Source organism: Belliella baltica DSM 15883 (genome assembly GCF_000265405.1).
Classification (GTDB): Bacteria; Bacteroidota; Bacteroidia; order Cytophagales; family Cyclobacteriaceae; genus Belliella; species Belliella baltica.
This window is the reverse complement of record NC_018010.1, coordinates 3,278,440-3,336,110: the sequence shown is the minus strand read 5'-3', so window position 1 is coordinate 3,336,110 and position 57,671 is coordinate 3,278,440. Positions and strand designations below refer to the sequence as shown.

Annotated in this window: 57 protein-coding genes and 2 pseudogenes (1 of these 59 running past the window's edge); 29 read left to right on the top strand and 30 right to left on the bottom strand. The window is 36.0% G+C overall.

Annotation, left to right across the window (positions count from 1 at the left end; all coding sequences use genetic code 11):
• Positions 1 to 649, bottom strand: partial view of an IS66 family transposase gene (tnpC, locus tag BELBA_RS15205; RefSeq protein WP_245531063.1) — the 5' portion only. 794 nt of this gene lie to the left of the window's left edge; 649 of the gene's 1,443 nt are visible here — the first part of the coding sequence; it begins with the start codon at positions 647 to 649; the stop codon falls past the left edge of the window.
• 268 nt (positions 650 to 917) lie between these two features.
• Between tnpC and BELBA_RS15200 the strand changes: the two genes are divergently transcribed.
• Positions 918 to 1,190, top strand: coding sequence for a LytR/AlgR family response regulator transcription factor (locus BELBA_RS15200; RefSeq protein ID WP_342626376.1), 273 nt, complete (start codon positions 918 to 920; stop codon positions 1,188 to 1,190).
• Positions 1,191 to 1,337: 147 nt separating this feature from the next.
• Here the strand turns inward: BELBA_RS15200 and BELBA_RS15195 are convergent, their stop codons facing one another.
• Positions 1,338 to 2,564, bottom strand: a complete 1,227-nt coding sequence (locus tag BELBA_RS15195) for an S-adenosylmethionine:tRNA ribosyltransferase-isomerase (RefSeq protein WP_014773569.1) — start codon at positions 2,562 to 2,564, stop codon at positions 1,338 to 1,340.
• Positions 2,565 to 2,673: 109 nt separating this feature from the next.
• On the opposite strand from BELBA_RS15195, the gene BELBA_RS15190 reads away from it, so the two are divergent.
• A complete protein-coding gene (locus BELBA_RS15190) occupies positions 2,674 to 3,759 on the top strand; it encodes an o-succinylbenzoate synthase (protein ID WP_041779709.1) in 1,086 nt (361 codons plus the stop codon).
• A gap of 56 nt (positions 3,760 to 3,815) precedes the next feature.
• On the opposite strand, the gene BELBA_RS15185 is transcribed toward BELBA_RS15190, so the two are convergent.
• The 9 genes from BELBA_RS15185 to BELBA_RS15145 all read right to left on the bottom strand — a co-directional run bounded on the left by BELBA_RS15185 (position 3,816) and on the right by BELBA_RS15145 (position 11,063).
• Positions 3,816 to 4,007: a cold-shock protein gene (locus BELBA_RS15185; RefSeq protein ID WP_014773567.1), complete on the bottom strand. Its 192-nt coding sequence runs from the start codon at positions 4,005 to 4,007 to the stop codon at positions 3,816 to 3,818.
• Positions 4,008 to 4,182: 175 nt separating this feature from the next.
• Positions 4,183 to 5,328 carry a lactonase family protein gene (locus BELBA_RS15180; protein ID WP_014773566.1) on the bottom strand — a complete coding sequence of 382 codons (1,146 nt, stop codon included), beginning with the start codon at positions 5,326 to 5,328 and terminating at the stop codon, positions 4,183 to 4,185.
• A 3-nt stretch (positions 5,329 to 5,331) separates the two neighbouring features.
• Positions 5,332 to 5,730: a monovalent cation/H(+) antiporter subunit G gene (mnhG, locus tag BELBA_RS15175; protein ID WP_014773565.1), complete on the bottom strand. Its 399-nt coding sequence runs from the start codon at positions 5,728 to 5,730 to the stop codon at positions 5,332 to 5,334.
• Positions 5,723 to 5,998: a cation:proton antiporter gene (locus BELBA_RS15170; protein ID WP_014773564.1), complete on the bottom strand. Its 276-nt coding sequence runs from the start codon at positions 5,996 to 5,998 to the stop codon at positions 5,723 to 5,725. Before BELBA_RS15170 ends, mnhG begins: the two co-directional genes overlap by 8 nt.
• Complete coding sequence (locus BELBA_RS15165; RefSeq protein ID WP_014773563.1) at positions 5,995 to 6,474, bottom strand: Na+/H+ antiporter subunit E; 480 nt, start codon at positions 6,472 to 6,474, stop codon at positions 5,995 to 5,997. Before BELBA_RS15165 ends, BELBA_RS15170 begins: the two co-directional genes overlap by 4 nt.
• The gene (locus BELBA_RS15160) at positions 6,471 to 7,994 is read right to left on the bottom strand and encodes a proton-conducting transporter transmembrane domain-containing protein (protein WP_014773562.1); all 1,524 of its coding nucleotides are present in this window, start codon (positions 7,992 to 7,994) and stop codon (positions 6,471 to 6,473) included. The genes BELBA_RS15165 and BELBA_RS15160 overlap by 4 nt, the downstream gene beginning before the upstream one ends.
• A complete protein-coding gene (locus BELBA_RS15155) occupies positions 7,987 to 8,343 on the bottom strand; it encodes a Na+/H+ antiporter subunit C (RefSeq protein WP_014773561.1) in 357 nt (118 codons plus the stop codon). The genes BELBA_RS15160 and BELBA_RS15155 overlap by 8 nt, the downstream gene beginning before the upstream one ends.
• Before the next feature lies 1 nt (position 8,344).
• Positions 8,345 to 8,755, bottom strand: coding sequence for a Na+/H+ antiporter subunit B (locus BELBA_RS15150; protein WP_014773560.1), 411 nt, complete (start codon positions 8,753 to 8,755; stop codon positions 8,345 to 8,347).
• Position 8,756: 1 nt separating this feature from the next.
• Entirely contained in the window at positions 8,757 to 11,063 is a 2,307-nt protein-coding gene (locus BELBA_RS15145; RefSeq protein ID WP_014773559.1) for a putative monovalent cation/H+ antiporter subunit A, read from the bottom strand.
• 246 nt (positions 11,064 to 11,309) lie between these two features.
• Between BELBA_RS15145 and BELBA_RS15140 the strand changes: the two genes are divergently transcribed.
• Positions 11,310 to 13,865 (top strand): phosphoenolpyruvate carboxylase, encoded by a 2,556-nt coding sequence (locus BELBA_RS15140; protein ID WP_014773558.1) that lies wholly within the window; start codon positions 11,310 to 11,312, stop codon positions 13,863 to 13,865.
• Positions 13,866 to 13,898: 33 nt separating this feature from the next.
• Here the strand turns inward: BELBA_RS15140 and BELBA_RS15135 are convergent, their stop codons facing one another.
• A complete protein-coding gene (locus BELBA_RS15135) occupies positions 13,899 to 15,386 on the bottom strand; it encodes a potassium/proton antiporter (RefSeq protein WP_014773557.1) in 1,488 nt (495 codons plus the stop codon).
• A gap of 506 nt (positions 15,387 to 15,892) precedes the next feature.
• Here BELBA_RS15135 and BELBA_RS20245 point away from each other — a divergent pair.
• From BELBA_RS20245 to BELBA_RS15110, 4 genes and pseudogenes are all read left to right on the top strand, one after another.
• A complete protein-coding gene (locus BELBA_RS20245; RefSeq protein WP_052307644.1) occupies positions 15,893 to 16,129 on the top strand; it encodes a potassium channel family protein in 237 nt (78 codons plus the stop codon).
• A gap of 211 nt (positions 16,130 to 16,340) precedes the next feature.
• Positions 16,341 to 17,123 carry a DUF6444 domain-containing protein gene (locus BELBA_RS20375; RefSeq protein WP_041779407.1) on the top strand — a complete coding sequence of 261 codons (783 nt, stop codon included), beginning with the start codon at positions 16,341 to 16,343 and terminating at the stop codon, positions 17,121 to 17,123.
• Between the two features lie 89 nt (positions 17,124 to 17,212).
• A pseudogene (locus BELBA_RS20370) lies at positions 17,213 to 17,785 on the top strand (IS66 family transposase).
• Positions 17,786 to 17,821: 36 nt separating this feature from the next.
• Positions 17,822 to 19,306: a S10 family peptidase gene (locus BELBA_RS15110; protein WP_014773555.1), complete on the top strand. Its 1,485-nt coding sequence runs from the start codon at positions 17,822 to 17,824 to the stop codon at positions 19,304 to 19,306.
• A gap of 38 nt (positions 19,307 to 19,344) precedes the next feature.
• On the opposite strand, the gene BELBA_RS15105 is transcribed toward BELBA_RS15110, so the two are convergent.
• Entirely contained in the window at positions 19,345 to 20,247 is a 903-nt protein-coding gene (locus BELBA_RS15105) for a tRNA glutamyl-Q synthetase (protein ID WP_014773554.1), read from the bottom strand.
• A 156-nt stretch (positions 20,248 to 20,403) separates the two neighbouring features.
• Between BELBA_RS15105 and BELBA_RS15100 the strand changes: the two genes are divergently transcribed.
• Positions 20,404 to 21,117: a hypothetical protein gene (locus BELBA_RS15100; protein WP_211208392.1), complete on the top strand. Its 714-nt coding sequence runs from the start codon at positions 20,404 to 20,406 to the stop codon at positions 21,115 to 21,117.
• 34 nt (positions 21,118 to 21,151) lie between these two features.
• On the opposite strand, the gene BELBA_RS15095 is transcribed toward BELBA_RS15100, so the two are convergent.
• On the bottom strand, positions 21,152 to 21,628 hold the full coding sequence (locus BELBA_RS15095) for a DUF4442 domain-containing protein (RefSeq protein ID WP_014773552.1): 477 nt from the start codon (positions 21,626 to 21,628) through the stop codon (positions 21,152 to 21,154).
• A gap of 105 nt (positions 21,629 to 21,733) precedes the next feature.
• Here BELBA_RS15095 and BELBA_RS15090 point away from each other — a divergent pair, with 105 nt between their 5' ends.
• Positions 21,734 to 22,540 (top strand): M48 family metallopeptidase, encoded by an 807-nt coding sequence (locus tag BELBA_RS15090; protein WP_041779405.1) that lies wholly within the window; start codon positions 21,734 to 21,736, stop codon positions 22,538 to 22,540.
• Positions 22,541 to 22,661: 121 nt separating this feature from the next.
• Positions 22,662 to 22,949, top strand: a complete 288-nt coding sequence (locus BELBA_RS15085) for a DUF1330 domain-containing protein (RefSeq protein WP_014773550.1) — start codon at positions 22,662 to 22,664, stop codon at positions 22,947 to 22,949.
• 23 nt (positions 22,950 to 22,972) lie between these two features.
• On the opposite strand, the gene BELBA_RS20520 is transcribed toward BELBA_RS15085, so the two are convergent.
• The 3 genes from BELBA_RS20520 to BELBA_RS15070 form a co-directional block, all read right to left on the bottom strand.
• Positions 22,973 to 23,257: a type II toxin-antitoxin system RelE/ParE family toxin gene (locus BELBA_RS20520; protein ID WP_014773549.1), complete on the bottom strand. Its 285-nt coding sequence runs from the start codon at positions 23,255 to 23,257 to the stop codon at positions 22,973 to 22,975.
• Positions 23,257 to 23,487, bottom strand: a complete 231-nt coding sequence (locus tag BELBA_RS15075) for a hypothetical protein (RefSeq protein ID WP_014773548.1) — start codon at positions 23,485 to 23,487, stop codon at positions 23,257 to 23,259. The genes BELBA_RS20520 and BELBA_RS15075 overlap by 1 nt, the downstream gene beginning before the upstream one ends.
• A 190-nt stretch (positions 23,488 to 23,677) precedes the next feature.
• Positions 23,678 to 25,324, bottom strand: a complete 1,647-nt coding sequence (locus tag BELBA_RS15070) for a UxaA family hydrolase (protein WP_014773547.1) — start codon at positions 25,322 to 25,324, stop codon at positions 23,678 to 23,680.
• Between the two features lie 106 nt (positions 25,325 to 25,430).
• On the opposite strand from BELBA_RS15070, the gene BELBA_RS15065 reads away from it, so the two are divergent.
• The 9 genes from BELBA_RS15065 (at position 25,431) to BELBA_RS15025 (ending at position 33,704) form a co-directional block, all read left to right on the top strand.
• Positions 25,431 to 26,426 carry a sugar kinase gene (locus BELBA_RS15065; RefSeq protein ID WP_014773546.1) on the top strand — a complete coding sequence of 332 codons (996 nt, stop codon included), beginning with the start codon at positions 25,431 to 25,433 and terminating at the stop codon, positions 26,424 to 26,426.
• A 247-nt stretch (positions 26,427 to 26,673) separates the two neighbouring features.
• Complete coding sequence (locus BELBA_RS15060; RefSeq protein WP_014773545.1) at positions 26,674 to 27,333, top strand: beta/alpha barrel domain-containing protein; 660 nt, start codon at positions 26,674 to 26,676, stop codon at positions 27,331 to 27,333.
• A 27-nt stretch (positions 27,334 to 27,360) separates the two neighbouring features.
• The gene (locus tag BELBA_RS15055) at positions 27,361 to 28,341 is read left to right on the top strand and encodes a TRAP transporter substrate-binding protein (protein ID WP_014773544.1); all 981 of its coding nucleotides are present in this window, start codon (positions 27,361 to 27,363) and stop codon (positions 28,339 to 28,341) included.
• A gap of 32 nt (positions 28,342 to 28,373) precedes the next feature.
• Positions 28,374 to 28,862, top strand: coding sequence for a TRAP transporter small permease (locus BELBA_RS15050; protein WP_014773543.1), 489 nt, complete (start codon positions 28,374 to 28,376; stop codon positions 28,860 to 28,862).
• A gap of 1 nt (position 28,863) precedes the next feature.
• Complete coding sequence (locus tag BELBA_RS15045) at positions 28,864 to 30,159, top strand: TRAP transporter large permease (RefSeq protein ID WP_014773542.1); 1,296 nt, start codon at positions 28,864 to 28,866, stop codon at positions 30,157 to 30,159.
• 232 nt (positions 30,160 to 30,391) lie between these two features.
• A complete protein-coding gene (locus BELBA_RS15040) occupies positions 30,392 to 30,775 on the top strand; it encodes a hypothetical protein (protein ID WP_014773541.1) in 384 nt (127 codons plus the stop codon).
• Positions 30,776 to 30,920: 145 nt separating this feature from the next.
• Positions 30,921 to 31,826, top strand: a complete 906-nt coding sequence (locus BELBA_RS15035; RefSeq protein WP_041779403.1) for a DUF1684 domain-containing protein — start codon at positions 30,921 to 30,923, stop codon at positions 31,824 to 31,826.
• Between the two features lie 455 nt (positions 31,827 to 32,281).
• Positions 32,282 to 33,022, top strand: coding sequence for a hypothetical protein (locus BELBA_RS15030; RefSeq protein WP_169315109.1), 741 nt, complete (start codon positions 32,282 to 32,284; stop codon positions 33,020 to 33,022).
• The gene (locus BELBA_RS15025; RefSeq protein WP_014773538.1) at positions 33,009 to 33,704 is read left to right on the top strand and encodes an ATP-binding cassette domain-containing protein; all 696 of its coding nucleotides are present in this window, start codon (positions 33,009 to 33,011) and stop codon (positions 33,702 to 33,704) included. The genes BELBA_RS15030 and BELBA_RS15025 overlap by 14 nt, the downstream gene beginning before the upstream one ends.
• A gap of 90 nt (positions 33,705 to 33,794) precedes the next feature.
• On the opposite strand, the gene BELBA_RS15020 is transcribed toward BELBA_RS15025, so the two are convergent.
• From BELBA_RS15020 to BELBA_RS14965, 12 genes and pseudogenes are all read right to left on the bottom strand, one after another.
• Positions 33,795 to 34,019: a hypothetical protein gene (locus BELBA_RS15020; RefSeq protein WP_014773537.1), complete on the bottom strand. Its 225-nt coding sequence runs from the start codon at positions 34,017 to 34,019 to the stop codon at positions 33,795 to 33,797.
• A gap of 124 nt (positions 34,020 to 34,143) precedes the next feature.
• Positions 34,144 to 34,578 carry a hypothetical protein gene (locus BELBA_RS15015; RefSeq protein WP_014773536.1) on the bottom strand — a complete coding sequence of 145 codons (435 nt, stop codon included), beginning with the start codon at positions 34,576 to 34,578 and terminating at the stop codon, positions 34,144 to 34,146.
• 215 nt (positions 34,579 to 34,793) lie between these two features.
• Positions 34,794 to 35,981, bottom strand: coding sequence for a class I SAM-dependent rRNA methyltransferase (locus BELBA_RS15010; RefSeq protein ID WP_014773535.1), 1,188 nt, complete (start codon positions 35,979 to 35,981; stop codon positions 34,794 to 34,796).
• Positions 35,974 to 37,362, bottom strand: a complete 1,389-nt coding sequence (locus BELBA_RS15005) for a high affinity choline transporter 1 (RefSeq protein WP_014773534.1) — start codon at positions 37,360 to 37,362, stop codon at positions 35,974 to 35,976. The genes BELBA_RS15010 and BELBA_RS15005 overlap by 8 nt, the downstream gene beginning before the upstream one ends.
• 134 nt (positions 37,363 to 37,496) lie before the next feature.
• Positions 37,497 to 39,110: an ABC-F family ATP-binding cassette domain-containing protein gene (locus tag BELBA_RS15000; protein ID WP_014773533.1), complete on the bottom strand. Its 1,614-nt coding sequence runs from the start codon at positions 39,108 to 39,110 to the stop codon at positions 37,497 to 37,499.
• 223 nt (positions 39,111 to 39,333) lie between these two features.
• The gene (locus tag BELBA_RS14995) at positions 39,334 to 39,915 is read right to left on the bottom strand and encodes a hypothetical protein (RefSeq protein ID WP_014773532.1); all 582 of its coding nucleotides are present in this window, start codon (positions 39,913 to 39,915) and stop codon (positions 39,334 to 39,336) included.
• 561 nt (positions 39,916 to 40,476) lie between these two features.
• Positions 40,477 to 41,220 (bottom strand): IS21-like element helper ATPase IstB, encoded by a 744-nt coding sequence (istB, locus tag BELBA_RS14990; protein ID WP_014770947.1) that lies wholly within the window; start codon positions 41,218 to 41,220, stop codon positions 40,477 to 40,479.
• A gap of 15 nt (positions 41,221 to 41,235) precedes the next feature.
• Entirely contained in the window at positions 41,236 to 42,792 is a 1,557-nt protein-coding gene (gene istA, locus BELBA_RS14985) for an IS21 family transposase (RefSeq protein ID WP_014773531.1), read from the bottom strand.
• Positions 42,793 to 42,961: 169 nt separating this feature from the next.
• Positions 42,962 to 43,513, bottom strand: a pseudogene (locus tag BELBA_RS14980) (IS256 family transposase); the annotation flags it as partial.
• Positions 43,514 to 43,855: 342 nt separating this feature from the next.
• Positions 43,856 to 46,630, bottom strand: coding sequence for a M56 family metallopeptidase (locus tag BELBA_RS14975; RefSeq protein ID WP_014773529.1), 2,775 nt, complete (start codon positions 46,628 to 46,630; stop codon positions 43,856 to 43,858).
• Between the two features lie 7 nt (positions 46,631 to 46,637).
• A complete protein-coding gene (locus BELBA_RS14970) occupies positions 46,638 to 47,000 on the bottom strand; it encodes a BlaI/MecI/CopY family transcriptional regulator (protein ID WP_014773528.1) in 363 nt (120 codons plus the stop codon).
• 210 nt (positions 47,001 to 47,210) lie between these two features.
• A complete protein-coding gene (locus BELBA_RS14965) occupies positions 47,211 to 47,960 on the bottom strand; it encodes an acyl-CoA desaturase (protein WP_014773527.1) in 750 nt (249 codons plus the stop codon).
• Positions 47,961 to 48,118: 158 nt separating this feature from the next.
• Here BELBA_RS14965 and BELBA_RS14960 point away from each other — a divergent pair, with 158 nt between their 5' ends.
• Positions 48,119 to 48,490 (top strand): phage holin family protein, encoded by a 372-nt coding sequence (locus BELBA_RS14960; RefSeq protein WP_014773526.1) that lies wholly within the window; start codon positions 48,119 to 48,121, stop codon positions 48,488 to 48,490.
• Here BELBA_RS14960 and BELBA_RS14955 read toward each other — a convergent pair.
• Positions 48,477 to 48,929 carry an AlbA family DNA-binding domain-containing protein gene (locus tag BELBA_RS14955; RefSeq protein ID WP_014773525.1) on the bottom strand — a complete coding sequence of 151 codons (453 nt, stop codon included), beginning with the start codon at positions 48,927 to 48,929 and terminating at the stop codon, positions 48,477 to 48,479. The two genes, BELBA_RS14960 and BELBA_RS14955, sit on opposite strands and share 14 nt — an antisense overlap.
• Positions 48,930 to 49,058: 129 nt before the next feature.
• Here BELBA_RS14955 and BELBA_RS14950 point away from each other — a divergent pair, with 129 nt between their 5' ends.
• The 9 genes from BELBA_RS14950 to BELBA_RS14910 all read left to right on the top strand — a co-directional run bounded on the left by BELBA_RS14950 (position 49,059) and on the right by BELBA_RS14910 (position 57,586).
• Complete coding sequence (locus BELBA_RS14950) at positions 49,059 to 49,631, top strand: hypothetical protein (RefSeq protein WP_014773524.1); 573 nt, start codon at positions 49,059 to 49,061, stop codon at positions 49,629 to 49,631.
• 60 nt (positions 49,632 to 49,691) lie between these two features.
• The gene (locus BELBA_RS14945; protein WP_041779402.1) at positions 49,692 to 50,594 is read left to right on the top strand and encodes a histone deacetylase family protein; all 903 of its coding nucleotides are present in this window, start codon (positions 49,692 to 49,694) and stop codon (positions 50,592 to 50,594) included.
• A gap of 2 nt (positions 50,595 to 50,596) precedes the next feature.
• Positions 50,597 to 50,863: a hypothetical protein gene (locus BELBA_RS14940; RefSeq protein ID WP_014773522.1), complete on the top strand. Its 267-nt coding sequence runs from the start codon at positions 50,597 to 50,599 to the stop codon at positions 50,861 to 50,863.
• Between the two features lie 146 nt (positions 50,864 to 51,009).
• Positions 51,010 to 51,615 carry an OmpH/Skp family outer membrane protein gene (locus BELBA_RS14935; protein WP_014773521.1) on the top strand — a complete coding sequence of 202 codons (606 nt, stop codon included), beginning with the start codon at positions 51,010 to 51,012 and terminating at the stop codon, positions 51,613 to 51,615.
• 98 nt (positions 51,616 to 51,713) lie between these two features.
• The gene (locus BELBA_RS14930) at positions 51,714 to 52,685 is read left to right on the top strand and encodes a deoxyhypusine synthase family protein (RefSeq protein ID WP_014773520.1); all 972 of its coding nucleotides are present in this window, start codon (positions 51,714 to 51,716) and stop codon (positions 52,683 to 52,685) included.
• A gap of 16 nt (positions 52,686 to 52,701) precedes the next feature.
• A complete protein-coding gene (locus tag BELBA_RS14925) occupies positions 52,702 to 54,393 on the top strand; it encodes an OmpA family protein (protein WP_014773519.1) in 1,692 nt (563 codons plus the stop codon).
• 10 nt (positions 54,394 to 54,403) lie between these two features.
• A complete protein-coding gene (locus tag BELBA_RS14920; protein ID WP_014773518.1) occupies positions 54,404 to 54,919 on the top strand; it encodes an acyl-CoA thioesterase in 516 nt (171 codons plus the stop codon).
• A 368-nt stretch (positions 54,920 to 55,287) separates the two neighbouring features.
• Complete coding sequence (locus BELBA_RS14915) at positions 55,288 to 55,881, top strand: DUF3244 domain-containing protein (protein WP_014773517.1); 594 nt, start codon at positions 55,288 to 55,290, stop codon at positions 55,879 to 55,881.
• 163 nt (positions 55,882 to 56,044) lie between these two features.
• Positions 56,045 to 57,586, top strand: coding sequence for a M20/M25/M40 family metallo-hydrolase (locus BELBA_RS14910; protein WP_014773516.1), 1,542 nt, complete (start codon positions 56,045 to 56,047; stop codon positions 57,584 to 57,586).
• The last annotated feature ends 85 nt before the right edge of the window (positions 57,587 to 57,671 follow it).

Below are 57,671 nucleotides of genomic sequence, written 5' to 3'. Positions count from 1 at the left end.
CGAAGCAGTCCCTGAGAAGTTCTTTCATCCTTCTATAGGGAACATACTGTCTGGCATGCAGATAACCGACAATGGTTTCAACACCGCTCCCGTACTGTATGGGGGCATTGATATTGTCAGGGAATGACCCACTGATCTTTTCTCCACAGGAACAGTTTTTGGAAAAGATTCTATGCTCGGTACATACCACTTTAATCACAGGAAGATCCAGGACCTGTCTTTTGGAGGACAGTTCTGCTGGAACCGCCGACAGATCACCACCACAGCAGGTACAGAATAAAGGGATGTGGTTTTCTATTATGTCCGGGGAGGATGTCATTTCAAGGGTATGGCCTTTGTGTCCAGGCTGACCGCCGGTTTTGCGCCCTGTATCCTGACGGAGACTCTGATTTTTTTTGGGGCGGTTCTCGTCTTTTGAAGGGGGAACCGAGCTGTTGCGGCTGTTTTTGGGATTACGGTAACGGGCAAGCTCATTTTCCAAATCGGATACCCTAGATTTTAAAGACTTGACCTGCTCCATAAGCTGGAGGTTCATCTTGATCAGTTCCTGAATAAGCGTATCCCTGTGGTCCAATATACTATAGAAATGTTTCCTGAATATCAGCACATAATCCCATGAATACCAATAATCCACGCTGTTTTTCCCCACAAAAAAATGTGGATAAACCAACTTTAAAGCTGATTTTCGTACATTCACATACAAATACGCATCAATACACCACAGAGGGCAACAAGACTCCAAATACTTGAATATCGGTCAGTAAATAATGTACCTGAGTAGTTACCTAATTTCAATTCAGACAGGCTTTCTTAAACTTTTTCAAAACTTATTATCAAACAGAATGTTAAAAGGACACTAGTGAAATATCCTGTTCAGTTTCTGTTTGCTAGTCATTTATCATTAATCAATTGGTCAAATGAAAGAATTACTAAAAAGTTATAATTCCAACGGAAATGGTCACACTTCTGAAATGGAAGATGAATTAGAAAGTGAATTGTTAATTAAAGATGCCATTTTTGTTCGTAGTAAGGGAAGTCTAGTGAAGGTAAAGTTCGAAGATATTCTTTGGATGAAAGGTGATGGCAACTATACTACTTTGGTAACTCGCACAAGCGTTTATTCTTTGAGGAATATTCTGAAAGATTTTGAATCAGTTCTTCCTCTAAATGATTTTATGCGGATTCATTAAAGTTACATTGTAAGATTAGAAGAAATCATATCAATCAATCCAAGAGAATTGACAGTTGGAAAGGACGTGGTTCCAGTAGGAAGGACGTATTATCAAAATCTTACAAGAGGTATTATTAAGTTAGGTGCTGGAAGTGCTGATTATTAATCAGCCTTTCTCACACCACAGTAAGCTGCTGTCTCCATAGCTTAGAAATCGATAGTCATTTTCAAGTGCCTCTTTGTAGATCTGCTTCCAATATTTTTTAGTAAAAGCTGCTATTAGCAAAATTAGCGTTGATCCAGGTTGATGGAAATTAGTTACTAGTCCGTCACAAACTTTGAAATTATAGCCTGGCATGATGAATATTTCAGTACTTCCTGTGATTTCACTTAGATTATTTTTTTTCATGAAAGTCAGGATTGTCTCAAAGCTTTCTTTCCTTGTAGGAAGTTGATCGAAATCTTGGTAGGGGTAGAGTTTAGGAATTAGAAATTCATGACCTTCTTCTCTAAGTAGTTTTACTCCAAACCAATATAAACTTTCTAGGGATCGCATTGAAGTAGTGCCTACTGCGATTAATTGCTGCGTATGCTCGGTAATATTTTGGATTGTAGAGATGCTTACAACAACTTGTTCGCTATGCATGTTATGTGCTGTTATAGTTTCAGTTTTTATAGGCTGAAAAGTTCCTGCACCTACATGGAGAGTTAAAAACTCCTCTTTCACTTTATTTGCAGCGAGTTTTTGAAGAACCTTGTCGGTGAAGTGTAGTCCAGCAGTTGGAGCTGCTACTGCGCCTTCATTTTTCGAATAGACTGTTTGATAGCGAGGTCGATCTTCTTCTGTTGGTTTTCTATTTAAATATGGGGGTAATGGGACTTCTCCAGAGGCTTCGACAATTGAAACAAAAGGCACTTCTGCATCCCAGGTGAATTTTACTATTCTATTTTCTTGATCTATTAAAGAAGCATTGAGCTTGATGATTTTGTTTTGATAGATAACTTCTCCTGAAAGAATTTCATCTGTTTTCCATTTTTTTAGATTCCCAATCATGCATTCCCAAGAAACTGTCTCCGTTTTGATCATGACTTCGTTGATCACCGTAGTCGGAGCTATGGGCTTGAGCAAGAATATTTCAATTTTGGCACCGGTGCTCCTTTGAAAAATTAGTCTTGCAGGAATTACTTTAGTGTTGTTGAATACCATTAAGCTTCCTACTGGCACCAAATCAGGAAGTTGAGCAAATTGCAGGTGTTCGATTTTCCCATCTTTGAAATGCAGTAGTTTGGAAGCATCTCTTTTTTCAAGTGGAAATTTGGCTATTTTTTCTTCGGGTAAAGTATATTCGTAATCTGAAAGTTTCAGTTCGGCTATAGCAGTTGAAAGATTCATAAAGTCTAAGGCTTTTGATTTGGCTTGCAAATATAAAACATAAAAATTGGGCATTGTTCGAACCCTTGATTATAAAACTTGTTTAGTTGTTGAAAATGTTGAAACTGATATGAATAAAATAAAAAGGTTATTTTTCGAGTGTAAAAAGCACATTTTGGATTTTAAGTTTGATGCTGGAACTTCAAGAGGAGTTTTAAAGCAAAAAGAAACCTACTTTGTGATAGTAAAATCTAATAATGCCCCCTTCATTTTTGGTATAGGAGAGGCTGGTCCTCTGCCTAAGTTGAGCTTAGATGATTTGCCAGACTTTGAGTCTAAGTTGAATCAAATTTGCAAAGAATTATCAAATCTAGAAGTTGAATTGAGTCAGGAGGAGATATTTGATTTTGTAAAAATCAATATTCCTGAATCCTTACCAAGTATTCGATTTGCATTTGAATCAGCACTTTTAGACTATTCAAATAAAGGAAAAAGATTGATTTTCGACTCAAAGTTCGTTTCCCAAAGAGAAGCAATCCCAATCAATGGATTGATTTGGATGGGGGAGAAGGATTTTATGCTAGAGCAAATTGATAGGAAGCTTCAGGAAGGATATGATTGCATTAAAATGAAAATTGGAGCAATTGATTTTGAACAAGAATGTGATCTACTAGCATATATCAGAAGTAAGTTTGATAAGAATCAAATTACCTTGCGAGTAGATGCTAATGGAGCATTTGCTCCCGAAGAAGCCTTACAAAAGCTTAATAAATTAATGGATTTTGATTTACATAGCATTGAGCAGCCTATTAGACAGGGACAAATTTTGAAAATGTCTGATTTATGTAAAAAGACACCTGTTCCAATAGCTTTAGATGAGGAGTTGATTGGGATTTTTGGTTTAAAGAATAAAACTCAACTTCTCAAACAAATCAATCCACAATATATCATTTTAAAGCCAACGCTTCTTGGTGGATTTAGAGAAACGAAAGAGTGGATAGAAATAGCTCAAAGTTTGAATATTTCTTGGTGGATGACTTCGGCACTAGAAAGCAATGTTGGTTTGAATGCAATAGCTCAATTTACCGCTACTTTTGATACTATTTTACCACAAGGTCTTGGGACAGGACAACTCTATCATAATAATATCAACTCGCCGCTCATAATAGAAAGTGGATACTTAGTATATGATCAAAAAGCTAAATGGGGGATATAAAAAAAGCGGCTCAAACTTTCGTTTGAACCGCTTTTAAGATTTGTCAATGTTATATGTTAAGCTAACTTTACATTCACAGCGTTAAGTCCTTTTCTTCCTTCTTTAAGGTCGAAAGTAACTTCGTCGTCTTCTCTAATTTCGTCAACTAATCCTGAGATGTGTACAAAATACTCTTTAGAAGATTCATCGTCTACGATAAAACCGAATCCTTTGGACTCATTAAAAAATTTTACTTTTCCTGTGTTCATGATATTGTAATTGTATTGATTATTTAATGGCTCAAAGGTACGATTACTTTTTACAATAAAAACAAAAGGAGAAAATATTTTTCGGTTATTTTCTGGATTGACATTAATTTATATTAATTCGATTCTGCTTTACTTATGATTTTCACCAAATTATTTGGTCAATCTCAATTTGAAATTATTTCAAAGGCAATATGTAAGCTGGTTTTGGGAAAGCCACTTTTTGTATGATATCTCCGATCATTCCAGTTTTTTGATTGATATCAAAAATTCCAATCTCATTTGATTCTTGATTTCCTACAATAAAAGTTGATCCATCATTGCTGAAGTTAAAATTTCGTGGAGAAACACCTTGAGTAGAAATCCTTTGAACAAGAATCAACTTATCGTTTAGATCTTTTTCATATACAGATATCTCATTAGCCTCTCCTCGATTTGAAGCATAAATATATTTTCCATCCTGAGATAGCTTTACTTCTGCTGCACCTACAGTCCCTTGAAATTGTGGATGCGTCAATGAAACCGTACTTAATAAGTTGATTTCTTCATTTTCATAAGCATATACCCCTAGTTCCGCTGTGAGTTCATGGATTAAATAGAATCTGTCACCTTTTTCATTGAAAATTAAGTGCCTTGGCCCTGATCCAGCTTCTACTTCGAAGTAAGGAATAGCAGCCGGCTGAAATGGTACAGCATAATTTGGATTGAAATCATAGATATATATTTTATCTGTTCCAAGATCACTGACAAACATTTTCTCACCACCAGGATGGAAAACTAGGCTGTGAATATGTGGTTTTTCCTGTCTTGATTGGATAATGCTTTTTCCTTCGTGCTCGATGGTTTGTACATGAGTAAGCTGACCAGAATCGATTCTAAATGTGGAAAAGTTACCTCCTGAATAATTTCCTACCACTAAAAATTGTTCGTTTGGGTCAAGAGTCAAATAGCATGGATGATCTCCAAGCGTATTTTCCATACTTATTAAAGTTAATTCTTTATCACCTTTATTGAATCCAAATGATTTTACTCTTCCACCATTTTCTCCAGCTATTTCTTCTACTGTAAAAAGAAGATCCTGCTTTTTATTCAGTGTTAAAAAAGAGGGGTTTGTAATGTTTGAGCCTATAACTTTAATATTTGCAGCATTGGTCAAAGGGTCAAATTCTAAGAAACCGATACCCTCTTCTTCAGAACTAGTATAGCTTCCAATTAGAAATTGATGGCTTGATTCAAAGATTTCCTCAGATGGCTCATCATCGCAAGCCACGAACAAAACAACTCCAAGGATAAGTCCTAGAAATGGAAGGCTGTATTTTTTCATCTATTATCCTTTTGAAATGTCATCTACTTTATTTTCTTCTATTTTTTGATCCTTACTATATAGTTTGTGAGTTTTTGGATCATATTGACCCTCCAATTCATCGATTTTGGACTTGTGCCACATTTTTACACCTGTGAAGTATGATGCTCTTCCTATCATATGCGCTCCAACAGGAGCTGTAAGTAGCATAAAAACGATAATAGCTATAACTCGAGCAGTGATTGATGGATCGTTGAAATAAAATGCCGCAGAAATCAAAATCAAACCAATACCCAATGTGGCAGCTTTAGTTGTTACAGAAATTCTCAAATATAAATCAGGCATTTTTACTACACCTATTGCTGCCAAAAGGATAAAAACTGTTCCTAAAGTACTTAAGGTAATTATGATGATATCAGTCATTTTTTTCTCTTTTTTCTAAATAATAAGCAAAAGCAACTGTTCCCAAGAAGGCAATTAAAGCCAAAATCATTGCAATATCCAAAAAAGTAGGCTGATTGGTAATTATGCTGTACACTGCGATGATGCCAATTCCTGTTGTCAATAATAGGTCTAGAGCGACCACTCGATCAGATAAGCGAGGTCCCATCAAAAACCTAATGAAGATGATAAATACAGAAATGCTTAAAACTGGCAAAATGATATAATATAAATAGTCGTAAGTGCTCATCGTAAAATATCTAATAATCTTTTCTCAAACCCATTTTTGATACCGTCAATGAACTCTTCTTTGTCCTTCACATACATGGTATGAACATAAAGTACTGTTCTATCATCTGAAACACCTAAACTCAATGTACCGGGTGTCAAAGTAATTAGATTTGCTAGGAGTGTGATTTCCATATCTGATTTTGCGTCTAGTGGAATCTTTACAATTCCTGGCTCCATGGAATATTTAGGAGTAATTACCTCGTAGGCTACTTCAATATTAGCTTTTACAAGTTCGTATAAAAAGAAGAAGATAAAGCCAAATAATTTAGGAACCTTATTGAAATATTTGTTTTGCCTCCTATTAGTCGAGGTCAACCATAAAAGGAAGAAGCTTAGAGCAAAACCAAACAAGAAATTTTCTAGAGAAAAAGTCCCAGTGATCGCTACCCAAATCAAGGAAAGTAAAAGATTACTTAAGAATCTAGCTTTTATCATGGTGTGTCAATTTGAGGTCCTAAAACTGCTTCAATATAAGTTGAAGGGTTCATCAATTCATAAGAAATCTGTTTGCTAAGTATAATTATATGTTCCGCAGCAAGTCCAATATAAAGTGTAATTAGTGTCAAAAAAACTATGGGAAGTAGCATTGCCCATTGTTTGAAGGGTGCCAATTCACTGAAGTATTTAACATTTATTTTTTTTGGTAAATCAACGGATTTTTTCCAAAACACTTCTGACCAAATTTTAGCAATTACCCAAAGAGTTAGGAAGCTACCCAAAAGTATAAATCCAATCAAAGTATATTGATTTTCTTCAAAACCTCCTTGGATCAAAAATATTTTTGCCCAAAAACCAGAGAGTGGTGGAATTCCAACCAAAGAAAATAAAGAAATAGCCATCAATAAAGCATATTTTGGATATTTTTTATAAATCCCTCCAAGTTTTTCTATGTTCAAAGTGCCTTTGAGTTTGAAAATCAAACCTGAGATTAGGAAAAGATTTGTCTTAACGACGATGTCATGAATTAAATAGAAAATTGCACCTAAAATGGCTAATTCAGTATAAATTCCTAATCCAGCGAGCATAAACCCGATGTGACAAACTATCAAGTAAGAGAAAATCTTTCGCATATTCACTTGCAAAATCGCTCCCAATCCTCCTGATAATATTGTCAAAGCTGCCATCACAATCAATAAATTACTTAGAAATTGATCAGGAATAAATATTAAAGTAAATATCCTCAAAAGTGCGTAAATACCCACTTTTGTCAATAATCCGCCAAATATGGCTGAGATCGCAGGTGGTGGTGTGTGATATGAAGCAGGCAACCAAAAGTATAAAGGGAAAATCGCTGACTTGATTCCAAATCCAACTAAAAACAAAATTGCTACCACATTTACAAGTCCTCTATTTTCTATTTGGGCAACTTGTCCTGAAAGGTCGGCCATGTTCAAGCTTCCAGCCATTCCATACAAAATCGCAATTGCTGTCAGGAAAATAGCAGAAGCGAGTAAATTCATGGTGACATATTTCATAGCACCTTCTATTTGTGCTTTTTCTCCTCCAATCGTAATCAATACAAATGAAGCAATTATGATAATCTCAAACCAAACATAAAGATTGAAAATGTCTCCAGTGAGAAATGCACCATGAAGCCCCATCAAAAGGAAGTTTAGGATCGGGAAAAAACCAAATTTCAATCTGGCATTTCGAATACTTCCAGTTGCAAAAACAGCTACTGCCATACCAGAAAAGGAGGTCAAGAGAACCATTGTGGCACTGAAAATATCTGCTACAAATGTGATCCCAAATGGAGCTTTCCATTCTCCCGCTTGCATGGTAAGGATACCATGATTATAAACCTCGGTAAATAACCAAATGGCGATTCCAACAGAAGTAAAACTACAGATGATGGTAATCAATCTTTGGGCATTGACTCTAAACCAGAAAAACAACAGCAATACTGCTGTAAACAATTGGAATAGGACAGGTAAAACGATATAAGGATTATTCATAAATTTCGTCTGTAGAATTCAATTCATCCAAATCATCAGTATCAGTGATTTTGTAAGCTCTTTTGACAAGGATAATTGCAAAGGATTGTAAGCCAAAACTAATTACTATGGCAGTGAGAATGAGAGCTTGTGGAACAGGGTCAGCATATATTTCTGTGAGCATTTTTTCAGCAGAGTCAATGATAGGAGGTTTTCCTTTCACAATTCTACCTAAGAGGAAAATGAGCATATTCGCTCCATTTCCAAGCAAAATCAAGCCTAAAATTAATTTCACCATGCTTCTTCTGAGCATCATGTAGATACCTGCGGCATAGAGCAGACCAATTAGTATGACTAATAATAATTCCATATTAAATTGTCTCAGTAATAGTGAAAATAATTGTTAATGTAACTCCAATGACTACTAGGTAAACTCCAGTGTCAAAAAACAAAGCTGAACCCACCATCCCTATCACTGCAATAGGTTCTTCAAACCATAATCCAGTCATTAAACTTTGTCCTATTAGTAATGGTGCAGCACCACTTACTAATGCAATGGCTAAGCCTATCGGCATCAAAAACCCTGGGTGAAACTTGATGATTTTCTTTGTTTTTTCAAGTCCATTTGCAAATGAATGAATCACAAATGCAATAGAGGCTATTAATCCACCCACAAAACCACCTCCTGGAAGATAATGACCTCTGAGTAGTATAAATACAGAAAACAAAATCAACAAAGGCAAAAGATAAGTTGACGCTGTCTTGAAAATGATTGTTTTCATATTATTCTTTTTCTATGCTTTTAAGCCTCAATTTCAACAAACTAAATACTCCAATCGCTGCGATCACCAAGACAGTAATTTCAACAATCGTATCAAAACCTCTAAAATCCACTAAAATCACATTTACTACATTTTTACCTTTGGCAAGGATGTATGCATTTTCAGCATAATATTTTGAAGTAGCTCTATTCAGTGGTTCTGATAAAACCTCTAAGGTTAATAATGCGATGAGGGATCCAAAGAATATTGAAACTATACCATCTCTTATTCTTATACTTCTCCTAGAGAATGATTTGTATTTGGGTAAATTATAGATGACCAGCACAAATAAAATCACTGTCAAGGTATCTATGGAAAATTGAGTCATGGCAAGATCAGGTGCTGAGTAAAATAGAAATATCAAACAAATTGAATATCCTATCACCCCTAGCGAAGCTACTGCTACCAATCTGGATTTTGAAAAGACTGTAAAAATAATCGAACCAGCCATGATAAAAACTACAATCCCTTCATATAGTGTCACATTCGTCAGTTCTGCAAGATCTACATAAATGTTAACTCCTTGATATAGCCTATAGGCTAATAAAATTGTCATAAAACCTAAGATAGTGATGACATAATTCCTTAAATAACCATTTTGAAAGAATCCTGTCCAAAGTTTTGCAAAGCTAGAGAAAAGATTTGCTAATTGCTCTGCCAAGATTTTAGGGGAAATAATCTCAAACTTGAAGGTCTTTTTTAGTAAGCTATTCGAAGGTTTTAATCTCCAATAAAGTAAAAAACCAAATGCTAAAGTAAGTGCACTCAAGCCTAAGATGATATTGAAACCATGCCAAAGCTTTAGGTGGATAATGGTGTCATTATTTACCAAGCTGGTAAATAATGGCTGGATCAAACTTTTTTCTATCAATGATGGGAATATCCCGAAGATAAGTCCCAAAATAGCCAAAATCAGTGGAGGAACCCACATGGTAAAATGAGGCAAATGCACCTTTTCAAATTGCTGTGGAAGAGACCCTGAAAATGGCTTTAGACCAGCCAAAAGGCCAGCAAAAAGCAAACAAATATTGGTAACAATAGCTGCTCCTGTTAGTACATAAGCCCAATCCCCAAAATGCAAAGTAGCTTCATAAATGAGGTCTTTTCCTACAAAACCAAAGAAGGGTGGTGCTCCAGCGTTAGAAAGTGCTGCTAAAAATGCAGCAATTGCAACAGGCATCATCACTTTTCGTAATCCGGAAAGTATGGTGACATCTCGTGAACCTGTTTCATGATCTACTATCCCAGTAACAAGGAAAAGTGTGGCTTTGTACAAAGCATGGACTAGAATAAATACTCCTGCTGCAAGCAATGCATCTTCCGTTCCCAACCCAATTAAGAATACTAAAATTCCTAAAGCAGAAATGGTGGAGTAAGCTAAAATCCCTTTCATATCTAATCTAAAAAGAGAATGAATAGCGGCATAAACCATCGTGATTGCACCGACGATAATTAATGTCGTATTCCACTCCACAGTTCCTCCTAGTACTGGAGTAAATCTAGCTAAGAGATAGATCCCCGCTTTGACCATAGTCGCAGAGTGTAAGTAGGTGCTCACCGGGGTTGGAGCTTTCATGGCTCCTGGAAGCCAAAAATGAAATGGGAATTGAGCTGACTTAGTAAATGCGGCTATAAACAAAAGAAAGATGATCCAATTGTAATTTGCAGATGATTTTAAGATCTCAGATTGAGAAAGTAATTCTTGAATAGAATACGTTCCTCCTACATAACCCAACAAAACCACAGCCGCAAGCAAGAAAAGTCCTCCTAACCCGGTGATGCTAAGTGCTAACAAAGCCGACTTTCTTGATTTTGGATCCTCATTATTAAATCCAATAAGGAAAAAAGAGCTAATACTCGTCAGTTCCCAAAAAATAAATAAAGTAAGGACATTATCTGACAAAACTAAACCAAGCATGGAGGCCATAAACATGCTTAAATACCCATAAAATCTCTCTAAGTAAGGGTGACCTTTGAGATAACTGAAAGTGTAAAAAAAGACAAGCGTGCCTATTCCTGTAATTAATAATGTGAATAAAAGTGATAAACCATCAAGCTTAAATGACAAGTCAATCCCAAAGCTAGGAACCCAGTTATAAAAGAAATCTGCGGATTGTCCCCGACTAACTTGAGGTATAAAACTTAAGAAGTAGATAAATAAAGCCAAAGGAAGAAAAGGAATCAAAATGGATCCTTTTTCTCTAATAAATTTGCTTAAAAGAGGAATCATTGATGCGACAATGAATCCTGAAAGAATGGCTAGTATCATGCTTACTGGTGATTTCTTTTTCAGGGTTAAAAATCCTAAATTACGAAAAAAGGCGAAGTTATTTTTACCATTCACATTAAAGCAAACCTTTTTGTTAATCTAATTAAGTTAATGAAAGCTATTATTTTTAAATAATAAGTCAAATAATTGTCTATTTTAGTATGAGTATGGCATTTTTAGGCTTGTTTTTATGAAAAAAATATAAAAATGATTAAATTCACAATTCTCAAACCTTAAACCTAAAAAATGTTGAAGAATAATTATCAAACTGAAGTAGCCAAAAGATTTACAATCTACAATAGTCTTTTTTTGGACTTGCCATTTAGTGATATTAATAGAACAGGAACACTCTTGCCGATTTTGGCGAGTAAATGTGAAGAAGGATATCAAAAAGATAAAACTCCTAAAGAGATTATAAGAAACTTTTTTGATGAGCTGATGGGAAGTCAATCTGAGGATGATCGACATAATCTTCTTTTCAAAATGGTGCAATATGTTGAAAGGCAGGTAGTACTTTTTGATTCCATAGAAGATGCCGCATTTGACAAAATCCATGATTTGAAAGGAAAGGGAAGTGTTGCAGCTTTAATTAATCGAGTTGAGAATGATAAGAAAAAAGAAGCTTTGATAGAGAAACTTAAGAATTTTTCTGTTAGGCTAACCCTTACTGCTCACCCTACACAATTCTACCCTGGTAATGTATTGGGTATCATTACCGACCTCGAAACTGCAATAAAAAATAATGACTTGGGAAACATCAACCTTTTGCTTCAGCAATTGGGGAAAACTGGATTTATCAATAAAGATAAGCCATCCCCATTAGATGAAGCAGTCAGTTTGATTTGGTTTTTGACTAATGTTTTTTATAAAAGTATCCCTGATATCCTTACAAGATTATTGAATAGACTTGAAATTCCTCTTCATGAATGGGATAACCCAGGATTACTCAAAGTTGGTTTTTGGCCAGGAGGAGATCGTGACGGGAATCCATTTGTGACACATGATATTACGGTGAAAGTAGCAGAAAGACTTCAAAAATGGATTCTTAGATGTTATTATAGAGATATTAGGTTGATTAGAAGAAGATTGACTTTCAAGCATGTAGAGCCAATTATGCTCAAAGTTGAAAATGGCCTTTTCAATTCTTTGTTTGAAGATCAGGGTGTTTACAGAACAAAAACAGACCTTTTAAATGATTTGTTAGAAGCAAGAAGTGCCCTTGTTGAGCATCATGAAGGGTTGTTTTTAGAACAATTGGACGAGTTTATACTCAAAGTCAAAATTTTTGGTTTCCATTTTGCAAACATGGATGTTCGTCAAGACAGCAGGAAACATGATGGTCTTTGGGACGAAATCATCGAGGTGGAACTCGGAGAAAAAGAGCTTCAAAACTATCATAAATTGAGTAGTGAAGAGAAAATCAGTTATCTTTTTGACTTTGATAAGCTTTCAAAAGTAAGTCAGGTCAAAGATGATTTTCACAAGGAAATGCTTAAGAGCTTTGATGCAATTCAATCTGTTCAAAAGGAAAATGGGGAAGATGGTTTGCATCGTTATATTATTTCTAATTGTCGGTCTGCGCTTCATGTTTTAGAAGTTTTTAAACTTGCGCAACTCAGTCTGCCACACAATAAAGGTGAGCTTCCATTGGATATTGTTCCATTATTTGAGACTATTGAAGATTTGGCTCAGGCACCTAAAATAATGGAAGAGCTCTATAAAAATGAAGCTTATGCAAAGCATTTGAAATTTAGAAAACAAAAGCAATCTATTATGCTTGGTTTCTCAGATGGAACAAAAGATGGAGGCTACATTCGTGCAAATTGGTCAATCTTGCTTGCTAAAGAAGAGTTGACAAAAATCTCAAGATTATATGATATTGGAGTTATTTTCTTTGATGGCAGGGGAGGACCTCCAGCTAGAGGTGGAGGAAACATGCATAATTTCTATGCTTCCCTAGGTCCGCAAGTTGAGAATAAAGAAATACAGATTACCATTCAAGGTCAGACTATTTCTTCAAACTATGGCAAGCAAGTTTCTTGTACTTACAACCTAGAGCAATTGCTTTGTGCGGGAATAGAAAATGAACTTTATCCATCTTCTGAAAAAACACTTACTGATAGCCAACGCGTTTTGATCAATAAAATGGCAGATGTTTCGTATCAGTTTTACAAAGATTTCAAAAATCATCCACAGTTTCTTCCCTATTTGGAGCATGTGACACCGCTTAAGTATTTTGGACAAGTTAATATTGGATCTAGACCTTTGAAAAGAGGTAAGGATGCAGGGTTGAAGTTTGATGACTTAAGAGCAATACCTTTCGTAGGTTCTTGGGCTCAGATGAAACAAAATATACCGGGATTTTTTGGAGTCGGGGCTGCATTGGAAGCCTTAAAAAAAGAAGGTGAGTTTGAGAAAGCTCAAGCGCTTTATAACGATTCACTTTTCTTTAGATCTTTATTAGGGAATAGTATGCAGTCATTGGCCAAATCCTTTTACAAATCAACCGCTTATCTGAAAGGAAATCCTAAATATGCAGATTTATGGAAATTGATGTTTGAAGAATATGAGCGGACATTAAGATTGATTTTAGAGGTGTCAGGAATGGAAACCCTCCTTCAAGATAATCAAACTTCTAAAGAGTCAATTGCAATTAGAGAAAAGATCGTACTTCCTTTGATTACAATACAACAGTATGCAATCCAAACTATGTTAGATTCAGGAAAAGAAGACCCAGTCTTGCAGAAATTGATATTACGTACAATGTTTGGAATAATCAATGCGGCAAGAAACGCAGCTTAAATTTACAATCCCGGCTTGATGGTCGGGATTTTTTTATTGTTCCTCATCTTCTGTTTCAGGTTGTAAAATGCCTAAGGTTTTATAAACATTACTTAAAGAAAGTTCGTTTTCGGCTAAGACTAACAGCTGGTCATTCGCCAAAATCTCTGTATTGCCTGACGGAGTAATAAACTCACCTTTTCTCCTAAGCATTGCGATTATTGCATTTTTTGGAAATCCTAAATCCAAAATTTTCTTTCCTACTATCAAATGATTTTCAGGAATATCTATTTCTGCCATTGCTGTTTTTGGAGATTCACTATTGATATAATCAATTGGATTTTTGGGTTTAAGTTTTTCTGGAAGAGCAACTTTCAACCACCTGGCTACTACAGAAAGGGTGGTGCCTTGTACCAATACCGATGTTAGAGAAATGAAAAAAACTATGTTAAATATTGTATGAGCTTTTTCTATTCCAGCGATTAGCGGATAGGTTGCAAATACGATTGGGACAGCGCCTCTTAGACCAACCCATGAAATGTACCATTTCCTTCGAATCTTCATTTTGAAAGGCAAGAGGGTCATAAAAACCCCAAATGGTCTAGAAACAAAAATTAAAAATGCAGAAGCTGCTAGTCCTAAGCTAAGAAGTGGAATAATATCAGTTGGATTTACTAAAAGTCCCAAAGTTAAAAAGAGTACGATCTGCATCAGCCAAGCTATGCCATCAAACATCCTAAGGATTGTCTTTTTGTGGATTAATTCCTGATTACCTAAATATACTGCGCAAAGATAAACTGCTAGAAACCCGTTGCCCCCCACCAAATCAGTAAAGGAAAAAGTAATAAACATCAAGGAAATAACTAAAACTGGATACAACCCTTCGAAACCTAAGTTGATTTTATTAACTGCTATTTTACTTAACCATCCAAAACCCAAGCCTAGTACTGCACCAAGGATCATTTGTTGAAAAAATAAAACGATTAAAGATAGAAAGCCCATGTTTGGATTAATGACTAATCCAAGAAAAGCAATGGTCATTACATAAGCCATGGGATCATTACTACCGCTTTCTAACTCTAAAGTTGACCTTAACCTATATTTAAGTGCCAAACTTTTTGACCTCAAAATGGAAAATACTGCAGCAGCATCAGTTGAAGATACGATAGCTCCAAGGAGTAGTCCCTCATAAATTGAAAAATCGGATATTGCCCAAACAAAAACTCCTAATGATGCTGCAGTTAGAAATTCACCTATGGTAGAAAGAGCAATCCCTTGACCAAGAACTGGCTTGATTGATTTCCAATTGGTATCTAAACCTCCAGAAAAAAGTATGAAATTTAAAGAAACAATACCTATAAATTGTGCTATTTCAGGGTTATTGAATTGTATACCTAAACCATCCGAGCCAGCTATCATACCTATCAATAGGAATAAAACTAGCGTAGGGACACCGAATTTATAAGAGGTTTTTCCTGCAAGAATGCTTAAAAAAAGTAAAATTGATCCAATAAATAAGATGTTTTCAATGGTAAGGTTCATGCTAATTGAGTTATTTAAATTTTACCCCCTAAATTGTTTAAAAGATTTATTATGTCTGAAATTACTTTAATATTCGCAGAATAATTGAAATTTGTTTATATAAGATTCTTAATATAATGTTTAAATGTATGATTTTCAGTTTAATTAAATTTTTATCGATTCAATATTCTAAAGCTAATTACTTTAAAATTGCTATTTTCACCTAAAAAAATATGATATGAAGATTTATGTTTAACTGAATTTTTCAAATTACTCTTAAATCCTTGAGTTAATCTAATTTCAGGTTCTTTTTAATAATTCAAAAATTAAGCAATTATGAAAAACACATTGATAAGAATAAAAAATTACTGGATTTCAGATACGAGCTTTGTGACGTTACTAATAGTTTTAGTATTTACAGTTTTTATCATGCCTGTATTTATTGATGTTGAGTCAGATAATGTTTTGTTTTTGAATATCATTTTCTTGGCATTATTCTTTCTTTTGGATTTGAAATTATTTATTATTTGACGGGCTCTACTATTGGGGGGGAGGTCGTGTTATATGGAGATGATAGAGACTATGTTTCCTATATCTATTATAGTTTAGTCAGTATTACTACTGTAGGTTATGGAGAAATTTTCCCACTAAATGTACCTACCAAAATGCTTTCAGTTTTCTTATCTGCAATAGGAATTCTTTATCTAGCAGTAATCATAGCTAAATTAGTTTCCGCAGCAAGTAATATAAGGCATCAAAACTGATGCATCTTTTCCTCTCGGCATCTTATTTAAACCTTTCAAAAATTTCATTACGGGATATGAATTGAGTTTTCTATTTGTAACTACTCAGGTACATTATTTACTGACCAATATTCAAGTATTTGGAGTCTTGTTGCCCTCTGTGGTGTATTGATGCGTATTTGTATGTGAATGTACGAAAATCAGCTTTAAAGTTGGTTTATCCACATTTTTTGTGGGGAAAAACAGCGTGGATTATTGGTATTCATGGGATTATGTGCTGATATTCAGGAAACATTTCTATAGGATATTGGACCACAGAGATACGCTTATTCAGGAACTGATCAAGATGAACCTCCAGCTTATGGAGCAGGTCAAGTCTTTAAAATCTAGGGTATCCGATTTGGAAAATGAGCTTGCCCGTTACCGTAATCCCAAAAACAGCCGCAACAGCTCGGTTCCCCCTTCAAAAGACGAGAACCGCCCCAAAAAAAATCAGAGTCTCCGTCAGGATACAGGGCGCAAAACCGGCGGTCAGCCTGGACACAAAGGCCATACCCTTGAAATGACATCCTCCCCGGACATAATAGAAAACCACATCCCTTTATTCTGTACCTGCTGTGGTGGTGATCTGTCGGCGGTTCCAGCAGAACTGTCCTCCAAAAGACAGGTCCTGGATCTTCCTGTGATTAAAGTGGTATGTACCGAGCATAGAATCTTTTCCAAAAACTGTTCCTGTGGAGAAAAGATCAGTGGGTCATTCCCTGACAATATCAATGCCCCCATACAGTACGGGAGCGGTGTTGAAACCATTGTCGGTTATCTGCATGCCAGACAGTATATTCCCTATAGAAGGATGAAAGAACTTCTCAGGGACTGCTTCGGTATTAATCTCAGCGAGGGGAGTATCGATAACATTATCGGTAGGTTTGCCCGCAAGTCTGCACCAATATATGCAAAGATAAAGACGGCAGTCTCTAAAAGTCCTGTGATAGGAGCTAGACGAGACTGGGGCTAAAGTGGATGGAAACAAACAGTGGGTCTGGACTTATCAGACCGAGGAACTCACCCTGTTAAGCTATATCTGAATCACGTGGACTTAAGGCGATGAATACACATTTTCCCGATGGGTTCGGAAAGGCAGTATTGTGCCACGATGCATGGAGGGCGTACTTCAACTATTCGGAAAATCTGCACCAGCTTTGTTGTGCACATCTGCTTAGGGAGCTCAACTACATTGTTGAACGCTATAAATCTAAAATGGGCTGACAGCCTTAGGGCCCTGTTCAGGGAAGCTATCTCACTAAAGAGAAAACTCAAAAACTACCGGATACAGAGAATAGCAGGAGTATTGCTTCCATTGAAGAGAAGATGGATAACCTACTCGCCCAACCTGTAGAGTCAAAACATAAAGAAGCAGTATCCCTACAAAAAAGACTCCTGAAATACAGAAAGTCACTTTTTACTTTTCTCTATCACCAAAAAGTACCACCGGATAACAATGCCTCTGAAAGAGCCATACGCAACATCAAGGTGAAACAAAAAATATCAGGACAGTTCAAATCCAACAATGGAGCTGAAAACTTCTGTGTTATAAGATCCGTCGTGGATACCCTGATCAAACGTTCGGGAAATATCTTAGAAAATCTAAATCATATAGCTAATTTACAACCTGAGTAGTTACTTCTATTTTAGTAAAAAATAAATCCAAATATTATGATCAAAAAATACTTACTGATTGCTTCATTGTTTCTTTTGAGCTTGACGTATGTTTCGGCACAAGAAACGAGACAAATAGCTGTTGAATCTTCCAAAGTAACAAACAATGAAGTAACAATCAATGGCAAAAGGGTTCCCTATAAAGCCACGGCTGGAACGATGCCTGTTTGGGATGAAGACGGAAAGCCGATAGCTTCATTATTTTATACCTACTATGAAAGGTCAGATGTCTCTGATCGAGCATCAAGACCTTTAGTAATTTCATTCAATGGAGGGCCAGGTTCAGCGTCGATTTGGATGCACTTAGCCTACACTGGACCTTTCAAATTGAATATTGATGATGAAGGCTATCCACTTCAGCCTTATGGTTACAGCGAAAATCCACATTCAATTTTGGATGTTGCAGATATTGTTTTCGTAGATCCAGTTAATACTGGGTATTCTAGGATTGTTGATAAAGAAACACCTCGATCAACATTTTTCGGGATAAATGCTGATATCAAGTACTTGGCAGATTGGGTAAATACCTTTGTAACCAGACAAAATAGATGGGCTTCACCAAAATATCTGATTGGCGAGAGTTATGGCACCACGAGGGTAGCTGGGTTAGTTTCTCAACTTCAGAATTCTCATTGGATGTATTTCAATGGTGTGATTTTAGTGTCTCCAACTCCTATGGGACTAGAGAGAAACGAACCAGTTTCAGATGCTAATTACCTTCCTTATTACGCTGCTACCGCATGGTATCATAAAGTGCTTCCTGCTGATCTTCAAGCGAAAGACTTAGATGAAATTCTTCCAGAAGTGGAGGCTTATACCCTTGATGTTGTATTACCTGCAATGGCAAAAGGTGGCTCTTTGGATCCAAAAGATAGAATTGAAGTCGCCAAGAAAATGTCTTATTATTCAGGATTGAGCGAAAGAGTAATACTAGATCATAATTTGGCTGTTCCTACAAGTTTTTTCTGGAAGGAACTTTTGAGAGATCAAGGAATGACCATAGGTAGATTAGACAGTAGATATAGAGGGATTGATAAAAGTGATGCAGGTGAGCGCTATGATTTTGATCCTGCTTTGACTTCTTGGAATCATGCTTTTGCACCAGCCTTCAATCTTTATGCAAGAAATGTCCTAAAGTACGAAACAGATTTGACGTATAATCTCTTTGGGCCTGTTAACCCTTGGGATAGAAGCAATGAAAATACAGGTGAACAACTTGCCAACGCCATGCGTCAAAATCCGTATCTTCATGTCATGACTCAATCAGGATATTTTGATGGAGGTACAGATTATTTCAATGCCAAATACAATATGTGGCAAATGGATCAAAATGGAAAATTGAAAGACAGATTATTCTTTAAAGCATACAGAAGTGGTCATATGATGTACCTGAGATCCGAAGATTTGAAGACATCTAATGACGATATTCGTGAATTTATTAAAAATAGCCTGCCAGGTAAGGATGTGCCAGCTAAAAACTAAAATTAAAGATTGCTAACTTTAACAAGAAAAGCCGAAAATCATTTGATTTTCGGCTTTTCTATTGTTTTTAAATAAGATTTAGAAAAGTCTTCCAAGTTTTTGATTTTTTTAGAATGACCTGTCATTTGTCCAATTAATTCAAAAACACCTTCTTTTTTCATTCCTGATTTCCTAAGAAATTGAAGGGATGTATCACCCATTGATTTTGAAAGTTTCTGTTTTTTCTTACCTAGAATCAAGTCGTGATGGTGAAAAGTAATTTGACTAAATTCATTTTTATCTAATTGTGAAGCAAGGTATGTTTGAGCTAATGAAGAACCCCAAAGGTCATTGCCTCTCACTATCAAATCAACCCCAAAATGAATGTCGTCAATGATTGATTGCAATTGATAAGCTGGATTTCCATCTTTCTTCTTGATGACAAAATCTCTAAGTATTCGAGGGATTTCACTTTCTTGCAATCCTCCTAAAGTTTGAATTTTGATTTTCTGATTAACGGGTGTATCGATTCTCAATGCCGATTCGGGAGTTTCAAAGGGTAGTTTTCTCTTTTTACAAAACCCTGTATAAAATCCTTTGGGATTCATTTTCTCGATTTTATTTCTGCTACAATCACAGACGAAAACGCTTTTCTTTTCTACTAATCTTTTGATATGTTTATCATATAAGCTTGATCTTTTAAAGCAGGAAAAATTTTTCTTAAAGTCTTTCAAATCGCTTGGTCCCAAATCATAGTCAAGCTCCATAAAATCAAGAGAATCAAAAATATCCTGAATATATTTCTTTTTGGTTCTTTTGTGATCTAAGTCATCAATGCGTAGGAGAATTTTTGCCCCATATTTTTCAGCTAAAACTTTGGTAATCAAAAATGAATAGATGTTTCCAAGGTGTAAAAATCCACTTGGCGTGGGCGCAAATCTGGTTAATTTGAATTTATCCATTTACTAATTGATTTGGAGCAAAAGTGCAATTTCTTTTGAAAATTTAAATTAGCGAATTAATAGCTTAATGTTTTTTAACACAACAAATTTTTAGCAAAAGCCAATTCACTTTACCTTCGTGATGTGAAATTCTCTATAATCTTATTTACTTTTTGTTTGGCAAGTTCCTTTCAGCTTTGTGCCCAGACAATCACTGGAAATGTGATTGATGGCTTTGACAAAGGCTATTTGGAAAGTGTTTGGGTTGTGAATTTGACCAATATGGACAGCAGTTTGACCAATTCAAGAGGTTATTTTAGACTTCAAGGAAGTAAAGGAGATTCCATACTTTTTTCAAAACAGTATTACATTCCAAATAAAGTTGTCGTTGGTGAAGACAGACATTTTATTGCAGAGATTTATTTGAATGCCCGCACACTCCCCCAATTTAGCGTTTACGGAAACGAATTTAGAGTTCCTTATCTCGTTGGTGGTACAGCGAGTCCAACTGGAATGCGTGGATTCTCTGATAGAAAAGCAGGTCCAGGAAAAATGTATTTGGGAATGGCAGATAATCCTGGTTTAGTTCCAGCGGTTACTATTGATGGACCGATTTCATACTTTATGAAAAGCGAAAGAAACAAAAGGGAGTACGCAAGAAAACTAGCTATTATAGCTCGAAAAAAAGATTATTTAGATTTGATTCAGTCTGATTCTGTGATGACAGCACTAAAAGCAGAATACAATCTTTCGAACAAAGATTTAGATGATTTGATTATTGAATTCAACTTACACAATAAAGACCATCAGTTTCTTGACATGAGTTGGAAGATGGTAGAGCAGCGTTTAATCGACTTTTTTGATTGGAGAACTGGAAGGCGTAGAGAGTAAGTTTAGTGTTTTAATGCTCTGAATCATCAATTCCCTATTTCTTTTTAAATGACCATGTGACAAAAAATCTTGCTACCATTTCTCCATTTCGATTTAATCCTGTCGAAATCATGGTGAGTTTGTCACTTTCCCCAAGTTGAAGATGATCGATTAATGATTCAAGTTCCTTTCCTTGATTACAACTGAAAGTGATCAATTGATCTGCTTTTTTGAAATACTCTGCTTTAAAATCTACAACCAACATGCTGAATTTCCCTTTTCCAGCCATAGAAAGTTGACACAAGGCACCTGTGCTCAATTCTGCAGCACCAGCCAAAGCGGCAAAGTAGATAGATTTGAAGGGGTTTTGACTTCTCCAGAAATAAGGGATGCTTACCTCGCAGCTATCTTGATCTAGTTTTTTGATTTTTAATCTCCAAAAAATAGCAGAAGGTAATTTAAACAACATTGCCCACCAAAAAATAAAAGGATTAGTCATTTTACCTAAGTAACTTTTTGCTTCTGGGGTCATATTGATTGGATTAAGTATTTAATCTTACAAATTAATTAAAAAAAAGGAATGCATTTTTGATATGGCATCTTTTTTGGGCATTTTCGTAGAAATATTCAAACTGTTATGCTAAAGAAAATATCAATATTGTTTTTGGTCGGGCTAATCACCTATTCCTGTGCCAAAGTCCCTTTTAGTGGAAGGAATCAGTTAAGTCTTGTGAGCAATGAAGAGATTCTTCCAATGTCTTATGATCAATATGGTCAGGTTTTGAAAGAAAGTAAATTAGTTACTAGTTCTACACAAGGTCAGCAAGTGGTAAGAGTAGGTAGAAGAATAGCCGAAGCAGTAGAAACTTACATGCGAGAAAAGGGCTATGCAGATGAGTTAGAAGGTTTTCAATGGGAATTCAATCTTATAGAAAGTGAGCAAGTCAATGCTTGGGCTATGCCTGGCGGAAAAGTAGCATTCTACACTGGGATCATGCCAATTTGCCAAGATGAGACTGGAATTGCTGTGGTGATGGGGCACGAAGTAGCTCATGCAATAGCGAGTCATGCTCGTGAGAGAATGTCAAATGGACTTTTACTGAATGGACTAATTGGCGGTGTTCAGGTGGCTATGGGTCAGAATCCAACCCTTACACAAAGTATATTTCTTCAAGCCGTAGGTTATGGTGGGCAATTGGGAATGTTGAAATTTTCTAGAAAGCATGAATTAGAAGCCGATCAATTAGGCTTAAACTTCATGGCATTGGCGGGATATGATCCAAGACAAGCGCCTATTTTCTGGGAAAGAATGAATGCAGGTGCAGAAGGTGCTAGGCCACCAGAATTTTTATCGACTCACCCAGGTCCAGATAAAAGAATTCAAGAATTAAATAAGCAAATGGCAGAAGCCATGGCTTATTACGAAAAGAGCAACAAGCAATAAAATAGAAAGGCTAGTTTCTTTGGAAACTGGCTTTTTCTCTTTAAGCCACATTTTTTTTAAATCTAATTTCTAATTAACCAATTATAAATCTAAAATCAACAATCTAAAATATAAATCAACCATGCCAGCACTTGTTCTAGTTGAAGTAGAAATCCATAATCCTGAATTGTACGAAGATTATAAAAAACTGAGTTTACCAGCTGTTGAGGCATTTGGTGGAAAGTTTGTTGTCAGAGGAGCACAGACGGAATCCCTCGAAGGTGATTGGAATCCTCAGCGCTTGGTTGTTTTAGAATTTCCTTCTGTCGAAAGAGCCAAAGAATGGTACAATTCCGAGCAATACACCACAGCCAAAAACATCCGCTTTCAAGCCTCCAAAGGAAAAATGTTAGTGGTAGAGAGTGTTTAGAAGGGAATGAAAAAGACAAGTTATTATTTATATTTCTTTTTCGGGTTTTGTCTAACGTCAAAAAATGATAGAATAATTATTTTGTTGTTTCTGATTCTATAGAGAAGTTTAGTTTGAGGTGAAAGTTGAAAACCTTTAATATCGTTATGCTCAGTTTGGCCCATTTGTGGGTAGCTACTAAGAAGTGTAAAAATTTCGTCTACTTTTTTAATAAATAATTTGGTGGTTTTTTCTCCAAAATTCTCGTTTATATACGCTACAATAGTGTCGAAATTTTTTTCGGCTCTCGGAGTAACAAATATTTGCATCAATATTTTTTCTTAATACTTTCCCAGTTGATTAAATTTTTATCGTCCTGTGATTCCTCGTATGATAAAAGCACTTCTTCTTTTTGTTCAGCAGACAGACTCTCCCAAATTTGACCATCTTTTGCATTTTCTCTTTGTTTAAGAAAGTCATAGATTGTTTTTAGAAGTTGTTCGTTATCAATTCTATCAAGAATTTTATGCAAATCAGATTTAAGCTCAACTGTTCCCATTTCCTCTGTTCATTTGGTTAATTCAAATTTATGATTTTTAGCGGAAACTTTTGATTTTACCGGTAAAATTCAAGGTTTTATCTTCTTTAGCTAGGCAAGCTTTTTCTGTAACCTAAATTTAGGCATGATAGCTATTTCATATTTTAATACTCGCTTTTTTTCTTCATTCTTTTGACTTTTTCCTTCATCCTTACAGTGAAACCCCTCTCTTCCACGGAATAAAATCGTCCTGATCGAGGAGTTGGGCTTTGGATTTGATCTCTCCGCTGGCAACTTTAATGATGTGTTCGAGCATCTCTTCGCCCATTTGAGGAATGGTTTTTTCGCCCGAGATTACACCACCTGTGTTAACATCAATGATATCAGGCATTCTTTCTGCCAATTTTGTATTGGAAGATATTTTGATAACTGGAGTTACTGGATTGCCTGTTGGAGTGCCTAGTCCTGTTGTGAACAAAATGATATTAGCACCTGAACCAGCCATTGCTGTAGTGCTTTCTACATCATTTCCAGGCGTACAAAGGAGATTGAGGCCGGGTTTGGTTGCATACTCCGCGTAATCCAAGACATCTACCACAGGAGAAGTTCCTCCTTTTTTTGCAGCGCCAGAGGACTTCATCGCATCCGTGATTAAGCCATCTTTAATGTTTCCCGGGGAAGGATTCATATCGAAACCTGATCCTACAGCTTCAGCAGATGCAGCATAATCTACCATCAATTTGCTGAATTTCTTCGCAATGGTATAATCAACACATCTATTGATCAATTCCTGTTCAACGCCACAAAGTTCTGGAAATTCGGACAAGATTGATTTTCCACCCAAGGCAACAATCAGATCAGAAACATGACCAACCGCTGGATTTGCTGAAATACCAGAGAAACCATCGGATCCACCACATTCCAAACCAATCGTCAACTTGCTCAAGGGAGCATCCTGTCTTTCTTGTTGATCGGCTTCAGCCATAGCCAGGAAAGTTTGCTTAATCGCTTGTGAGAGCAAGTTGCTTTCTGTCCCTTCTTTTTGTTGCTCAAGGAGTATTATTGGCTTATCTAAATTGGGATTGATCGCATCCAGTTTTTCTTTTAAGATTGCAGGTTGGGCATTTTGACAACCCAAACTCAAAACTGTCGCACCAGCCACGTTTGGATTATTGATATATCCAGCCAACAAAGCACAAAGCATATCTGAATCCTGACGAATTCCCCCACAGCCTCCTTGGTGGGTTAGAAATTTGATACCATCTATGTTTTTGAAAATTTTAGAAGCACTAACTTCTACAAATTCCTCAACTTGTAGCGTTTCGATCTGCTCTTTTTTTCCTGTTTTGTACAAATCAGCCATTTGTTGCACAAGGCTTTTGAACCTATTTGGTTTCCCAAAACCGAGCTCATCAACGAAGGCCTGCTTGATAACTTCTACATTTCTATTTTCACAAAAAACCAATGGAATTACAATCCAATAATTAGCAGTTCCCACTTGTCCATCCGAGCGGTGATAACCTTTAAAAGTTCTTCCCTCAAACTTACTAAAGTCAGGTAGAGTCCATCCTGTAGTTTCTGTCTTTTCACTGAAAGAATTGGCTTCATGCTTTACATTGGCAGTTGTAAGCACAGCGCCGCTTATTATTGTTGATACAGATTTTCCCACCACTGAACCATACATATATACAAAACTGCCTTGTTTAATTTCCGTCAATGCAAATTTATGTTTGGCAGGTACAGTGTCTTTTAAGGTTATCTTTTTTCCTTCGAATTCTATCACTTCACCTGCACTTAAATCTGTCAAAGCGACGAGTACATTGTCCTGTGGATGAATTTGTAAAAACTTATGGTTCATTGAATTTTTTGTTTATATTGCGCAATCGATTGCACAATTTAGGCAAAAGAAATTCAAAAATAAAAATATAAGACATTAATTTACCGATTAGAATAAAGATCAACCTATGACTAAAAAGGTAATAACTCTAGGTGAAGTGATGATGCGTCTCAGTACTCCTGGTAATGAGCGTTTTTTACAAGCCGATCAATTCAATATTGTCTATGGCGGGGCAGAAGCTAATGTATCTATTTCTCTCGCACAATGGGGAGTGAAATCCTACCATGTGACAGCTTTTCCGGATCATGATTTGGGACAAGTTGCAACAAATTACTTGAGGCAGATGGGAGTTGGAATAGATTATATTTTTACTTCCGAAGGAAGAATGGGGCTTTATTTTCTAGAGAATGGAGCCATGCAAAGGGCCTCAAAAATTATTTATGATCGGTTTGATTCAGCTTTTGCAAACTTCGATGGGGCTGAAGTAGATTGGGATTTAGTGTTTGATGGAGCGGATTGGTTTCATTGGACGGGCATCACACCAGCACTTTCCCAAAGAGCCGCAGATATGACTTTAGCAGCATTGAAAGCTGCATCCACAAAAGGACTTATGATCAGTGGTGATATCAATTATAGAAGAAATCTTTGGCAATATGGAAAGCGGCCATTGGAAGTTATGCCTGAATTGATTCGCTATACACAAGTCATTGTAGCGGGAATGGCTGACTTCGAAAATTGTATGGACATCACAGCTGAGGATTATGAAGAGGCATGTATCCAAGCCAAAAAAGACTATCCTCAAATCAAATATATTACAACTACAGAAAGGGATTCTATTTCTGCTTCTGAAAATGGACTCAGTGCAATCCTTTGGAATGGGAAAAATCTACTTACTTCTAAAAAGTACAATATGACGCATATTGTAGATAGAGTAGGAGGAGGTGATGCATACATGGCGGGTTTGATCTATGGATTGCTCCATCTTTTAGATCAAGAAGCTTTAGAATTCGGAGTTGCTGCCTCAGTCCTGAAACACAGCATCCCTGGAGATGCCAATCTTGTAAGCCTAGCCGAAGTCAATTCTCTTGTGAAAGGAGAAAATGTGGGGAAACTGCTGAGGTAAGATATGAGATATAAGACGTAAGACTTAAGAACAAAGAACAAAGAACCAAGAAGAATGAACCAAGAAACGAGAAGTGAGAAACGAGATGTGAGAAGCTAGAGAAATATATCATCATGTCTCCCTAACATTCCAACTTTAAAACTTTCCAATCCGCCACGACCAAGCTATTCAAAATAATTTTCAAACTAACAACAATTTTAAAATCTTTCAATCTTTCAATTTTGAAATTTCTCAACCCCCAAAACCTATGAACCAACACAACACCATCCTTCAAGCCATGACTGATTCGGGAATGATCCCAGTTTTTAATCACAAGGATATTGAAGTTTCCAAGTCAGTATTAGCAGCGGCCTATAAAGCTGGTGTGAGAGTTTTTGAATTTACCAATAGAGAAGAAAATGCTTTTGAAATATTTAAAGCTCTGAAAATTTATAGTGAAGAGTTTGAAGGAATGTATTTAGGAATTGGGACAATTTTTACCGCAGCGGATGCTCAAAGATTCATATTTGCAGGGGCTGATTTTATAGTTTCTCCTGCATTGATTCCAGAAGTCGCAAATTTTTGTACTATGAAAGGCATGCTTTGGGTACCTGGTTGTGCTACTGTTACAGAGGTTTTCCAAGCTAAAACTCTTGGAGCACAATTGGTAAAAGCATTTCCAGGGAATCTTCTTGGAGCTGGTTTTATCAAAGCGGTAAAATCCATAATGCCTGATATGAAAATGATGCCAACAGGTGGTGTAGAACCTACGCGTACAAACCTTTCAGAATGGTTTGGATCTGGCGTACATTGCGTGGGTATGGGATCTCAGCTTTTTTTTAAAAAAGTCATCGAGTCGGGACAGTACGAGATACTTCAAGAAAAAATAAGTGCTACACTTACATTGATAAAGTCGATTAGGTCTTAAGGCCGTCAACCCAAAAATAACATTCAAATGAAATTGAGAATTTGCTATATCATTGCTATTTCATTGATTTTCCTTACAGCTTGCAAAGGTCCTGGAGGGGTTCGCGTGATCAAATTGGGTCATGGGCTCGGTGTGACACATCCCGTTCATGAAGCCATGGTTTTTTTAGCGGAGCGGGTAAAGGAGAAATCAGGCGGTGAGATGATCATCAAAATTTATCCCAATCAGCAATTGGGTTCTGAAAGAGAATTAGTCGAACTGCTACAAATCGGGAGCCTAGGTATGACCAAAGTGTCATCTGCAGTTATGGAAAGTTTTGCTCCCAAACTTCAAGTATTTAGTATGCCTTACCTTTTTAGAGATGATGAACACCGTGATAATGTTCTCAAAGGTCCGATTGGAAAACAACTTTTATTGGATGGGGAAGAGTTTTGGTTGAGAGGATTATGCTATTATGATGCTGGAAAAAGGAGTTTTTATACCAAAACTAAACCTGTAGAATCCCCAGCAGATCTGCAAAGCCTCAAGATCAGAGTAATGGAAAGCAATACGGCCATCAATATGGTGAAAAGTTTTGGTGGTTCTCCTACCCCCGTTTCTTACGGTGAACTTTATACAGCACTTCAACAAGGAATTGTGGATGGTGCAGAGAATAATCCTCCAAGTTTATACACTTCTAGACATTATGAAGTCTGTAAATTTTATTCTATCAACGAGCATACAGCCGTTCCAGATATCATGATCATCAGTACGAAGGTTTGGAAATTACTTTCAGATCAAGAAAAACAATGGCTCCAAGAGGCTTCAGATGAGTCTGCAGTATATCAATATAAAATTTGGGCAGAAGCAGTGGAAGAATCCTTAATGGAAATGGAAAAAGCAGGGGTTACGATAGTCTATCCAGAACAAGATGGCTTCAGAGCATCTGTAGAAAGTATGTACGAAGAATTGAAAGTCGCTCAACCTGAATTGTATGCGGTAATCGATCAAATCAGAAAGCAACCTTAATTAATCTTTTAAACCCACAGACCTATTTGAAAATGTTCAGTATAGAATTCAAAGAAAATTTAGATAAAATTATAGGCTGGCTCTTGATCTTTTTGATGGGCTCTATGGTTTTGAATGTGACTTGGCAGGTGCTGTCTAGGTATATTTTTCAAAATCCATCTTCCTTTACAGATGAGTTATCTCGATATATGTTGATTTGGTTGGGAATGTTGGGAGCGGCTTATGTAGCGGGAAAAAATCAGCATTTAGCCATTGATATTGTTTTGAGAAAATTGGAAGGTAAAGCCAAAATGAAGCTCCAAATCCTGATCAATGTATTGATTATGGTTTTTGCAATTGCGGCGATGATCTTGGGAGGGAGTAATCTGGTTTATATTACTTATTTGCTTGGCCAGAAATCAGCCACTTTACAAATCCCTCTAGCTTACATCTACAGCATTATTCCAGCAAGCGGATTATTGGTTTTGTATTACCAAATAGCAGGAATTTTTCATTTGATCAAAACCCAAAACCACGACTAAAATGGAGTATATCAGCATTATCATACTCGTATTGACTTTTGTGACATTGATGGCGATTGGAATGCCCGTCGCTTGGAGTTTAGGTTTATCAAGTTTGATTACCTTGATGGTTTCTGTTGCCGCTGGCCCATCTGCCACGACGATTGCACAGCGAATGGGAACAGGCTTGGATAGTTTTTCGCTATTGGCGATACCCTTTTTTGTCTTAGCAGGAGAAATCATGAATCGAGGAGGGATTGCCAATCGCTTGATAGAATTGGCAAAAGCCATCACAGGGAGATTACCAGGTGGATTATTATATGTCAACGTAATTGCCGCCATGCTTTTTGGAGCTATAGCTGGTTCTGCCGCTGCTGCTGCTTCAGCTATAGGTGGGATTTTGGGAAAAAGAATGGAGAATGAAGGCTATCCAAAAGAACTTGGAGCTGCTGTAAACATCACTTCTTCAACGACCGGATTAATTATTCCTCCATCCAATATTTTGATCGTCTATTCCTTGGCTTCAGGTGGAGTTTCTATAGCTGCCTTATTTGTGGCAGGGTACGTGCCAGGGATATTTATTGGATTGCTGTTGATGTTAACTGCAGCAATTTTTGTGAAAAGGAAAAACCTTCCAGGTGGTACTGCAACAAGCATGAAGGAATTGACAAGCAAGTTTTTTAGAGCATTTCCAAGCTTAATGTTGCTCGTAGTAGTGATGGGTGGTATTGTTGGCGGGATTTTCACTGCAACAGAAGCTTCTGCGATAGCTGTAATTTATACGCTTGCTTTATCGTTTTTCTATAGAGAGTTAAAGTGGAAAGAGCTTCCTTCCATTTTGCTTAAATCGTCAGAAACCACAGCTGTGGTTATGCTTTTGATCGCTACTTCCATGAGTATGTCATGGGTGATGTCAAGTGAGGATATTCCACAATCTATTTCAGAGTCCCTGTTGTCTATCAGTGACAACATTTTTGTTATTTTATTGCTGATCAATATTCTCCTGTTGTTTGTCGGGATTTTCATGGATATGACGCCTGCGGTTTTGATTTTCACGCCGATATTCCTACCGATTGTAACCGCATTGGGTATTGACCCTGTTCATTTTGGAATTATCATGATCTTGAATCTTTGTATTGGACTTTGTACACCACCAGTTGGTTCGGTTCTGTTTATTGGAGTTGGAGTGGCGCAGACGAGTATAGAGAAAGTCGTCAAACCTCTGATTCCATTCTTTGTTGCGATGATATTTGGTTTGATTGTCATTACGCTATGGCCAGGCTTGACACTTTGGTTGCCAAGGCTTTTTGGCTTGTAATAAATATTGAATTAATGGTTAATAAAAGGATTAAAGAGGCTGGCCGGTGGTCAGCCTTTTTTTTAGTTTACCATGGATGAACACGGATGAACACAGAGGACACAAAAATATCTCCCATCATCAGTTCAATCAGTATTTTTAGCATTCTGTTTTTAAATCTTTATTAATAAAAGATTTCCTATATATTAGAGGATTAGTTTATGATACTTTTCAGTCCAAATAAATATGACCTATGAAAATTTATGACAAGCATTCACATACCCTTATGTTTATTTTAACAGGGATATATATGTTATTAGGTGTTTTAAAAGGATATTATAGCACCATTGATGGGTTTGCAATTGCATATTTCTCTTTAGGTTTTTTCTGTTGTATGTATTTAATGTACACTTACAATAATCCATATATAGAAGTTAAAAACGGTATAATCTTTAAAGCAGGTATTATTAAAAAAAAGCAAATAAAAATAGCTGATATCAAGTCATTGGAAAAAGTAGAAAACACTTTGATTATCAAATCAGAAAATGATCAATTTAAGATTTCTAAAGGGATGCTTGATGATACGAAAATTCGGAATTTTGAGGAATATATCAGAAGTGAAATGAACCAAGGATAATCGAAAAAAGCATTGTTTTTTTATTATGCGTGATTAAAGCGTTCTAATCTGTTTTTTTGTGTTTTTTGAGAAAACTTAGTGTTCCTTGTGGTAAAATGCTGTGTTCAAAATAGTATCTTCACTCTTTACAAACGCTCTATTCCCTATGAAGCATTTATTATTCAGCATGTTGATTCTGTTGTTACTTTTTTCTTCTTGTCAGTTAGAAAAGGAAGAGACTTACACTATTTCAAAAGAGGCACATACAGAAGAAATTGAAAACTGGTATAATAATCGGATAGAATCACTGAAATCAGAAAATGGCTGGTTGAACTTGATAGGCTTGTATTGGTTTGAGCAGGATAGCAATAGATTGGGGACAAAAGAGGGTTTGGAATTGCTAGTTGAAGATGAATTGTTTCCTGAATTTTTTGGGACTTTTGAAAAAGTTGGAAAGCAAGTTTATTTCAATCCAGAAATCGATGATATCAAGATTGGCGAAGAATTGATTAATGAAAAAATACTTGTTTTTGATCCTGAGATGAATTTCTCACCTACTATTTCCTTTAATCAATTTCGAGCAAATGTATTGCAAAGATCGGACTTGATCGGGTTGAGGTTGAGAGACCTTGAGTCAGAAACGATTCGTGATTTTCATGGGATTGATAGATTTCCAGTTGACAAAGAATGGAGATTTGAGGCAAAATTCATCCCTTATGAACCTGCCAAAGAGATTCCAATTTCCAATGTGTTGGGACAAACTTATGCTGCCAAATCAGTAGGGTATTTAAGCTTTGGGTTTGAAGGTAGGATATATAATATTGATGCTTTGGAAGAAGGAGATCAATTGTTTTTGATCTTTGCTGACGGCACAAGTGGTGCTGAGACATATGGGGGAGGACGTTATCTCTATACCCAGAAGGCCGATGAAAATGGCATTGTGATTTTGGACTTCAATAAAGCTTATAACCCACCTTGTGTTTTCACTCCTTTTGCTACCTGTCCATTGCCACCGCGTCAGAATATTTTGGAGCTTGCGATAGAGGCAGGGGAGAGGAATTGGGGGAAATAAAATGTAGGCTCGCAAAGGTTTGCTGAGGTGCAGAACCTGTCCCGCAGAATTGCGGGAGAAAGCTACGAGGAATTAGAGTTGGAAGAAGAGCTTTATTTAAGTAAGTGTAAAGGCATGAATTAGTTTTGTATAGTCTTTATTATCAGTTTTATTTATTTTGAGCAAAACGAGTAAATCCAACTAAATTCATAAAGGTCGTAAGTGCTATAGGTTAAATATTTTTGTATATTAGTTCTTTGTTTTTTGAAGTTAGATTAATTATTGCAATGATTGAATATTTCAAAATTGAATTATTTTCAATTTCTAGAAAATTTAGAGAAATGGGAATTAACCCAATTTTTGGATTTCTCTTTTCAACCTTATTTTTCATATTTGCATCATATTCTAATTTTACGCAATTTTATTTTCCTCAATATATTTATTTAGCATCTCTGATTTTTACTTTACAATCAAGAGTGAATTTTGAAAAATCATCTTTTCTTGAGATGATTTATGGTACAAGTAAAAATATTAAGATTAGATTGGTAGAAAATGGCTTGATATGTTTACCATTTTTTATTGGGGTAGTTTACCATGGATATTATCTTGAGTCATTTTTTGTTTTAATTATTCCATTTATATATGCATTTTTTAGATTTGAACTTTTTAGTATAAAAAAAAGCTCAACACCTTATTTTAAATATCCTTTTGAGTTTCAGATAGGATTTAGAAAAAATATTCTGGTATTGATTTCTCTTTATTTATCTGTTTTAGTTATTGATTATTCTTGGCTATATGAGTTTAGCATTATTTCTTTTTTGGGAATGTTTGCTTTGATATCGACATTCTATTCATCAAATATAGAGGATTCAAGTTATTTGAGAATTGAAGTTAGATCAGTTCAGGATTTTCTATTTAAGAAAGTTTTGGAATCTTTATTTTTGACATTGTCATTGGTGCTTCCAATGTTTTTGATTATTACTTTGAAACTTGGATTGAACATTGAATTTATAGTTTTTTTGATATTGGGGATGCTATTCATAGGTTTGGTTGTCTTGGCAAAATATGCTTCTTATCCTCAAGAGATTAGTATCGTGCAAGGTACCATAGTGGCAATTTCTGTTATATTCTTCCCAATTTCATTAATTACATTTCCAATCTTTTATTATAAGGCTATTTCAAATATTAAGCACCTTTTTCATTATGATCATTCTTAAAAATGTGTGTAAAAAATTTGGAGAGAAAGATGTTCTCAATAATATTTCTTGGTCTTTCAAAGAAAGAATGATCCACGGAATCATTGGTAGAAATGGTGCTGGGAAGTCAACATTTATCAAATGTTTGGTTGGTATAGAGAAATATGAAGGGCTAATCTCAATTCCTGAAAATTTTGATAAGAGAAGAATAGCTTATTTGCCTACTGAGCCATTTTTCTTTAAAAGAATCACTGGTCGTGAATACTTGAAATTTATTTCGAATTCAAGAAAATCAATAAGACAAAATTTTGATGAAGTAAACCTTTTTGAATTACCACTAGATGTCTACATAGATAGCTTTTCAACAGGAATGAAGAAAAAACTAGCATTCACTTCTTTATTAATGGATGAATTTCAAATTTATGTTTTAGATGAGCCATTCAATGGAGTAGATATGGAAGGAAGATTATTAATTCAAGAAATTTTGAAAAAACTTAATGAATTAGGTAAAACAGTTTTTATTTCCTCCCATATTGTGACCTATTTATCAGAAGTTTGTCAGGAAATTCATTATTTGAATAATGGCATATTTGAAGAAACTATTCAAAAAGAGAACTTCAAAGAGTTTCAAGAAAATTGGAATAGTCAAACAATTAATGTTCAACTTAATAAGTTGAATTTCGGACCATTTAAAGAAAAATAGATTTATTTAAGGGACAATTTTTTTGACTCAATTTTAAGTTTTGAAACAATTGAAGAATTATTAATGAAATAATCTATTTTGAATTTAAATTCATAACTCATTTCCATCTTCTATTGAATAAATATCTTCCTCTTCTTCTTTTAAAAAATCAAATGCAGGATTATTAGAGACAACTTTTAACCAATCATTTTCATCATTCAACTCTTCTTCCATTAGAATCAAAACTTTCACATTTTTATCAGCCTCTTTCAAACCCAAATCTAATTTGAGGTGACCTTTCTTATTTGTTTTTGACTTTATTTCTATAGCTTTCATTATAGTTTTAATTTATTCTAGTCAAATTAACGATTTTTTCGGATAATGTTTTGAAAATGACAGAAATAAAAAAACACCCAAACATATCTGCTTGGGTGTTCTAAATTAATTTTTGTTCAGAGAATTAACCTAACCAACTTGACCAAGGGATTCTGCTTAGGATCAATACCAAACCAATACCATAAGCCATATAGATAGCCCTGAATCTAGCCTTGCTGTCTGTCATTTTCTTCGCTTTCGAATAACCTATTGTGATGACTACAATAGCTATGATGTTGATCACTGGGTGTTCCAATGCCGTCAACCTTGCAACTCTATCTCCCATTGCTCCACCACCTGTCAATAAGGAGAAACCAATTGGACTGACGAAATAAAGAATCAAGCCCACCAAAAGTTGAACGTGTGAAAGGATAAAACCAATCAAAGCAATTTTTCTGTGTTTTTCTGTGAATACTTTTCCACTCAATGCTCCAATAAGAGCAATGATCATGATAATAGCCAAAGCTGCCAATACCAAGTAAGCAAGTCCCGAATGCGCGTGTTGTAGTCCTGTGTACATTATAATTTTAGATTTATGATTTTAGATTTTAGATTATCAACTTGTCCGCCGTGGCGGATTGGAAGATTACAATATTGGTAAATTGTTGTAAAGTTGTAATGTTAGAAAGTTTTAAAGTTGGCTAACGCATGATATCGGATTAATTCGATTTTAAACCTTTGGGTTTTCAAAACTCCGAATGTTAGTCTCATATCTCACGTCTTATGTCTCATATCTCATTCAACGTACACCACCAATCCCTTCAAGTACTCCGTTTCTTGATGGAAGATATTGATCGGGTGGTCGGATGGTTGGGAAAGATAGTGAAGGATTCTGATATTTCTACCACTTTCTAGGGCGGCAGCGGTGATTGTGTTTGCAAAAAGTTGTTTATCAACTACCTGCGAACAAGAAAATGTAAACAAAATTCCACCACTTTTGATATGTTTAAATGCTTCTGCATTCAATCTCTTGTAGCCCTGCACTGCATTGTGCCTCGATTTTATGTTTTTGGCAAATGCTGGTGGGTCCAAGACGATCACATCATAATCCTGCTCTATTTCTTTAATATATTTCACCACATCTGCGACAATAGACTGATGTTTTCCTTTAAATTCAGCAGCATTGAGCGCTACATTTTTATCGGTCAACTCAATTGCTTTTGCTGAAATATCTATTGAATGCACTTCTTTTGCGCCAGCTCTCAAAGCAGAAACAGAGAAGCCACCGCTGTAACAGAAGGTGTTCAAGACTTTCTTCCCTGCACTGTATTTTCCGAATAAATGTCTGTTTTCTCTCTGATCTACAAAGAAGCCTGTTTTCTGACCTTTCTCCCAGTCGATTTCATAGATGCAGCCATATTCTTTTACCAAATTGGTCTGAGGTGTTCCAAAGATCAATTTATTTTCAATTCCAGAAATATCTTTTGGCAAGGTCTCAGCGGATTTGTCATACACAGCAGTAAGTTTCTTTCCATAAACAGCCTGCAGCGCTCTAGAAATATCTTCAATATGTTGATGCATGCCAATGGAATGCGCCTGAATAACAGCGGTGCCATTGTAGAAATCAATGATCAATCCTGGCAGTCCGTCACCTTCACCATGGATCAATCTATATACATTTGTTTCTTCGCTGTCAGTAAGCCCAATGCTTTGTCTGACATCAAAAGCAGATTGGATTTTCTTTTTCCAAAAAACACCATCAATCGGTTGTTCTTCAAAAGAAATTGTACGCACCATAATGGAGCCATTTTGAAAATGACCTATTCCTAAAAAGATGTCTTTGGCACTGAAAATTTGTACCAATTGGCCATTTTTCAAGTCAGTATCTCTTGTAGCGATGGCGCCTGAAAAGATCCAATGATGTTTTCTGAGAATGGAAATTTCTTTATTTTTAGCTAATATGATTTTAGGATAATCAAGCATTGATTTTTTGTTTTTTAGGGAAAATATACGTTCCCGATATCATGGATAAAGCACTTACTACTAAAGCAGGAACGTGTGGATAGATGGGCATTTCAATATTGATATAAGCCAAGTAGGCAATCATTCCAAAGATAATGGCCATCAGAGCACCCATTTCTGAGGCTTTTTTCCAATACAATCCAGCGGTCAAAGGTACGAATAAACTTACCAACATTAAGATAGATGCTTCCGCTACAAGTTCATAAATATTTGTTTTCCATTGTGCCATAATCGTGGCGATGATGGCCACGAAAATGATATTGAATCTCAATAACCAAAGAAAGTGTTTGTCCTGAAGTTTTGCTCCAAAATAGGGACGAATCAAGTTCTCAGAAATAATTGCTGAAGGAGCGAGTAAACCTGAACTGGTAGTACTCATAATGGCAGAAATCAGTGCTCCAAAAAACAGGATCTGAACATGAATGCCGCTGTGACGAAGAACCATTTCTGGAAGAAGTAATTGTTTGTTTTCGAGATAAATTTCAGGATAAAGAAACTTAGCTCCCAATGCGATAAATAGCGGAAGTAACCCAATTGTGACATAAAACCCTCCCGCCAAATAGGTAGATCGGATGGCGACTTTTTCTGATTTGGCTGACATTACGCGTTGGTAAATGTCTTGACTTGGGATACTTCCCAATCCAATAATCATCCAAGCTCCCAAATAATTGATCCAAGCAGTAGGCTTCAGTTCAGGGAAAAACTGGAAACTCCCTTCTGGTGCTGATTCCAAAATAGGCATTACACCACCTGCTCGCTGAGAGACCAACACGGCAACCCAAATCAATCCCACGACAATCAGCGTGGTTTGGATAAAGTCAGTGATTGAAATGGCCCACATTCCACCTAGGAAAGTATAAAAAACAACAATACCAGCACTAACCACAATGGCATTGGCGATAGAAATATCTGCAATGCTATTAAAGATAAGTGCCAAGGCGACAAGCTGCGCTGCTACATAGCCAAAATAGGCTGGAATCATAAATACTGAAGCGAAGAATTCGACTTTCTTTCCAAAGATTCGCTTGTAAACATCCCCGATGGTCAACACATTCATTTTGTACATCGGCCTGAGATAAAACATCCCAAAAAGTACCAAGCAAAGTGCACCTCCAAATGGATCTTCAATAACGCCTTGAAGTCCAGAATCTAAGTATTCTGACGAAGCTCCAAAGATCGTTTCCGAACCAAACCAGGTAGCAAATAGGGCAGAGGCAGACAAAAAAAGCGGCAGCTGCCTGCCCGCCAAAACAAAGTCATTGGAATTTTTGACCAGTTTCGAGGACCAAGCACCCACCGCTATGGTGATGATGATGTATATGATGATAGCTGTGAGAAGCAAGAGGGATTTTAGATATTAGAAGGTAGATTTTAGATTTGTTTGTACCAAGTAAGAAGTACAAAGTACCAAGATAACTGGAATAGCTATTACCATCAATTTTTAAATCTTAAATCTGCAATTTGAAATCCTAAATCCTAAGAGTACATCTCTGCTCTCAAAGCTTTCACTTCTGCACTTTCTAGGTAATCATCAAATGGCATTCTTCTGTCGATGGTACCTTTAGGAGTGAATTCGATGATTCTGTTGGCTGATGATTGTACGAAGGCATGATCATAGGATGTCATCAATACAGTTCCATTGAAATCAATGATGGCGTTGTTAAAGGCTGTGATAGATTCCAAGTCCAAGTGGTTGGTTGGTTCGTCCATGACCAAAAGGTTTGGGTTTTGGAGCATCATCTTGGAAACCATGCAACGTACTTTTTCCCCTCCGGAAAGAACCGAACATTTTTTCAATGACTCTTCACCTGTGAATAGCATTCTTCCTAAGAATGTTCTCACATGCGCTTCTTCCTGATTTGCTGAATATTGTCTCAACCAATCGATCAAACTCAATTCTGATTGGAAGAATTTGGAGTTGTCATTTGGCAAATAGGCTTTGTTGATGGTCACACCCCATTTGAAAGTTCCTTTTTGAGTAGGGATTTCTTCCATGATGGTTTGGAAAAATTTGGTGACAGCCTGCTTGGTTTTGGATATGAAAGCTATTTTATCCCCTTTGTCCACCATCAGGTTGACATCAGTAAAATAGATCGCATTTTCATCCTTCAACTCTAAGCTTTCAGTCATGAAAACTTGATCTCCCGCTTCTCTTTCAGGTTTGAAGATAATGCCAGGATACTTTCTTGTAGATGGCTGAATGTCATCCACATTGAGTTTTTCCAACATTTTCTTTCTTGCTGTCGCTTGTTTTGACTTAGCAACGTTGGCAGAGAATCGCATGATGAATTCCTGCAATTCTTTTCTTTTCTCTTCAGTTTTCTTGTTCTGATCGGACTTCTGCTTGGCAGCAAGTTGTGAAGATTCGTACCAGAAGGTGTAGTTTCCTGAGTAAATTTTGATCTTACTGAAGTCAATGTCTACAATGTGTGTAGATACCGCATCCAAGAAGTGTCTATCGTGAGATACTACGATGACTAAGTTTTTGAAATTGACCAAGAAGTCTTCCAACCAATTGATGGTTTCAGCATCTAGGTCATTGGTAGGTTCATCGAGAATCAGGATATCTGGATTTCCAAATAGAGCCTGCGCTAGTAAAACTCTTACCTTTTGGTTACCGGCCAATTCCTTCATTTGCATGTAGTGCATGTCTTCAGAAATCCCAAGACCTGAGAGCATAGATGCTGCATCAGATTCTGCATTCCACCCGTCCATTTCCGCAAATTCAGCTTCCAATTCCGAAGCACGGATACCGTCTTCTTCTGTGAAATCTTCCTTCATATAAATCGCATCTTTTTCAGACATGATTTTATATAATTTTTTATGACCCATGATGACAGCTTTCAACACTTCTACTTCATCAAACTCAAAGTGATTTTGCTTCAAAACTGCCATTCTTTGGCCAGGAGTCACATTGACAATTCCTGTGGTGCTGTCAATTTCACCTGAGAGAATTTTTAGGAAAGTGGACTTCCCAGCACCATTGGCACCGATTACGCCGTAACAGTTTCCTGGAGTGAATTTTAGGTTTACGTCTTCAAAGAGTGTTCTTTTCCCAAACTTTAGGGAGAGGTTATCTACTGAAATCATGAAATATAGTTAAGTGACTGTTTTTCAGCCGTTTGTGTGATTAATTTTTGTACTGGTATGACGGAAAGTGTAATAAATCTTCATATATCCACCCATACAGGGGTAAAAGTTGAAAATTTCTATGCTTTTCTGATGGTGCAAAGGTAATTTAAAAGTAAAAGAAAACCCAACTCATATTGAGCTGGGTTTTCTAACTACAAATGAAATCTAAATGTGGTTACATTTAGCTTTGTTCTTTCTTTAAATTATTAGCTCTACTGGTGATGCTTGGTAATCCAATTGCATATTCAAGTTCTGGATTTCCTTTAGTATCTAATACTGGGTTTCCATTACCATCTACTTTATCTCTTGAAAACATCTTGTGAACTTTAGTAGGCTTTAAGCCTTGTTTTAGAAGGTTAACTACTACAGCTTCTGCTTCACCAAATTCACTTAATCTAAATGCAGCAGGATTAGGTAGCTTTGACTTGTATTCAATAATTTCTTTAACCATATCTTCAATACCTGTTTCATCAACTTGATTGGACTTGAATTTTTGATATTGCTCAATTAAAGCTTCAATATCACCTGCATCCCAATAGGATTGAAGTGCTGGTTTTATTCCACTCTTTCTAAGCATTTCAAGTGGGAATTCCTCACAATTAGCTGCTTTAGGTTTCCATTGGCTTAAATCTTCAATGATTCTGTAAAGGTTTCCTTCACTATCTTTCATTAATGACTTGTGACCATTGAACCTTGAATCAAAAGGGTTTCTGGTAGATGATACTTGAATGTTGCTTTGTAATAAATTATTAGTTGTTTCCATTTTTATACTAGATAATATTTGAAAATAATACAGCTTTTGCTGCATGTAAAGAATCTGATGTATCTGTTGTCAGGAAAAGTATTCTGACGCTTATCTAGTTTCTGTGTTAAGGCTCGAAGCCTTATAACGAGGATTAATTTTGTGGCGGTTCTTTCAGTCATTCCAGACTATCAAGATGCCTTAATCCAGCAGATGGTACAAAGGACTATATTGAAATTTAAAAATGCAAATAGTGTAGAAATTAAATTGTTGAATTTCTGGTTATTTATTGGTAAGTGTTTGATTTATAAAGGGAAAAATATTTGTAGGGTTCTACTACTAACTAATTAGATAATAGTGTTTATACTTTACTTTTGTTTTACCTACTTTTAATAAGTAGTTGATAGCTTTAATATAATTTAAGGTTATTAGGGTCAAGTAGTAAATTTTCATGTTTAAACATCTCATTTGAAAATAGATTGCATATAGCGGTCAAAGTGACCCCCTATCAGCGCTGCAAAGTGACCCCCCGGAGTTAAGTAATTTTTTGGTCAGGAATAGTGGACTTACATCGCGTTAAAGTTATTGTTTTTCGGGATTAATATTACGTTTTCTTCTCAGGGATTCTCCCTTTAGTTCTATCCGGTGAGCATCGTGCACAATTCTATCCAAAATAGCATCTGCAAGAGTTTGATCTCCGATTATTTCATACCATGCACTGACCGGTAACTGCGAAGTGATGATGGTGGACTTTTTACCATGTCGGTCCTCTATAATCTCCATCAGCAACATTCTGCTCTGAACATCCAGGGGTTGTATCCCAAAGTCATCGAGTATCAACACATCAAGTTTTTCGAGTTTGAGCATCTCTTTGATAGAAGATCCATCAGCCTTAGCCATTTTCAGTTGGGTAAGCAACTTAGTCGTATTCGCATAAAGGACTTTGTGTCCCTTGCTACAAGCCTGATTGCCCAAGGCACAGGCAAGATAACTCTTACCTGTGCCTGTACTTCCTGTCATCAGAATGTTTTCTCCTTTGTGGATGTATGCTCCGTCTGCGAGTCTCAATAGTTGATTTTTGTCCAGTTCACGCCCGGGACGAAAATCCAGTTCCTCGACAGTGGCTTTGTATCGGAAACGTGCACCACGAAGGCTTCGATCCATCCTGCGGTTTTGACGGTCATCCCATTCGTTTTCCACGAGCAGACTAATCAGTTCATCCGGTGTAAGGGATGACAGAGAGCCGGATTCTGTGGCATGACTGAAGCTTCGTGACATGCCGTAAAGCTTCATTTTTCTCATTTTTTCAATTGTTTCTTGTATCATTGGAATTGGTGTTTGTTAACTGAAGTATCTGTTGCCACGGATGTTGTGGTGTTTGGGCATCTGGGAAGACTCATCCAGCTGTTCATCGGAAAAACTGATTGCGTCTAAATTTTTGGAAAGGATCTGTTCAATCATAGGATAGGTGTAAACACCATACTCTGACGCTCTTTTGCAGGCTCCAGTGATCCGCTGTGAACCCACTTTACGGGCAAGATGAAGGATTCCGGAGCAGGATCTATAACCTTGCTCCGGATGGGGAATAGATTCCATCAGGCTGGATAGGAATTTCCCTACCTCCTTGCTGATCTTATTGCCTTCACTTACAAAGAATTCATAACTCCAATCGGATACATACTTCTGGTTTCCGGCCAGATGATCCCTTAGTGTCGTGTACTTATGCTTCCTTTTATCGCGTTTGTGTTTGGCTATAGGATGATACTTGTAAAAGACCTCTAACCGGTCATCATTGAAAAGGACTTTGACTTTCTTCCCCATATACTGATGGGGGACACTGTAGTAGTGTTTATCCTCTCCAAGACAGATGTGGGTGTTTTTCATTACAGTGCACACTTTGACACTCATCAGCTGATAAGGAAGTTCGGGAAGTGCCAGCAGACTGTTCCGCTCAAGTGTCTCAAACTGTTCCCTGCGACTTTCCTCACCTCTGAGTGCATAGTCATTGTAGTTGGATACCAAAGGAACAAGTGCTTCATTAAGGCTTTCTAAGGATAAAAAAACTTTGCCTTGCAGTTCTACATAAATCCGCTGATATACCAGTCTTACAGCACCTTCGACCAGAGACTTTTCTCTTGGCTGACGCGGTCTTGCCGGAATGATAGTGGTGTTGTAATGCTCAGCAAAGGTTTCAAAGGTCTCGTTCAGGACTGGAGAGTATTTGCTGCCTTTGGTAACTGCAGACCGGAGGTTGTCAGGCACGATTACCCTTGGAACCCCGCCGAAGAACTCCAGCATCCTTGTGCAGCTTCCGATGAAGTCGGGTTTCTTCTGGGTGTAAGTGGCTTCCACATAAGTGTATTGAGTACAGCCCAGCGTAGCCACAAATACCTCTACAGGAAAATGCTCCCCTGTATCGGGATCAGTGACATAGAGCTTTTTACCCGCATAGTCGATGAATACTTTATCTCCGGCTAGGTGCTCAAAATGCATCGTTAGCCCCTGCTTACCCACGTATTGCCGAATATGTTTGCGGAACTGGCTGGCCTGAAAACCGTCAGGATGCTTCTGTCGGTATTCTTCCCAGAGACGCTGACGTGTCATGCCTTTTATTCGCAACTTCTTAACGATCCCAGGCAATAAAGGAAGTAATACTTCCAGCCTGTCACTTTGCTGCACAGGGGCTGGTGGACCTAATATTAATTCAGCTAAACCTTCATCGGAAAGCTGATTAACCTCTTCAAAGGAAAGGCCTGTTTGTTGAAATCTTTTAAGATAGGACTTGACAGTATTGCGGGAGACTCCCGTCAATTTGCTGAGCTGCTTGGAGCCATGGCCTTCAAAATGGCCTCGTAAAATTTGTTTGATCTTGTTCATGGTAAGAGTGCGATTGGCCATGGGAATGCTTAATTGTTTGCACTCCTAACAGGACTTAAAAGCCTCTTATTCCATTCCAGAAAAATAACTTTTGACGGGGGTCAATTTACATCACCAGCCGGGGGTCAATTTGAATCACCAGCTGGGGGTCAATTTAAATCGTCAGAAGGGGGTCAACTTCATCATTTTTTGCAATATAAACGGTCTTATTAACTACTTTGGAGTTCTCCCTGACTTTGAAGGATATACCATCCATCCAAACGATCAGGTATACAGGGTCAAGTGGCCTGTTTCTCCATGCAACAATATCCTCCGCTACGGCACTGGTAACCCTTGAGATGGTGGAAGTGGATACATTGATGTCATAAAGCTCCCGGATCTGCTCTTCGATGTCCTGGTTTGACATTCCCTTAGCATACATGGATATGATCACGTTTTCAACGCCCTCTGCCATCCTTTTGCGTTTGGGCACAAGGGCAGGCTCAAAGCTGCCGTCCCGGTCTCTTGGGACTTTGATTTCAGCTTCTCCAAAGGAGTTCTTTATGGTTTTGCTGGAATGGCCATTTCTTGAATTGGAATTATCGGAGTTCTGATGCTTTTCATAACCAAGATGGGCATCTAACTCGCCTTCAAGCATTTTCTCGACAGCTCTTTTCTGAAGCTGTTGAAGAAAGGAATTGAGCTCCCCTGCAGTCTTGAACTGCTTGAGGAAATCATCATTTAATAGATCTTCTTTTTTCATTTTTGCAATCTGTGTGTTAAAGGTAAGAAATTGTCCACACACAGATCGGGTATTCGCCTACCGCGGGTTCCTCAAATTCTCTGTGCGATTTCTTCTAAATCACACAGAGAATTTCGAGGTATAACTTTAACTTCGTAAGTAGCTAAACCAACTTACACAGTTTTTGTCATAGTCCCGTAATTACTTTGGTTTGGAGCTTATGACTTTTAAAAAAAATCAAAAAGTCCCCACTAACATAATAGTGGGGACTTTACTTTTTAGTCTAGCGTACTGTGTTTAAGTTATTTTCTTTTCAAATCATAGATTTTTTGAAGTAAGAACTTCCATCCAATTTTTCAACTACTAATTGTTTGTCTTTTTGGGAAATGCTATGTTCTGATAAATTCCAGCAGTAGGGAAACCGACCCTAACATTATTTTTTACATTAGTATCAGGTTTCATGTTTCTGTTACTCTCTTGTGAACCATATCCGACTATAATAATCTCGTATGGCAAGTTGTGTGTTCTTGGCAACTTTTCATTGTTTATTCTGAAGGTTATAGGAAGTAGGACTTCATATTCTCCATTGGCTTCTCCAATATTCCAGTTTGGAGCTTTTTCCAAGACTCTTAAAACTTCTTCATTCAATTCTTTACTGATTCCTTTATAGATTGCAGTTTTAGTAATTCCTCCATCCTCATTCAAAGTTAATTTTGCAATGACGGAACCCATATCATTATTTTTCCTCGCCTCTAGGGGGTATTTGATATTTTTTCTCATATACACATTAAATTGCTCGGTTGGTTTTGGCAATTCTTCTACAAGTGCTTTGTCCAAATCAAATACTATTGGAAGTCTCATTCTTACTTTTACAGCTTCACCTTCTCTTTCTCCTGGGTTCCACTTCGGACCTTCTTTGATCAATCTTAATGCTTCTTCATCTATTCCATATCCAATTCCTCTAAGTAGTTCTACATTTTCTACATCACCATCTTCGGTGACCATAAATGTTACATATACTGTACCTTCTTGATTTGCTAATCTAGCCTGTTTTGGATATTTTAAATTTGCATTTAAATATTTATTCCAGCCTTCCATTCCACCTTTTGGGGAAGGGGAAATCCAGCCATCTCCTTCAATTAGAGCTTGTTTTCCAGAACTGACTTTAAAAATATTATCGGATGATTGATCTGAATCTGTTTTAAAACGAATAGGTAATCGCATTCTTACATTGACCTCTTTTCCTCTGTGCATTCCAGGAGTCCAATTTGGGGCAGCTTCAACTACCCTAAGTGCCTCTGCATCAATGTCAGGGTTTACTCCTCGAAGAATTTGCACATCATCAATTGCACCAGATTTATCTACTACAAAAGATACATAAACGGTACCCGAAATATTTTGCTCCTTAGCCTCATTAGGATATGTTAGATTAGCAATTAAATATTCATTCCAACCTTTCATTCCTCCCATTGGAACAGGTGCTTCTTCTACAACATCGAATATGGTATCGTCATTGATCACCATCGTACTTCCTCTTTTAATTGGAAAATCCATCTTTTGTGGAAAAAAACCTAGTGATTCGCTGTTAGAGCTATTTGCCATGTAACCTGTCAGCTTAAGATAAGTACTATGCACTACGTCTGTTTTTTCTCCTTCAATTTCAGCAGGATTCCACCTTGGAGCAGAGTCGCTCACTAATTCCTGCAGAATAACCTCATCAACACCACCTCCAAAACTTTTTTTGATAACTGGGCTGATTATTTTTCCTTCTTTAGAAATGATAAACTCTACTTCAAATTCAGAGGCGATGCCTAATTCTTTTTCTTTTTCAGGCAGATTTTTTACTAATGTTTCTGAGACATATTTATACCAGTTTTCAATACCATCAACTGGAGTTGGTTTTTTTGAGACTTGGTTGAAGTTTTTTACTGTGCCATAATTTTTCACGATTTTGGAATTGCTTCTCAATGAATTTATTAGACTTCTTACTTTCAGGTATTCTTCATCTGAAGAAATCTGAGAAAATTCATAAACTAATTCTCCTAATTGTGCTGAAAGCTTATCACCTTCTAGCGGGCCTATTAATTCATAATGTTTTGGGTTGTTCGTTTTCTTTACCTTAATAGCTACTTCAAGGGAATCTTGAGATGCAGTAAGTTGCTCTTTAATCAATTCAATTTTTTCTGTACTTGAATTGAAAATATTTCCTATGCTGTCATTGGTTTTCATAGAAACTAATGCTAAGAGCATCAAGGTCAATGGCACTATCATGGCCATTTTGAATAAGTTTGGTTTTGCTGCCTTTTTCATCATTAAAATTCGTTTAAGAGTGGTTGATCTTATAAAATAGTTGCCAATAGGAAGATCCATTCCCTTAAATGCGATTTTGACGATTAACTTAGGATAACTTTCTTTATTTATAGTTTGGTTTAATACTGATTCATCAGCGAGGTATTCATGCACATCTACTAGAGCTACTCTCATCAAATGTATAGCTGGATTAAACCAAAATAGAATGCTTAGAATTTGGTAATATAATACATCCCAAGAATGTCCTTGTTTGATGTGTTCAATTTCGTGTTTGATGATTTGTTCTTTTTCATCTTGATTCAAATCATGGGTGTCATCCCAAAATAATTGATTGAAAAATGAGAAAATAGGTGCCAAGCCAAATGTTGGAACTAGAAAATAATTTTCTTTTAATTTATAAATTGTTTGATACCAGCCTTTTTCTCTAATAAGGCGAATTTGCAAAAATTGCCAAAAAAGTCTTAAAGAAAGTAGTGCTATTATAATGATGTTAAATATTAAAAAATAATCTTTAAATTCTAATAGCATGGGAAGTTTGGTGCTTTGCACTGTGACTTCAGGTAAGCCATAAAATCCAGCAACATCTTCGGGCACTTGTTCAATTGTAAGTGCCCGAAAAAGTTGTGATTGTTCTAATGATATATCTGGTTTATTGAAGCTGACTGGAATTCTAAGTATTGGGAATAGTAACGCTAGAATAGGCGTGATTAATATGTATATTCTAGTGAAACCAAATGCTTTTTCATTTCTAAGAAAAACCCAATATATAACGTAGAAAAACAGTAAACAGAATGTACTTTGCCAGATATAATCAATTAGAAAAGCCATAAGTAGTTTACTTTACTTCTTCTTTGACTTCATTCATTATTTTTTCAAGTTCCTTGATATTCAAGTTTTCATCTTTGGCAAAGAAAGATGCCATTTTTGTGAATGAACCTCCGAAATAACCAGAAAGTAAGTTTTTGATAGAGTGGCTTCTGTAGGCATCTTTGGATACTATTGGATAGTATTCGTGAGACTTTCCATAAGCTTTGTGTTGTACGAATCCTTTTCTTTCAAGAATTCTGATAATTGTTGATACGGTGTTGTAAGCCGGCTTAGGCTCCGTCATTTTTTCCAAAAGGTCTTTTACGAATCCTTTTTCTGCTTCCCATAGGATCTGCATTACCTGCTCCTCTGCTCTTGTTAGATTTCTCATATTGATATTTAAGTTTAAATTGTATCCGTAAATTATTCAGTTAGTTTCATAATAGCAAATTTTAGAACGAATCTTTTCTATTGGCAGCTATAAATGTAGTAATTAAAAATTAGTTATAAAAATATTCTTTAGTTAAATTTACATATTTTTTTAAAAATAAAAAAAGCCACTTATTACAAGTGGCTCTTCAAAATTCTAAACGAAGATTGCTTATGTGGTTCTTAATTTTATAATCCCACTTGCATGTAAAATTTTTACAATTGGGTAAGTTGGATCAAATTCATACCACTTTACAGCAAAGTTTGGTCTGTTTGGTAGCTTATGATGGTTATTTTGAAATAATTCGCCAAGCATCAAAACATCAAGTAGAAGACTATTTTTGGATTTGTCATTGTTATCAAAATTTGCGTAACCATATTTATGTCCACTCCAGTTGACTATTGCTCCATGAACAGGTCCCATCATCAAATGTATAGGAAGTAAAAAATACATCCACCAATGCGTACCAGCCAATTCAAAAACTGAGATAGACAAAACATATACTAGGATATAGAACAAAGCCCATCCAACTCTGGCCATCATCGAATCTGCAAATAGATCAAACTTATTCCAATCAGGTACATCTTTTGAGAATCTTTCTTCTGGCTTTAATTTGAAGCTGAAATAATCGTTGTAAATATTTTTTGTTTTCCACATCATCGTGAATAAATTTTCTGTGTGATGGGGACTGTGTGGGTCTTTTGGCGTGTCACTATAAGCATGATGCATCCGATGAAGTACTGCATAAGCTCTAGGGGATAAGTAGCTGCTTCCTTGTGTAATCCATGTGAATATATAAAAGAACTTTTCCCAATATTTAGACATGGAAAACATTTGATGAGCAGCGTATCGATGTAGGAAGAAACTTTGACAGAACAAAGAGAAATACCAATGAAGAAGAAAGAAAGCTATTAAAATCACAAGCGTTATTAAGTTTTAATTATGATTACAAAGATAAACTGATATTTTTACTTTCATGTTTCAAACATTTTTTTTTTTTGATTGCTAAAAGAGAAAAAACATTTTTTATGTTAATTTAGAATGTAGAAAATAATAAGAAGACCTAATCAATTAAAAAAATGAGCAAATCAACTAATACTTGGGGAATAATTGTACAATTAATATTAGGTGGTCTTGCAGTGATTATCACAAGTTATTTGCTTCCTGGGGTTAGCGTTGAGAATTTTTTAACAGGAGTAATAATTGCGGCATTGATTGCACTTTTGAATATCACAATCAAACCCATTCTTATAATTCTTACTATTCCAATCACGATAGTAACTCTTGGCTTGTTTTTGATTGTAATTAATGCATTATTGATTTTGTTGGCAGCTAAGATTGTACCTGGATTTACCGTTGACGGATTTTGGTGGGCATTACTTTTTGGTCTAATTTTAGGCTTAATTAATTCTCTATTGGGTGTTTCTTTGGGAAGATCTAGTCGTGACTAGGTAAATTGGAATCAGATTCTGGAATGTTCTTGTCTTCTATTCTATGGTATTTGACTTTTCTTTGATCTTTGTAAATTACATGATGTTCTTCCTTAGATTTAGGAACAGTTATGATCAGGACGTAAAGCTCTTCATCTAGTTTTTCATCATTCAAATAATCAATTTCAATTACATTACAATCAAAACTGATTGGTGGGTCACAATAATTTTCAGCAGATTTTTTGATCATAAAGTATTCTTCTTCCGGGTCTATTCCGATGATTTTTTTTTGATCACTAATTCCAATAGCTATTTCTCCGCCTTGAGTATTTGCAAAAGCAACAAGTGTTTTAGCAATTTTTTCAAGGTTTGAGATATTTTGTTTGAAGTCTAATTGATTGCTTTCTTCCTTTTCTAGCAAATCTTTTATTAATTCATTGTTCTTTTGTGGCAAAAACATTTTTTTATTAGCTTAAATGATTGTATTTTAAATACTTAAAATTATCTTGATACTTAGTTAAAAATTTTCTCTTTTAAATTAACGCGTTCAGTTGTAAGTTGTCCACATAAACCTAATATTTTTGCAAATATGAAGTATAAAAACGAAGGATTTGACCCAGAAATCATTGAAGCCTTAAAAAAGGAACTTAAATCTTTGAAAAAATCATTTAAAGTAATAGAAGGCGATGAAGAAAACTCCGATGAGTTTGTGAATTTCCTATTTGTAGGAATGTTTGAAGGCAAGGAAGTAATTTATGATGCAGCATTATACACCTTGAGATTGCATCATGCTTCTGAGGTCTTTGAGTTAGCAGAACATGAAGCAGCTAAGAAATTTCCCAATTATAAAGGAATAAAATATGAAGAAGATGATGATGGAAACTTAAAACCTTTATCCAGCGAAGAAGAGGAGATTGGTTGGTTTATTACAGAAATCATCATGGATATAGAAGAAGAAGAAACCGTGAAGGTTCAGGAATTTATCGATTTGGATACACATCATGATTATGGTATAGGATTAGACGCGGCTTTGAATGTAGAAGTTATTGATGATAATACGATTGAAAAGTTTATCAAAGAATTTAATGACGATTCTATAGTATTAGACGATACACTTTACGCTTTTCAGTCTGAGGAAGAAGAAGATTTTGATGAAGATTGATTTGAAAGTTTTTCTAACAATATTTCAGGACGCTTGTTATGCTACAAGCGTTTTTTTATGATGTTAAAGATTGCCTACTCACCATTATATCAATTAGACTTACCGGAAGGCCATCGCTTCCCGATGGAAAAATATGAACTGCTTCCAGAGCAATTGCTTTACGAGGGAACTGTGACTTCAGCCAATTTTTTTGAACCGAAAGATTTAGACAATAGATGGGTTCTTAATACACATGACTTTGATTATTTCGAGAAACTATTAAACTTAAGACTTTCAAAATCAGAAATCAGAAAGACAGGATTTCCTTTAAGCAAAGCATTAATAGATAGAGAAACCCATATCATGCAAGGCTCTATTGAAGCTTCACTTTTCGCTTTAGAGTATGGAATCGCTATGAATATCGCTGGAGGCACACATCATGCATTTACTGATAGAGGAGAAGGTTTTTGTTTATTAAATGACATAGCCATTTCAGCTAATTATTTATTGGAAAATTTTTTAGTCAAAAAAGTTCTCGTCATTGATTTGGACGTACATCAAGGAAACGGTACTGCCCAAATTTTTGAAAATAAAGATGAGGTTTTTACTTTTAGCATGCATGGAGCTTCCAATTATCCTATGCACAAAGAAAAATCAGATTTGGATATTGGTCTTCCAGACAAAATTCAAGATGACCAATATTTAGATTTGCTTCAGTTACATTTAGTCCCACTGATTGATCAAGTTCAACCAGACTTTATTATCTACCAATGCGGAGTTGATGTATTGGATTCTGATAAATTAGGTAGATTAGGATTGACAATTCAAGGCTGTAAAGAAAGGGATCGAATTGTATTAGAAACAGCTAAAATCAATCAAATACCTATCATGTGTTGCATGGGAGGAGGATATTCGCCTAAAATTAGTAACATTATTGAAGCCCATGCCAATACTTATAGACTTGCACAAGATATTTTCTTTTAGAAATGGCAAAAATTAAAAAACTTAGAAAAAAATGGCTTTATAGCTCAGTAGGTGGCATTCTTCTAATGGGCTTTGGCTTAAGTTTATTTAGAGATGCTGTAATATTGAAGTTTGAAAGTAAAGGATTTTTTGATTGGTTTTTAAGTGGAACCATTGCTTTGGGAGTATTCTTTTCAGGTTTATCTTTATTTGGTTCAGCAATAAATTTTAAAAGCCAAATGGATTCTTATAAAATCAAGAAGAGGCAAAAACGCATAAATAAGAAGTAGAATTCTATTTATCAATATTTTATACTTTTAAATGAGTCTAATGTTTGAGTTAATTTAACTGAAATTAACAAATCGTATTTCGATAATAATTTTAACAAACAATACTTTGTTTATATTTGCGCCAAGTAAAAAACAAGAAAACTAACGTGAAAAAATTATCTAAAGTATTGGGTGTTCTAGGAATTGCAACACTTCTATTTTCTGCCTGTAATAAATCAGGTTCAAATGCTACACCTTCTTCAGGAGAAGAAACTACAGCTGAAGTAAGTATCTCTGATCTGAATATAGCCTATATTCTTACTGATAGCGTTATTGCAAATTTTGATTTCTTCAAAGAACAATCAGGTTTGATTACTGAAAAAGGTAAAAAGTTTGAGGAAGAACTTGGAAGCAGATCAAGAGGTTTTCAGCAGGAAGTATCAAACTTTGAGCAAACTGCTAATTCTATGACTCCAAATCAAGCTAGAGCAAAGCAAGAAGATTTAATGACTAAAGAAAGAAATTTAGTTACTTATAGAGATAACTTGATGCAAGAGTTACAAGCTGACGAATCCAAGCTTTACAGTGATGTGATCGATCAGATTCAAGAGTTTTTGACTGAATACGCAGAAGAAAATGATTTAGAAATGATTCTTTCTTACACAAGAGGAGGGGCTGTTTGGTATTCCAAAAAGTCGCTGGATATCACAGATAAGGTAACTGAAGGGTTGAATGCTAAATATGCTGCTAAAAAAGCGGAGCCTTCGAAATAATTAGAATTTCAAATTAGTACTATAAAAGCCCGTTTTTCGGGCTTTTTTTGTGACGTATTATTTGGTACTTTTGTTCGATCAAATTAAATATACAATTCATGAAAATCACTGAATTTTTAAAACATAATTACAGACACTTTAATGCTGCTGCGCTGATAGATGCTGCAGAAGGTTATAAAACCCATCTTGATAATAATGGTAAAATGATGATCACACTTGCAGGAGCGATGTCTACTGCAGAGTTAGGTATTTCCTTAGCTGAAATGATTCGTCAAGACAAAGTTCAAATTATCACTTGTACAGGTGCTAACCTTGAGGAAGATGTTTTCAACCTTGTTGCTCACGATTATTATGAAAGAATCCCTAATTACAGAGATCTTTCTCCAGAGCAAGAAAATGATCTTTTATCTCGACATATGAATCGAGTTACAGATACATGTATTCCTGAAATGGAAGCCATGAGAAGAATTGAAAATGTGATATTAGAAGAATGGGTCAAAGCGGATCAAGCTGGAGAAGTTTTTTTTCCACACGAATTCTTTTATAAGATATTACTTTCAGGAAAATTAGATAAATCATTCCAAATTGATCCGAAAGACAGTTGGTTGCTTGAAGCTGCTAAGAAAAATCTACCTATTATCGTTCCTGGATGGGAAGATTCTACACTCGGAAATATGTATGCAGGTCACGTAATCGCTGGTGATATCAAAGATGTTCATACAGTCAAAGGTGGTATTCAATACATGATGTTTTTGGCTGATTGGTACACGAAGAATGCAACAGAAGACAGTACCGTTGGCTTCTTTCAGATTGGTGGAGGAATAGCTGGTGACTTCCCGATTTGTGTTGTCCCTATGCTTCACCAAGATTTACAGAGAGATAGTATTCCACTTTGGGGTTATTTCTGTCAAATCTCAGACTCTACTACTTCTTATGGTTCATATTCTGGAGCTGTACCAAACGAAAAGATTACCTGGGGTAAATTGGGTATCGATACGCCAAAATATATTATCGAATCAGATGCTACAATAGTCGCACCTTTGGTTTTTGCGATTGTTTTGGATCAATAATTGATAATGATCAGAAATGATTAAAAATGACCTTCTCAATATTATAATAAAAGCAAGCAGCGTATTTCTGCTTGCTTTTTCATTTACATCTTTTGCTTTTTCTCAGGAAATTTCTTCCTTAAAAATTTTAAATTCGCCCTATGACGAGCAGCATCCTGTGATTTCACCGACAGGAGAAGTGTTTTTCTCAGTAGGTTTCAACCCCGAAAATCTAGGCGGAGCAATAGATCTTGGAGATATTTGGATGGCTAAAAAATCTTATCTTGAAGAATGGGAACAGCCAATTCACGTCAAAAGCCTTTCGACTACAGGAAATGATGTCCTTGTTGGTTTTCCAGATGCATTGACTGCGTATGTATATCATAGTGGAACCTTTAATGGAATAAAACAAGGAATTCATCAGTATTCAAGATTTGGTTCAGAATGGAATTACGTGAGACCATTAGAAATGGGGAATTTCAAAAATCAAGGGAGTCATTTTAGCGGGAGATTAAGTGCAGATCATGCTTTGATCATCATGTCAATGACTTCTTTTGGTTCCTTTGGTAATGAAGATATTTATGTTTCAGAGCAAATTAGAGAAGGAGTCTGGACATCGCCGCAAAATCTTGGTTCTGATATCAATTCCGCTTCACAAGAGCAAACTCCTTCAATTTCTGCAGATTTGACTACCCTATACTATTCTTCTAACTCCAACAAACCTGGTAGTGGTCGAGATATTTTTATGGCTAAGAGAATAGGTCAATCTTGGGACTCTTGGTCAAAACCAACTCCTTTAGAGCAGGTGAATACAGAAGGAGCGGAGCTTAGCTATGTGGTTTTTGATAAGGAGAAAAATTTAGCTTTTTACACCTCAACTCAAAATTCAAATGGCTTTGGTGACTTGATGATGATTACACATCAGATTGATGTTCAGGAATCAGTCGAAGAGGTATTAGTATCTCAGTCACAAACAGAAGCCATTCAAAAAAATGAAAAAATTGAAATCACAGAGATAGACTCTGTAAAGAAAGAAACTACAGTTGCAACTATTGCAGATGCTTCAGTTTTGATTTTTGAAAAAGATATTGATTCTATCTCAACAGCAAAAGTTCAAGAACTTGCCGAAGAAAATAATTTTATTATCTCGGTTGTCGACGCCAATACTAAAAATGCTATTCCATTCGAAATAACTTATGCAAATAAACAAGGATTAAGAAAAATAGCTGCTGATCCGAAGGAACTTCAAATTGCATTTGAAAATAATAAACTAGAAAGGTTTATGATTGCTTCAAATGGATATATTCCAAGAGACTTTCTTGCTTCAGAATGGATTGAGAGTTCAAGGGAGACAATCGAGTTGCAACCAATTAAAACAGGGGCGAGTATTGTTCTTAAAAATATTCAATTCAATAGAGGAACTTCTGATTTTGCTGATGCGAACTCAATTCAGCTTTTAGATGATTTGGTTGATTTTATGAAGTTCAATCCTTCAGTTCGAATTAGGCTTGAAGGTCATACTGATAATGCTGGTGATCCACAATTGAATAAAGAATTATCAATGAATAGAGCTTCTAAAATCAGGGCCTATATGACGGTGAAAGGGGTTGATTTTGAAAGAATAAGAATTGCTGGATGGGGAGGTTCAAGGCCTATTGCTGAGAATGATACTGAAGAAGGCAAAAGACTGAATCGAAGAGTAGAAATGATCATAGAGAGAATTCAATAAAAAAATTGATATGTTCGAATATAATAAAGATAGACATTATCCAAAGGAAACAGAAAGTAGAGTAGTCATCCGGTTTCAGGATTGTGACCCACTTCAACATTTGAATAATGCGAAATATTTTGATTATTTCTTCAATGCCAGAGAAGATCAAGTTCCAAAGTTATATGGCGTTGAGATGATTGATTTCATCCAGAAGTACAAAGCTGCTTGGGTAGTGTACAATCACAATATTGCTTACGTAAAGCCTGCAAAAGTAGGAGAGTGGGTAAGAATCAGAAGTAGGTTACTTTGGTATAATCAAAACACAGTGGTGTTGGAGTATTACATGACCGATGATACAAGTAAAGAGTTGAAAACATTACTTTGGACAACAATGCGCTATGTGACGGTTAAAGAAGGCTTGTCAACAGACCATGCTGGAGCTGTAAATGATTTTTTACAAGCCACTTCAGAGAATTTAGATATTTCTGAAATGACCATAGCCCAAAGAGTAAAATTTCTTAAAAATAGGCTCAAAGAAAATTAGTTTTGATCTAAAAATGTTCATTATATTCAAATCATCTGTACGGAATCGTGCAGATGATTTTGTTTTTTATAAGTTTTGTTTACCATTTTTAGGATTTTTTGATAATTATATTCATTTATTTTCAAAGTTCTCGCAACTTTTGAAATAGTGGTTTTAGACTGTTTTTTCTTTAAAACTGTATCAACATTGGACAGTTGGTACAGAGCTTGTTCAAAATATGAAACAGTTTTTTGAAATTAAAGAGATTTGATTTTTTCGATTATACTCAAGTCAATATAATGATATGCTTCAATTTTTTCCAGGTTAAAATAATTTGGTATAAATCATGGATTTAAGCTAAAAGATTATAAACCAATTATAAAAACATTATGAAAGCACTATTCACATTCGCATTAGTATTGAGCCTTGGAGCGAGTACTTTTGCCTCAGAAAATGACAACATTGTAAAAGCATTGTCACACGTTCAAGTAAAAGATAAAACGATAACGGTTTATCTTGGACAGGAACTAAAAAAAGTAAGGTTGACTATCAATGATAGTAAAGGAAAAAAAATCCATCAAGGGACATTATTTGTAAAGTCAGATATCAGAATTCCATTTGACCTTTCACTTTTCCCAGAGGGTAAATATCAAGTAGAAGTAAAACCGATTTCAAAAGATCAATTTATTGAAAATCGAGTTTTTGAGATTGAGACAAAAGAGGTAAAAGCTCCAATTTCTTTACCACTTGTTGCTTCTGGAAGAGTAGTAGAAGATGATAGGATTAGACTGGCCGTTTTTGGACTTGAAGATCCTGGGGTAGAAGTGAAAATTAAAACCCCAGAAGGAAGATTACTGCATGAAGAAATGATTAGGGAGAATCATGGTTTTATAAAGCATTATTATTTCAAAGGGATTTCTACCACAGGCATTAAAATAGAATTGAAAGATGCAAAAGGAAGAGAGAAAATACTTTATTTTTAAATCGTACTTTAAGTAAAAAAAGAGGCCTCTACAAAAGTGGAGGCCTCTTTTATTTATTGAAATTACACTGACGGTTATTTTTGATAACTAATTTTTGACATTTTTGATAGCGAGTTTGATTCATTCAATATTCCAAACAATTAAAAAATAAAACCAGACGTATATGAAACTAAAAGTACAATTTTCATTTATTCTATTTGTCGCTTTTTTATGGACATCCTCTTCTTATGCTCAAGAGAATGTCGATTTAGAAATGATGTACAAAATCAAAACCGAAGGAACAAGAAATTCTCAGATTCAAGATTTGGCATTTCACCTGACAGATTTGATGGGACCGAGACTTTCAGGATCGACCAACCTAAGAAGGGCGAGACAATGGACGGCTGACAAATTTCAAGAATGGGGTTTACAAAATGTAAAAATCGATTCCTATGGTGAGTTTGGAAGAGGCTGGGATGTGAAAAAGTCATATATCGCAATGAAAACCCCATATTATGCACCTTTGATTGGTTATCCTAAAGCATGGACTGAAGGAACCAATGGACTTGTCAGCAGTGAAGTTGTTTTGGTAGATATTCAATCTGAATCAGATTTTGAAAAATATAAAGACAAGCTTTCTGGTAAAGTAGTTATGCTTCCAACTACTTTATCTACTTCACCAGCTTTTTCTCCTGAAGCGAGAAGACTGACGGATGAAGATCTTGAAAACCGAAAGGAAATCACCATCAATGCGGCCACAGGTGCTAGATATACACCGGCACAACTTCAACAAATGAGAGATCAAAGAGCTTTAGATCAAAAAGTAAATGAGTTCTTAATGGAAGAAGGGATTGCAATGAAACTCTCTGGTACAAGAGGGAATTTTGGTACAGTCTTTCATACAAGAGCCGGTTCATACAGCACAGCAAAAAACAAGACACTTCCGGAAATGGAAATCGCTTTAGAACATTTTGGAAGAATCGAGAGATTATTGAAAAATGGACAAACTGTCAACCTAGAGGCTGAAATCGAAGTGGAATGGTTAGATGATGATTATAAAGGATATAATGTACTTGCAGAAATCCCAGGAACTGACAAGACGTTAAAGCCTGAACTAGTTTTGCTAGGTGCACATTTAGATAGCTGGCATGCTGGAACGGGGGCTAATGATAACGCTGCAGGAGTGGTAGTGATGATGGAAGCGATTAGAATTTTGAAGACGCTGGATGTGCAGCCAAGAAGAACGATAAGAATTGCACTTTGGGGTGAAGAGGAACAAGGTTTATTTGGATCTAGAGGATATGTACAGAAGTATGTAGGAGATAGACAAACTCAAGAGAAAAAAGCAGAGTGGGATAAAATTTCAGCTTATTATAATGTTGACAACGGTTCAGGAAAAATCAGAGGGATCTATCTTGAAGGAAACGATCAACTCATTCCAGTTTTTGAAAAATGGTTTGAGCCTTTCCATGAAATGGGGGCAAAAACGATCACGAGAAGAAATACAGGATCTACAGATCATGTAGCTTTTGATGCTGTAGGAGTTCCAGGGTTTCAGTTTATTCAAGACCCGATAGACTATGGAAGAGGTTATCATACGAATATGGACCTTTATGAAAGGATGCAACAAGGTGATATGACACAAGCCGCGATCATTGTTGCTGCAATGGTCTATAATACTGCTCAGCGGGACCTTAAACTCCCAAGAAAACCTTGGGGTAAATAAAGAGTTAATAAAAGAGCTGGTTATCAATCAGCTCTTTTTTTGTCTTTGTTGCTTAAAAATTAAAAATGGAAAATAAACCATCTAC

What these genes read in the sequence shown, in the direction of transcription:
- BELBA_RS15200 (WP_342626376.1), top strand. Translation starts at nt 918, where the DNA reads ATGAAAGAATTACTAAAAAGTTATAATTCCAACGGAAATGGTCACACT.
- BELBA_RS15195 (WP_014773569.1), bottom strand. Translation starts at nt 2,564, where the DNA reads ATGAATCTTTCAACTGCTATAGCCGAACTGAAACTTTCAGATTACGAA.
- BELBA_RS15190 (WP_041779709.1), top strand. Translation starts at nt 2,674, where the DNA reads ATGAATAAAATAAAAAGGTTATTTTTCGAGTGTAAAAAGCACATTTTG.
- BELBA_RS15185 (WP_014773567.1), bottom strand. Translation starts at nt 4,007, where the DNA reads ATGAACACAGGAAAAGTAAAATTTTTTAATGAGTCCAAAGGATTCGGT.
- BELBA_RS15180 (WP_014773566.1), bottom strand. Translation starts at nt 5,328, where the DNA reads ATGAAAAAATACAGCCTTCCATTTCTAGGACTTATCCTTGGAGTTGTT.
- mnhG (WP_014773565.1), bottom strand. Translation starts at nt 5,730, where the DNA reads ATGACTGATATCATCATAATTACCTTAAGTACTTTAGGAACAGTTTTT.
- BELBA_RS15170 (WP_014773564.1), bottom strand. Translation starts at nt 5,998, where the DNA reads ATGAGCACTTACGACTATTTATATTATATCATTTTGCCAGTTTTAAGC.
- BELBA_RS15165 (WP_014773563.1), bottom strand. Translation starts at nt 6,474, where the DNA reads ATGATAAAAGCTAGATTCTTAAGTAATCTTTTACTTTCCTTGATTTGG.
- BELBA_RS15160 (WP_014773562.1), bottom strand. Translation starts at nt 7,994, where the DNA reads ATGAATAATCCTTATATCGTTTTACCTGTCCTATTCCAATTGTTTACA.
- BELBA_RS15155 (WP_014773561.1), bottom strand. Translation starts at nt 8,343, where the DNA reads ATGGAATTATTATTAGTCATACTAATTGGTCTGCTCTATGCCGCAGGT.
- BELBA_RS15150 (WP_014773560.1), bottom strand. Translation starts at nt 8,755, where the DNA reads ATGAAAACAATCATTTTCAAGACAGCGTCAACTTATCTTTTGCCTTTG.
- BELBA_RS15145 (WP_014773559.1), bottom strand. Translation starts at nt 11,063, where the DNA reads ATGATACTAGCCATTCTTTCAGGATTCATTGTCGCATCAATGATTCCT.
- BELBA_RS15140 (WP_014773558.1), top strand. Translation starts at nt 11,310, where the DNA reads ATGTTGAAGAATAATTATCAAACTGAAGTAGCCAAAAGATTTACAATC.
- BELBA_RS15135 (WP_014773557.1), bottom strand. Translation starts at nt 15,386, where the DNA reads ATGAACCTTACCATTGAAAACATCTTATTTATTGGATCAATTTTACTT.
- BELBA_RS15110 (WP_014773555.1), top strand. Translation starts at nt 17,822, where the DNA reads ATGATCAAAAAATACTTACTGATTGCTTCATTGTTTCTTTTGAGCTTG.
- BELBA_RS15105 (WP_014773554.1), bottom strand. Translation starts at nt 20,247, where the DNA reads ATGGATAAATTCAAATTAACCAGATTTGCGCCCACGCCAAGTGGATTT.
- BELBA_RS15095 (WP_014773552.1), bottom strand. Translation starts at nt 21,628, where the DNA reads ATGACCCCAGAAGCAAAAAGTTACTTAGGTAAAATGACTAATCCTTTT.
- BELBA_RS15090 (WP_041779405.1), top strand. Translation starts at nt 21,734, where the DNA reads ATGCTAAAGAAAATATCAATATTGTTTTTGGTCGGGCTAATCACCTAT.
- BELBA_RS15085 (WP_014773550.1), top strand. Translation starts at nt 22,662, where the DNA reads ATGCCAGCACTTGTTCTAGTTGAAGTAGAAATCCATAATCCTGAATTG.
- BELBA_RS20520 (WP_014773549.1), bottom strand. Translation starts at nt 23,257, where the DNA reads ATGCAAATATTTGTTACTCCGAGAGCCGAAAAAAATTTCGACACTATT.
- BELBA_RS15075 (WP_014773548.1), bottom strand. Translation starts at nt 23,487, where the DNA reads ATGGGAACAGTTGAGCTTAAATCTGATTTGCATAAAATTCTTGATAGA.
- BELBA_RS15070 (WP_014773547.1), bottom strand. Translation starts at nt 25,324, where the DNA reads ATGAACCATAAGTTTTTACAAATTCATCCACAGGACAATGTACTCGTC.
- BELBA_RS15065 (WP_014773546.1), top strand. Translation starts at nt 25,431, where the DNA reads ATGACTAAAAAGGTAATAACTCTAGGTGAAGTGATGATGCGTCTCAGT.
- BELBA_RS15060 (WP_014773545.1), top strand. Translation starts at nt 26,674, where the DNA reads ATGAACCAACACAACACCATCCTTCAAGCCATGACTGATTCGGGAATG.
- BELBA_RS15055 (WP_014773544.1), top strand. Translation starts at nt 27,361, where the DNA reads ATGAAATTGAGAATTTGCTATATCATTGCTATTTCATTGATTTTCCTT.
- BELBA_RS15050 (WP_014773543.1), top strand. Translation starts at nt 28,374, where the DNA reads ATGTTCAGTATAGAATTCAAAGAAAATTTAGATAAAATTATAGGCTGG.
- BELBA_RS15045 (WP_014773542.1), top strand. Translation starts at nt 28,864, where the DNA reads ATGGAGTATATCAGCATTATCATACTCGTATTGACTTTTGTGACATTG.
- BELBA_RS15040 (WP_014773541.1), top strand. Translation starts at nt 30,392, where the DNA reads ATGAAAATTTATGACAAGCATTCACATACCCTTATGTTTATTTTAACA.
- BELBA_RS15035 (WP_041779403.1), top strand. Translation starts at nt 30,921, where the DNA reads ATGAAGCATTTATTATTCAGCATGTTGATTCTGTTGTTACTTTTTTCT.
- BELBA_RS15025 (WP_014773538.1), top strand. Translation starts at nt 33,009, where the DNA reads ATGATCATTCTTAAAAATGTGTGTAAAAAATTTGGAGAGAAAGATGTT.
- BELBA_RS15020 (WP_014773537.1), bottom strand. Translation starts at nt 34,019, where the DNA reads ATGAAAGCTATAGAAATAAAGTCAAAAACAAATAAGAAAGGTCACCTC.
- BELBA_RS15015 (WP_014773536.1), bottom strand. Translation starts at nt 34,578, where the DNA reads ATGTACACAGGACTACAACACGCGCATTCGGGACTTGCTTACTTGGTA.
- BELBA_RS15010 (WP_014773535.1), bottom strand. Translation starts at nt 35,981, where the DNA reads ATGCTTGATTATCCTAAAATCATATTAGCTAAAAATAAAGAAATTTCC.
- BELBA_RS15000 (WP_014773533.1), bottom strand. Translation starts at nt 39,110, where the DNA reads ATGATTTCAGTAGATAACCTCTCCCTAAAGTTTGGGAAAAGAACACTC.
- BELBA_RS14995 (WP_014773532.1), bottom strand. Translation starts at nt 39,915, where the DNA reads ATGGAAACAACTAATAATTTATTACAAAGCAACATTCAAGTATCATCT.
- istB (WP_014770947.1), bottom strand. Translation starts at nt 41,220, where the DNA reads ATGATACAAGAAACAATTGAAAAAATGAGAAAAATGAAGCTTTACGGC.
- istA (WP_014773531.1), bottom strand. Translation starts at nt 42,792, where the DNA reads ATGGCCAATCGCACTCTTACCATGAACAAGATCAAACAAATTTTACGA.
- BELBA_RS14975 (WP_014773529.1), bottom strand. Translation starts at nt 46,630, where the DNA reads ATGGCTTTTCTAATTGATTATATCTGGCAAAGTACATTCTGTTTACTG.
- BELBA_RS14970 (WP_014773528.1), bottom strand. Translation starts at nt 47,000, where the DNA reads ATGAGAAATCTAACAAGAGCAGAGGAGCAGGTAATGCAGATCCTATGG.
- BELBA_RS14960 (WP_014773526.1), top strand. Translation starts at nt 48,119, where the DNA reads ATGAGCAAATCAACTAATACTTGGGGAATAATTGTACAATTAATATTA.
- BELBA_RS14955 (WP_014773525.1), bottom strand. Translation starts at nt 48,929, where the DNA reads ATGTTTTTGCCACAAAAGAACAATGAATTAATAAAAGATTTGCTAGAA.
- BELBA_RS14950 (WP_014773524.1), top strand. Translation starts at nt 49,059, where the DNA reads ATGAAGTATAAAAACGAAGGATTTGACCCAGAAATCATTGAAGCCTTA.
- BELBA_RS14945 (WP_041779402.1), top strand. Translation starts at nt 49,692, where the DNA reads ATGTTAAAGATTGCCTACTCACCATTATATCAATTAGACTTACCGGAA.
- BELBA_RS14940 (WP_014773522.1), top strand. Translation starts at nt 50,597, where the DNA reads ATGGCAAAAATTAAAAAACTTAGAAAAAAATGGCTTTATAGCTCAGTA.
- BELBA_RS14930 (WP_014773520.1), top strand. Translation starts at nt 51,714, where the DNA reads ATGAAAATCACTGAATTTTTAAAACATAATTACAGACACTTTAATGCT.
- BELBA_RS14925 (WP_014773519.1), top strand. Translation starts at nt 52,702, where the DNA reads ATGATTAAAAATGACCTTCTCAATATTATAATAAAAGCAAGCAGCGTA.
- BELBA_RS14920 (WP_014773518.1), top strand. Translation starts at nt 54,404, where the DNA reads ATGTTCGAATATAATAAAGATAGACATTATCCAAAGGAAACAGAAAGT.
- BELBA_RS14915 (WP_014773517.1), top strand. Translation starts at nt 55,288, where the DNA reads ATGAAAGCACTATTCACATTCGCATTAGTATTGAGCCTTGGAGCGAGT.
- BELBA_RS14910 (WP_014773516.1), top strand. Translation starts at nt 56,045, where the DNA reads ATGAAACTAAAAGTACAATTTTCATTTATTCTATTTGTCGCTTTTTTA.